Genomic DNA, 57,671 nt, shown 5'->3' with positions numbered 1-57,671 from the left:
GATCCTCGTCACCACACTTACGAAAAAAATGGCAGAGGACTTAACGGATTATTTAAAGGAGATAGGTATTAAGGTTGCGTATTTGCACTCTGAAATTAAGACACTTGAGCGAATCGAAATTATTCGAGATCTTCGTGTTGGCAAGTATGATGTGCTTGTCGGGATTAACCTTCTCCGTGAGGGGCTAGATATACCTGAAGTATCTCTCGTTGCGATACTCGATGCCGATAAGGAAGGGTTCTTGCGTTCAGAGCGGTCGCTCATCCAGACAATGGGCCGGGCTGCACGTAATGAGAACGGTCAGGTGGTAATGTATGCTGACCGGATTACCGGATCCATGGAAGTGGCAATTGATGAAACAAACCGCCGTAGAGAAAAACAGATTGCATACAATGAAAAACATAATATTACGCCTAAGACAATCCGAAAAGATGTACGGGGTGTAATCAGAGCAACGGTTGCAGCAGAAACACAGGAAGACTATGATAAGAAGCCAACCAGTCTGACAAAACTCTCTAAAGCGGAAAAACAGAAAGTGATCAAACAGATGGAAAAAGAAATGAAAGAAGCAGCAAAGTCGCTTGATTTCGAGAAGGCTGCTGAACTTCGTGATATTGTATTTGAATTGAAGTCTGAAGTGTAATCTTTAAAGTGGAAGGATGACCTGTTGATGCCTAGTAAGTCTATTAATATCCAGGGTGCCAGAGCACATAATTTGAAAAATGTCGATGTAACAATTCCAAAAAATAAACTTGTCGTCTTAACAGGCCTCTCCGGGTCAGGGAAGTCCTCATTGGCCTTTGACACGATTTATGCCGAGGGGCAGCGTCGCTATGTGGAATCTCTTTCCGCATACGCACGCCAGTTTCTGGGGCAGATGGATAAACCAGATGTGGATGCTATTGAAGGTCTGTCCCCTGCCATATCGATTGACCAGAAGACGACCAGTAAGAACCCGCGCTCGACCGTCGGTACGGTAACTGAAATTTATGATTACCTGCGGCTTCTGTATGCCCGGGTTGGCCATCCAACATGTCCGAAGCATGGAATCGAAATCACTTCCCAGACTGTTGAGCAGATGGTTGACCGGATTTTAGAATACCCGGAACGTACTAAGCTGCAGATTCTAGCTCCGGTCGTCTCCGGCCGAAAAGGTGAGCACGTTAAAACCTTTGAGAAGCTGAAGCAGGAAGGTTATGTCCGGATCCGTGTCGATAAAGAGATGCGGGAAGTTACAGAAGAGATTAAGCTTGAAAAAAATAAGAAACATTCCATTGAAGTTGTGGTTGACAGAATAGTTGTCAAAGATGGTGTCGCAGGAAGGCTGAGTGATTCGATTGAAACTGCACTCGGCCTTGGCGAGGGAAAAATCATCGTAGACGTTATCGGGGAAGAAGAGCTTATGTTCAGTGAAAATCATGCATGTCCGATTTGCGGGTTTTCAATTGGTGAACTGGAGCCCCGGTTATTTTCCTTCAACAGCCCTTTTGGTGCCTGCCCGACATGTGATGGGCTGGGCACGAATCTGGAAGTGGATATGGAGCTGGTTATACCGGACTGGAACCTGACGCTCAATCAAAATGCGATTGCTGCCTGGGAGCCGATTAGCTCACAGTACTATCCGCAGCTCCTTAAAAGTGTGTGCCAGCATTATGATATCGATATGGATACCCCAGTGAAGGATATCCCAGCAAAGAAAATGGAAAAAATACTTCATGGAAGTGGAAAGGAAAAAATCCATTTTCATTATGTAAATGATTTTGGCAGGACTCATGATAATTATATCTTTTTTGAAGGGGTATTGAATAACATCGCCCGCCGTTACAGGGAAACTTCTTCTGATTTTATCCGGGAAACACTAGGGAAGTATATGGCGCAGACAAACTGTCCGACATGTAAAGGATATCGTCTCAAGGAGGGGGCGCTTGCTGTATTGGTGAATGGGATGCATATCAGCAACGTTACCGACTATTCCATAACAGAAGCAAAAGAGTTCTTCCAAAATCTTAATCTGTCAGAGAAAGAAGAACAGATTGCCCGGATGATCCTGAAGGAAATCTGTAACCGGCTTGATTTTCTTAATAATGTTGGACTCGATTATCTGACGATGTCCCGTGCAGCAGGAACACTTTCCGGCGGGGAAGCCCAGCGGATTCGGCTTGCCACGCAGATCGGATCAGCGCTTACCGGAGTATTATATGTGCTTGATGAACCATCGATTGGTTTGCATCAGCGGGATAATGACCGACTTATCGAGACGCTGAAGCACATGCGTGATTTGGATAATACATTGATTGTGGTTGAACATGATGAAGATACTATGCTTGCAGCGGACTACCTGATTGATATCGGTCCGGGAGCGGGAGAGCATGGCGGAGAGATTGTTGCCAGCGGAACCCCAAACCAGGTGAAGAAAAACAAAAATTCGCTGACAGGCAAATATCTGTCAGGTGCTGAATACGTCCCATTGCCGGGCAAACGCCGCAAACCGACCAAGAAAAAAGTCGAGGTTGTCGGTGCGGAGGAGAACAACCTGAAAAACGTCACCGCTAAAATACCTATTGGTTTAATGACTGTCGTGACCGGTGTATCCGGGTCAGGGAAAAGTACGCTTGTGAACAGCATCCTGTATAAGTCATTGGCCAAGCAGCTTAATCGGGCCAAGCTTAAACCCGGGAAACATAAGAAAATAAACGGCATTAATAATATTGAGAAGGTAATCGATATTGACCAGTCTCCAATAGGACGAACACCGCGATCAAACCCTGCGACATATACAGGGGTATTTGATAATATCCGTGATGTATTTGCACAGACGAATGAAGCAAAAGTACGAGGATACAAAAAAGGGCGTTTTAGCTTTAATGTTAAAGGTGGACGTTGTGAGGCATGCCGCGGGGATGGAATCATCAAAATAGAGATGCACTTTCTGCCAGATGTATACGTACCTTGTGAAGTGTGTCATGGTAAGCGTTACAACCGCGAGACATTGGAGGTCAAGTACAAAGGGAAAAGTATTGCCGACGTGCTGGATATGACAATTGAAGAAGCGCTTGACTTCTTTGCCAACATCCCGAAAATAAAACGGAAACTCCAGACGATTTACGATGTGGGACTTGGCTATGTTAGACTCGGTCAGCCGGCAACAACATTGTCCGGCGGAGAGGCCCAGCGTGTTAAGCTTGCCAGTGAACTACATCGACGGTCTAATGGAAAATCATTCTATATTTTGGATGAGCCGACAACCGGTTTGCATGTTGATGATATTAAACGGTTATTGAACGTCCTCCAGCGTTTGGTTGAAAATGGTGACACGGTACTTATCATCGAGCATAACCTTGATGTGATTAAAACTGCCGATCATATTATCGACCTTGGGCCGGAAGGTGGCGACCGCGGTGGCCAGATAATTGCCACTGGAACACCAGAGGATATAACCAAAGTGGAAGAATCCTACACAGGTAAGTACCTGAAGCCTGTACTTGAACGGGATCGAGAACGAATGAAGGCGGATATGGAAAAACGCGAAAAGGTAGGATCGAAATAAGCCGAAAAGCAGCGGGCACATAACGTGCCCGCTGCTTTTCGTGTGTTTTGTTGCTCTTTAATCCTTGGAGTAGATAAGGAGTGCGTCACAGGAGTCGACTGTCCTACACCCCAATCAACGCATGTTAACGAAGGAAATACACGAAGACTCCAGCGGGAAAGCGAAGACGTTGAGATCCCACAGGGAGCGTTCTTTGCGAGCGAGGAGGCTCAGCTCGAGCCCGCGGAAAGCGTAGTGTATTTCCGTAGCGGTATGTTAATTCGCAGTTTATAGTTTATGTTTCAGAATCAGCTTAGCGAGAGCACTGCCGTTCAACCGGTCAAATATTTTGACGCCTGTGGTGTGTTTCGGTAAGGTGAAATGAGAAAGGTTCCCAGGGAGGAAAAGTTTTATGAAACCAATTGAAATTGAGAAAGCACAAGCGAAACTAGAAGAGTTTGCAGATAAAGATGTTTATGTGCATCTGGAAACGACTAATGGTGCATATGCAAGCCATTTTGACGATAAAGCATATAATGTTGGAGCATATATTCGAAATGCCCAGGTCACTTATTCGCAGGCCAAAATTGTCGGAGACGGGCAGACTTATCGTGCCGGCCTAAAAATGGATTTTGGCTGGATTTACGCAGAAGGACTCACGGACTGGACAATTCATGGCGATAATCAACTATTGCTTGCCGGACATGACAGAGAAGGGCGGCTTATGGTGTCCCTTCAAATCAGTGACACACCATTTCGTTATTAGGGAGGAGTAAGGCGATGAATAAAGAAAAACATGTCGTAGTAATATACCCGCATCCTGATGATGAATCGTTTGGTGCAGCAGGGACCATTACGAAGTACCGCCAGCAGGGTGTGCCGGTTACCTATTTATGCGGAACACTTGGAGAAATGGGAAGAAACATGGGATCACCAACTTTTGCAAACAGAGAAACACTGCCGGAAATTCGGAAAGAAGAGTTAAGAAAAGCGTGTGAAAACCTGGATGTTGAGTTACGGATGCTCGGCTACCGCGATAAGACAGTTGAGTTTGAGGATCGGCAGGAGGTCGCAGCTCATTTAAGGGATATTCTGGAGGAGATAAAGCCAAGTTTGGTAATCACTCATTATCCTGATCATGCCGTGCATCCCGATCATAATGCGCTAGGAGCAGCTGCTATTGAAGCTGTCCGCTTGATGAAGCCTGAAGAGCGCCCTAAAGTTTGGGCACAGGCTATTACCAACAACTATCTCGAAGAATTGGGAACTCCAGAGGTCAGCAATGATGTCACGGATGTTTTTGATGAGAAAATGGAAGCAATCCTCGCACATAAATCTCAGGCTAGCGGTGTTATCGGTAAATTCAGGGAAAATCCTGATTTAGAGACTGACCTGAAGGAAGAAGCAAAACGCCGGCTTGGAAAAGAGCAGTTTTATATATGGAACTTCAGTGAATAGTAGTAATGAGGAGGGATAATATGACAAAACGATTATATAGGTCACAAACTGAGCGAATGATCAAGGGAGTCTGCGGTGGCATCGCAGAGTATTTTAATATTGACCCTACAATCGTCCGGATTATCTTTGTGGCGCTGGCTTTCGCAGGAGGAGCATCCATCTACGCGTATATCATCGCAATCTTCGTTATCCCTAAGGAGCAGGATGTTCGCTGAAGTAGCTTGACCCGGTATGCAGTGCTGAACATCAATGCAGCACTGTAGTCCGGTTACATATAGAGACTTTTACGCAGCATTTCCGGATGCTGCGTTTTTTTACTAACGGAATTTATAATTTCTGATAGAGGTTAGTAGATGTAGACGAATGTCGAGTTTGCAAAATATCGGTTATGAATCTGCCAGGGGAAATAGAACAACCTGATATATAATGGACTTATTTTGAGGAATGCTTATACTTACTTCTAATAAAATATGCTACAATGTTAATCAGTAATCAGGGATTCAATTGGAGGTTTCAACATATGGCGAAAGTCCGCACAAAAGATTTGCTTGATAACTTTAATCTTACGCTGGTCGCTGGGGGCGATGGATTACATAGAGAAATTATTACGAGTGATATTTCCCGCCCGGGTATTGAGATGACCGGCTACTTCAGATATTATCCGAAAGAACGGTTACAATTGATTGGGAAGACAGAAATGACCTACTTCCTGGATCTTAACGATGAAAATAAAAAAGATCGTATGGAGCGGTTGTGCACGGATGTAACCCCTGGAATTGTGGTCTCCCGAGCGATGGATATTCCCCAAGTGATGATTGATGCAGCGAACGCGGCCGGTGTTCCCATTTTGCATTCACCTAGAAAAACGACACGTGTCATCAGCCGACTGACAAACTATCTGGAAGCAAAATTCGCACCGTTTACTGCAATTCATGGGGTGCTTGTAGATATCTATGGTGTGGGTGTCCTGATCACGGGCCAGAGTGGTGTCGGAAAAAGTGAAACCGCGCTTGAACTGGTTAAACGAGGCCATCGTCTTGTCGCAGATGACAGTGTCGAAATCAGGCAGGAAGATTATGACAGTCTCATCGGTAATTCTCCTCCTTTAATAGAACATCTTCTTGAAATTCGAGGACTGGGCATTATCAATGTAATGACGCTGTTCGGAGCTGGCTCGGTCCGAAGTTACAAAAAAATCTCGCTGATTATCAGTCTGGAGCTCTGGGATCAGAACAAGCAGTACGACCGGCTGGGACTTGACGAGGAAAAGATGAAAATAATGGATGTAGAGCTTCCGAAAGCCACAATTCCGGTACGTCCTGGACGAAACCTTGCCGTCATTATTGAGGTGGCAGCGATGAACTTCCGGCTGAAGCGAATGGGCGTGAATGCTGCGGAAGAATTCTCCGACCGACTGACAACCATGATTGAGCAGGAGAACAATGAAACTGAATAGGAGTGATTGTGTTGATGTGTAGTGCACCTGTACTGGACCGGGTCTTTCTGGACATCGGTCCGCTGACAGTATATTGGTATGGTGTAATTATTGCTTTTGGAGCATTTCTTGGTCTTTACCTGGCCACAAAAGAGTCTGATCGGCTAGGCTTGAAAAAAGACCTGATGGTTGATCTGGTTGTCTTCGCTATACCAATTTCCATTATTTTTGCACGGATTTATTATGTAATACCAGAATGGGAACGCTATAACCAGGCCCCCTGGTGGGATGTTTTCGCTGTCTGGGAAGGCGGAATTGCTATACATGGCGCGTTAATCGGGGCAGTTTTAACTGCGATTGTCTACAGCCGGGTCCGGAATGTTTCGTTCTGGCAGCTTGCTGATATCGCCGCCCCAGGTCTCATCCTTGGTCAGGCAATTGGACGCTGGGGCAATTTTATGAATCAGGAAGCACACGGCGGACCAATCGCAGAATCTACATATAACAGTTTCCATCAGTACCTGCCTGATTTTATTATGAATCAAATGTGTATTGACGGAATCATGTATCATCCGACGTTTTTATATGAATCATTTTGGAACATACTTGTATTTGTTTTTCTATTAGTTCTTCGTCGCCGTAACCCGCTACGCGGGGAAGTATTCCTGAGCTATATCATGACCTATTCAGTTGGACGCTTCTTTATTGAAGGAATGCGTACGGACAGCTTGTATTACGGACCGTTCCGTGCTGCACAAGTGATCTCCGTACTTATCATCATAGCCGGGATTGCGCTGATTATTTATCGAAGAAAGTCTGGTCAGGCTAACCGCCATTATGATGGTAAAAAAGTGAAGCAGAAGAAGTAGCAGATGAAAAGAGGGTTTTACGATTGAAAGGAATTATAATGAGGGGATTGCAACAGGGGTTCAAAGTTACATGGACATTAGGAAAAGTCATTTTTCCAATCACCCTGATTGTTACAATTTTACAATATACACCAATTTTGCCGTGGATTATTGGGAAACTGAGTCCGATCATGCAACTGATCGGACTCAGTGGGGAAGCGGCAGTGCCACTTGTGCTTGGAAACTCGCTCAATCTCTATGCAGGGATTGCTGCGATTGTTTCATTCGATTTTTCGGTAAAAGAAGTTTTTATCATGGCTGTCATGCTGTCTTTTTCACATAATCTTTTTATCGAATCGGCTGTGGCTTCTAGAGTCGGTGTCAGCTGGTGGCTAATTTCGGGAATACGGATTTCACTTGCGCTATTCTCAGCTGTGCTAATCAACCTGTTATGGAACGGCGGTGTTGAACAGGCGCAATATGGACTGATTTCGTCGTCGGATGCAGTATTGAACGGGTGGAGCGAAATTTCGTTCTATGGCGTGGAAACTGCATTCATGGCTGTTGTCCAGCTTGCGTTAATTGTGATACCACTCATGGTGGTAATGCAATTTCTTCGTGAAAAAGGCTGGCTGAATATCTTATCTGATAAGCTTGCTCCGTTCACGCGGGCAATGGGCATGGAAAAGAATACATCGATGACGCTCGTTGCCGGGCTGACTATCGGGCTAGCTTATGGTGCAGGGCTGATGATTCAAGCGGTGGAAGAAGATGGGGTTTCACGCCGGGATATGTATTTGGCGCTGATTTTCCTGGTCTCATGCCACGCGGTTGTTGAAGATACACTTATTTTTATACCGCTTGGAATTCCAGTATGGCCGTTATTGCTAATCCGGCTAACTACTGCAATTGTACTGACTATGACGGTTGCCTATGTATGGCGCCGTGTTGACAAACGAAAAAAGAAGGGAATCTCCAATGAGCATTCATACACTACTCTTTGATTTGGACGGAACATTAATCGATACGAATGAGCTTATCATCACTTCATTCATGTACACATTTCAGCAATATGGACGAGAACTTTCCCGTGAGCAAGCAATCGAATTTATCGGACCACCATTAAGAGATTCGTTTGAGCAGGTTGACCCTGAAAAGGTGGAAGCAATGGTGGAGACATACCGGGAACATAATTTGTTTCATCATGATGACTTTGTCACTGCGTTTCCGAACGTTGTCGAAGTAATAGACACACTCAAAATGAATGGTTTTAAGCTTGGGATTGTGACTACAAAAATGCGCCGGACGGTTGAAATGGGGCTGAAAGTCACTGGTCTGGATTCTTACTTTGAAACAATCATTACACTGGATGACGTAACACATGCCAAGCCGCACCCGGAACCGATCCTGAAAGCGATGCGCGAGTTGGATGCCGATGCAGCGTCCATCGTGATGGTCGGGGATAATTCCCATGATATTGAGGCTGGTCATAATGCCGGTGTCCGGACCGCTGCGGTTGCTTGGTCACTGAAAGGCAAAGAAAAACTGTTGGAATATAATCCAACCTATATGCTCGATGATATGCGTGATCTACTGAAAATTGCAGGAGTGTAAACAATGCGGAAAACTGATCGGTATTATGTTGAGAATGCCAATCCACTCTGGAAGATTTATAAGACAGTATCATTCTGGAAAGTGGTTAAAAATTTTATATTCATCCAGATTGCCCGGTATACACCTTTTTTGGGTTTGAAAAACTGGCTATACCGGACATTTCTAAGAATGAAGGTTGGAAATCAGACAGCTTTTGCGCTGATGGTTATGGTCGATATTATGTTTCCCGAAAAAATAACGGTCGGCAAAAATAGCGTAATAGGTTACAACACAACGATTCTGGCACATGAATATCTGATTAAGGAATACCGCATTGGTGAGGTGCAAATCGGCGATGAAGTTCTGATTGGCGCGAATTCAACCATACTCCCAGGTGTAACAATTGGCGACGGGGCAGTAGTATCAGCTGGCACCCTTGTCCATAAGGATGTCCCGCCAGGCGCATTTGTCGGGGGCAACCCGATGCAGGTTATTTATACGAAAGAAGAAATGAAAGAACGAATGGACGAAAATTTATAAACGAATATTCACAGCGATGGAACCATGCACAAGGGTATAAAGCCTATGCATGGTTCTTTTTAAGTACTGGGAGACGTTGTGCTTGATAAAATTTACCGGAATTTGGGAAGAGAATGGTAAGAGCTTAAAGGAATGACCGTGTATTCTGGAGAATAATCTGGAAGAGATAAAGGAGGATGAGCGATGGGTAAGTATATTATGGCACTTGATCAGGGGACAACCAGTTCGCGGGCAATAATATTCAACCATGATGGTGAGGTTGTAGAAACTGGCCAACGGGAGTTTGAGCAGTTTTTCCCAAAACCGGGATGGGTGGAACATGATGCAGAAGAAATCTGGACATCGATGCTTTCATGTATATCCGATGCACTAAGAAAAGGCCGGGTAGAGCCGGAGGAGATTGCCGGAATCGGGATTACCAACCAGCGTGAGACGACAGTCGTTTGGGACCGGACTACCGGAAAGCCGATTTACAAAGCAATCGTATGGCAGTCACGGCAAACGGCGGAAATTTGTGATCAGCTAAGAGAAGACGGCTATAACGATTTATTCCGGCAAAAAACCGGGCTGCTGCTCGATCCTTACTTTGCCGGAACGAAGGTGAAATGGATACTGGACAATGTGGATGGTGCCAGAGAGAAGGCCGAAAACGGTGATCTGTTGTTCGGCACGATTGATACATGGATAGTTTATAAGCTTACAGGCGGAAAAAAACATATCACCGATTACTCTAACGCTTCCAGAACACTAATGTACAATATTTACGATTTGAAGTGGGACGAGGAACTGCTCGATATCCTTGAAGTACCTGAATCGATGCTGCCAGAGGTCAAACAGTCATCTGAAGTATATGGTGAAACCGTGAGCTACCACTTCTTTGGTCATAATGTACCCATCGCTGGGATCGCGGGTGACCAGCAGGCGGCGCTGTTTGGGCAGGCCTGCTTTGAAAAAGGAATGGCAAAAAATACGTATGGTACCGGGTGCTTCATGTTGTTGAATACCGGGGAAAAAGGCGTTAAATCGGATAATGGACTGCTGACCACCCTCGCATGGGGAGTTGACGGCAAAGTTGAATATGCGCTGGAAGGCAGCATTTTTGTCGCTGGGTCGGCAATCCAGTGGCTCCGTGATGGCCTAAGGCTGATTAAATCGTCACCGGAAAGTGAACCACTGGCGAAAGCAGTTGATTCAACGGACGGTGTCTACGTGGTACCGGCGTTTGTTGGACTGGGAACACCTTATTGGGACAGCGATGTAAGAGGCGCGGTTTTCGGTCTGACCCGAGGTACCAGCAAGGAACATTTTGTCCGTGCGACACTGGAGTCACTTGCATATCAGACCCGTGATGTGGTTGATGTAATGATGGAAGATTCAGGAATAGATCTGAAGACGCTCCGTGTAGATGGCGGCGCAGTTAAAAATAACTTCCTCATGCAGTTCCAAAGTGACATGCTTGATGTACCGGTTGAACGACCGGTTGTTAATGAGACGACTGCACTTGGTGCGGCATACTTGGCTGGACTTGCGGTCGGATTCTGGGAAAGTAAAGAAGAGATTGCCGAACAGTGGAAACAGGATCACACGTTTGAACCGGATTTTTCTGAAGAAGAACGGGAGCGCTATTTTGCCGGATGGAAAAAAGCAGTGAAAGCGGCCCAGGCGTTTAAATAAAGCAGTTATTTATTAGGATGTGACAAACTATGAATTCATTTTCAAGCTATGACCGCGAATTGGTTTTCAAAAGAATAGAGAATACTACGCTCGATTTACTTGTAATCGGCGGTGGCATCACTGGTGCGGGAATTGCGCTTGACGCAGTTACCCGGGGACTGCGGACGGCGGTTGTGGAAATGCAGGATTTCGCAGCAGGAACGTCCAGCCGTTCTACCAAGCTGGTACATGGCGGTCTGCGGTACCTCAAGAATTTTGAAGTAAATGTGGTATCTGAAGTCGGAAGGGAGCGGGCGATAGTTTATGAAAACGGCCCCCACGTAACCACGCCAGAATGGATGATGCTGCCGTTTTACAAGGACGGAAACTTTGGACCCTACATGACAAACATTGGTTTATGGATGTATGACTTTTTGGCGCGCGTTAAACGGGATGAACGCCGTAAAATGCTAAGTGCAGAAGAAGCGTTGGAAAAAGAACCGTTAGTAAACAGTGAGGGGCTGAAGGGTGCCGGTTTTTATGTGGAGTATAAGACTGACGACGCCCGGCTGACGATTGAGGTTATGAAAAAGGCAGTCCAAAAAGGAGCACATGCGATAAATTACTCGAAGGCGGTGGACTTTTTATATACGGACGGCCGGATTGCCGGGGTAGTAGTTGAAGACAAGATCAATGGCGAGCGTCGCGACATTTTCGCAAAAAAAATAATTAATGCCGGCGGGCCGTGGGTCGATGAGCTCCGCGAAATCGACGGCTCAAATCATGGCAAGTCACTTCATCTGACTAAGGGAGTACACCTGGTATTTTCACAGGAACGTTTTCCGCTTAAACAGGCGATTTATTTTGACGCACCGGATGGTCGGATGATTTTTGCTATTCCACGCAATGCAAAAACTTATGTAGGTACGACCGACACCAGTTATGAAGGCGATATCAAGCACCCTGTAATGACTGTAAGGGACAGGGATTATCTGCTTGATACAATCAATTACATGTTTCCATCGCTGGATATGAGAGCTGACGATGTGGAGTCGAGCTGGGCAGGGCTGCGACCATTGATTCAGGAAGAGGGAAAAGATCCTGGCGAGATTTCACGAAAAGATGAAATCTTCATATCCGATTCGGGGCTGATTTCCATGGCTGGCGGGAAATTGACTGGCTACCGTAAAATGGCCCAGGAAGCGGTTGATACAGTGACCGATCAGCTGAAGAAGAAAGAAGGCATCCTGTATTCTGATTCAGATACCGAGCATCTGCCAATCTCCGGCGGTGAGGTCGGCGGTTCGGACGGATTCCAGCGATTCAAAGAGCGCAAAATCGCTGAGGCCGTTGTGCTCGGTATCGAAGAAAGACATGCCGAGTATCTCATCCAGAGATACGGCGCCAATATTGATAAGATATTTGAAATTCATCAGGGTGATATTCCGCTTGCGAATGAGGCAGGGATTGATCCGGTCGTGTTCGCCGAACTGGTATATGCCATCGAACACGAGATGGCATACACACCAGCTGACTTTTTCGTGCGGCGGACGGGTGCACTGTTCTTTGATATTGATTACGTCCGGCAACATAAGGATAAAGTCATTGTGTATATGGCAAAGGAACTCGGATGGGAAGCCACCCAGAAAGATCGCTATGTTGAGGAACTTGACCAATTATTATACGAGGCAGTAAATCCGGCTGAATAAGCCGGATTTTTTTATGGTACGAAAATAAATATTAATTGGGAGTTTTGGGTGCGGATATCAAAAAGAAATCATCCGTTCAAGTTTACTTTGAAGATCCTTCTTGCCTATAAAGAGGATTTTGTAACACCGAGACGGCTGAGGGATGCGCAAGTGCTAACGGTATGGGAAGAGACTGCCAATATCCTTGGCTTGGAAGTGCTTTGATAATCATATATAATTCTCCCAATAATTGTGGTATACTTTATTCGGTAAGTTTCGACAAATAGGGGGATATACATGCAGCATTTGGAGAAAAAAGATAGTGGAAAACATAATAATGTTATCCCTTTTATCCCGGATGGCGAGTTTTATTTTACAAAAGGCGTAGAAGCCTTTCAAAAGCACAAATTTGATATTTCAATAAAGTGGTTGCGTAAAGCAATCGAAATGGCACCACAGGAACCACTGTACCAGTGTCAGTTATCTATCATATATACCGAGGTTGGCGCCTATCATGCGGCAAACCAGCTTCTGACCAAGGTAATGCAGGCGTCCGGTGACAAGTATACTGACTGCTATTATCTGCTGGCAAACAATTATGCCCACTTAGGGCTTCTTAACGATGCAAAGAAATTCGCGGAGTCCTATCTTGAAAAAGAACCCGAGGGAGAGTTCCGGGAAGAGGCCGAGCAACTTCTTGAAGTGATTGATTTTGATGATGATGAAGAGGAAGACTGGGATATTGAGATTGAAGATGAATTGCTCATTTACCAAGAAACGGTTTTTCATTACATGGAGAACTGTCAGTGGGATAAGGCTCTTCCGTTGCTGGAAGAGATGATCACCCTCTTCCCCGAGCATAAACTGACTAAGCATGACTATACGCATGCATTATTCTATTCGGGCTATGAAGATGATGCGATTGAGATGGAACAGGATATTTTAAAAGAAGAACCAGAAAACCTGCACAGTCATATTAACTTGGCAATATTTTATTATGAGTTGGGGCAGAAGCAGGAATATGAATCCCATATTCAGGCATTACTAAATGTATATCCGATGCATGAACAGCAGAAATTGCGTGTCGCCGTGACACTTGCTCGTACTGGTGTATATCATGAAGCATATGCACGTTTTCGCAGGCTGAATAATGGACTGGTAAAACACCATATTTCCTACTTTAAATGGTACAGTACTGCAGCATACAAACTTGGTGACGAATCCAAGGCGATTTCGCTGTGGGAAGAAGGCTGCAGAAAACATAAAACACTGTCTAGACAAGAAAGACCGTGGAGTAGCTGATGATCTCTGTATGAGCAGAAAATTAGACTAATCTGCGGACTTTCTATACGATGAATGTGGCTTGAACAAATTGTAAGGAAAGGGCTGATTTTCATGTCCGAGGATCGTATGTATGATGTAATTATTGCAGGTGCGGGCCCTGCAGGAATGACTGCTGCAGTTTATGCGTCCCGTGCCAACCTTGACACACTAATGATTGAACGGGGAATTCCGGGTGGCCAGATGGCCAACACAGAAGACGTCGAGAACTATCCTGGTTACGACCATATTCTGGGACCTGATTTATCTAATAAAATGTTTGAACACGCTAAAAAATTCGGTGCTGAATACGCTTATGGCGATATCAAAAATGTTGTTGACCATGGTGATTATAAAACTGTTACAGCAGGAACCAAGGAATATAATACACGTGTACTGATTATTACGACTGGTGCACAGTATAAAAAGCTTGGCATTCCGGGCGAAGAAGAACTTGGCGGCCGTGGTGTTTCATACTGTGCAGTATGTGATGGCGCATTCTTTAAACAGAAGAACCTTGTCGTTGTTGGTGGGGGAGACTCTGCCGTTGAGGAAGGAATCTACCTGACGCGGTTTGCTGAGAAAGTAACCATCGTTCACCGTCGTGACAAGTTGCGCGCACAGAAGATTCTCCAGCAACGTGCATTTGATAACGATAAAATTGATTTCATTTGGAACACCGAAGCAAAAGAAATCAATGGACCAGAAGGAAAAGTCAGCAGTGTCACGCTGGTAAACAATGAAACCGGTGAAGAATATGAACATCCGATTGACGGTGTATTTATCTATATTGGAATGGTACCATTGAGTGAGCCATTTAAATCCCTTGGAATCACCAATGAAGAAGGCTATATTCCTACCAACGAACACATGGAAACATCCATTCCAGGAGTGTTTGCTGCAGGGGATATCCGTGAAAAAACTCTTCGACAAATTGTGACAGCAACAGGTGATGGAAGTATTGCAGCTGAATCCGCACAAAAGTATATTGAAGAGCTTCAGGATGAGCTAAAAGCCGCTAAATCAGAAGCCTGATTTATGTTAACGAATTCTTTATATAAAGTAATTACTTCTTAACGCGGCTGTAACACGTTCGAAATAATTTTGGGGTACAATATAGTTAACTAATTGACCCCCTTTTAATAGATAAATTAGTTGTTGCACAGGTGAACCTCACCTGTGCTTTTTTTGTTAAAAAACTTGTCCATCCATGTCGAATAAAAATCATATCCTTTTTGTTTGGGTGCATTCGTTGTATAATAAGAATGATGCACAAGAATTCCTCTTAAAGAATGAGGTGCGACAGGAATGCAACGTGTAACAAACTGCATATTATTAAATGACGATAAAGTTTTACTATTAAAGAAACCACGCCGGGGCTGGTACGCAATTCCAGGTGGAAAGATGGAGCAGGGTGAGACGGTGAAGGAATCCGTCGTACGGGAATACCGGGAAGAGACCGAGTTAAACCTGAAGAATCCGTCACTTGCAGGAGCCTTCACTTTTTCCATATACCAGGATGATGTGTTGGTCCACGAGTGGATGATGTTTACCTTTTTTTGTACCGATTTTGCCGGAGAACTGACCGAAGAATGCAATGAAGGTGAATTGGAGTGGGTTCCCACTGCTGATATAAAGAATTTACCGATGGCGGAAGGGGACAGGAAAATTTTCGAGCATGTCCTGTCATCGGAGGAAGTACTGTACGGATCGTTTTTTTACACCGACGATTATCAACTAATCAGGTCACGTCTCGATCCATCCAGATCTTAAAGGGGAGAAACACAGAATGTCTAAAAAAGAACAGGAAACAAAATTAGTTGTCATTACAGGGATGTCCGGTGCAGGGAAGACTGTTGCCGTTCAGAGTTTCGAGGATTTGGGATATTACTGCGTGGATAACCTGCCGCCAGCATTACTCCCTAAGTTTCTGGAACTTATGCGGGACTCCACGAATAATATTCATAAAGTGGCCCTTGTGATGGATTTGCGTGGACGTGAGTTCTTTGAGTCCTTATTTGAAGCACTTGATTTGCTCGGGACCGAGGACTGGCTTGATGAACATATCCTGTTTCTTGATGCAAAAGACGAAGCACTGGTAACACGGTACAAAGAGACTCGGCGTTCCCATCCACTTGCTGTGGGCGGACTGCCACTGAACGGGATTCAGCAGGAGCGTCGTATACTCGATGAGCTTCGCGGGAGAGCCCAGCGGATTATCGATACGACTAATTTAAAACCGAAAGAACTGCGGGAGAAGATCTTGAAGGCTTATACGGAGAAAAAACAAGAAATTTTCTCGGTTCATATGGTTTCATTCGGCTTTAAATATGGACTGCCAATTGATGCGGATTTAGTATTTGATGTGCGTTTTCTCCCAAACCCGCATTATGTATCACATATGCAGCCGTTAACCGGGCTCAATCCTGAGGTTGCTTCGTATGTATTCAAATGGAGCGACACGCAGAAGTTTAACGAAAAGGTCCTTGACCTGCTGCAGTTCATGCTTCCGCAATATAAAAAAGAAGGCAAGTCGCAGCTCGTCGTGGCGATTGGCTGTACCGGCGGGCAACACCGTTCGGTTGCATTGGCTGAGTATTTTGCTAAACAGCTTTCATCGAATTATATAACCCATGTCAGTCATCGCGATATTGACAAGAGAAAGGGACATTAATATGCGTAACAAAATACGTCCGCGGGTTGTGGTGGTTGGCGGAGGTACCGGCATGCCGGTGCTTCTGCGCGGCCTTAAAGATCTGCCCATCCATCTGACTGCACTTGTAACAGTAGCGGATGACGGCGGAAGTACTGGACGACTCAGAAATGAATTGGAGATACCAGCACCAGGGGATATCCGCAATGTGATCGCAGCGCTTTCGGACGCAGAACCAATGCTGCTGGAACTGTTTCAGCATCGTTTTACTATCGGAAATGGTCTATCAGGACACTCCATGGGTAATCTGCTGCTCGCGGCGATGACCTCGATCACCGGCAATTTTTATACGGGAATCAAGGAAATCTCCAGGGTACTGAATGTAAAAGGGAATATTTATCCGATTTCCAATCAGAGTATGTCTTTGCATGCAAGAATGACGGATGGAACGGTTGTTTCAGGTGAATCAAACATCCCACTTGCTAACAAAAAAATTGAACGTGTATTTTTGAGTCCGCAACCGGTTCTCCCCCTTCCGAATGCGGTACAAGCTCTTAAAAACGCTGATTTGGTGGTGATTGCACCGGGGAGCTTGTATACGAGCATCTTGCCGAATCTGATTATTCCTCAAATTGATACAGCACTTCAGGAAACACAAGGGAAAGTTGTATATGTTTGCAACGTCATGACACAGGCCGGCGAGACAACCGGTTATACGGCTGCCGATCATATTCAGGCAATTCGTGATCATATCGGTGATAACTGCGTTGACTCCATTGTGGTGCATAATGAACCGATTAACCGGAATGTGCGTGACGTATATGCCGAGGAAAACGCGGAACCGGTAATATACGATACCGATCGTTTGCTTGAAATGGGATTACAGATAATCGAAAGTGATATTATCAATCATTCACATACAACACTACGGCATGACACACGTAAAATTGCCAAATTGCTTTATTCACTGATTGACCAATCGTAAGAAAGTGGAACAGGGGGTGTGAGAATGTCGTTTGCTTCAGAGATAAAAAAAGAATTGACGGGCGTTGAACTGGATACTTGCTGTAAATATGCCGAACTTGCGGCACTTGTACGGATGAACGGAGCGGTTTCCATGTCAAGACAAGGATATACCCTTGATGTGCAAACTGAAAATGCTGCGATCGCCCGTCGTATTTATACGTTGATAAAATCGCTGTATTCATTTCCGGTGGAATTACTGGTTCGAAAAAAAATGAAACTGAAAAAGAATAACGTCTATATTGTCCGGATGAAAGAAGATGTTCAAAAAATGTTATCCGACTTGGGGATTCTCGAGGGTGAGTATAAATTGTCTCAAACAATCCCCGATAAGTATATGAAGAAAGAGTGCTGCAGAAGATCATATCTTCGTGGGGCATTTCTGGCTGGCGGATCAATTAATAACCCAGAAACATCTTCATACCATCTGGAAATCTCCAATTTTTATCAGGAACATAATGACGCGTTATGTGAACTGCTCAACAGTTTCAATTTACGTGCACGGAAGTTGGAGCGGAAGAAAGGGTACATTACCTATTTAAAAGAAGCAGAAAAAATAACCGAATTTCTTAGCATAATTGGCGCACATAATGCATTATTTAAATTTGAGGATGTACGTATTGTCCGTGATATGCGTAACTCGGTCAACAGATTGGTTAACTGTGAAACAGCTAATCTTAATAAGACGATAGGCGCAGCATTCAGGCAGATTGAAAACATCAAACTGATTGAGCAGACTGTCGGGCTGGAAGCATTACCTGAAAAATTGCGGGAGATAGCAGTACTCAGGGTGCAGCATCAGGACGTTTCCCTGAAGGAACTCGGTGAGCTGGTTTCAAGCGGGAAGATTTCGAAGTCCGGTGTAAATCACCGCCTGAAAAAGATTGATGAGTTTGCAGAAAAAGTTCAACAGGACCAGGCGATTAAAAAGTAATTTTTCACCCTCTCATCCTGCTGATATGATATAATTACGTTACATTAAATAAAAATTCTAAAAAGTAAATGCTTTTTTAGCAATTTGCTATAAGGCTTGGTAATAGCCAGGTTTGCTAAATAATGTCGGCGCGATTCAGCGCTGCCCTTTTTTCATAAGGTTGAAAACGATTACAAACAGGGAGATGAGGAAATTTGGTTGAGAGATCAGTAAAAGTTGAGCTTGATTCAGGACTGCAGGCAAGGCCTGCCGCGCAATTTGTCCAGGAGGCAAACCGTTATACGGCACACCTGTTTCTTGAAAAGGATGGTAAGCGGGTTAATGCGAAAAGCATCATGGGTCTGATGAGCTTGGCTATTACTACGGGGGAAACAATCACGCTGATTGGGGATGGCAATGATGCCGAGGTGGCACTGAATCATCTTTCGGCATTCGTGACAAAAGAATAAGATAAATGGCCGCCGCTCTATTTTTATGAAGCTCAGTTTGGTGGAAAAATAATTGAATTGGCATATGAATTACCAGACTAAATCGCTTAGCGGTTTGGTCTTTGTTTTTTATACCAAGGAATTGCCCCGCAGAATAGGAATTCAAGTTGAAAAATAAAAAAATCCTACAGATCAGCTAAGCGGCTCCTCATTCCGCTAAAAGCGAAAAATGAGGTTGTAAAGGGCCTGAGGAGGATCCTGTGGTTCCGCTAAATGACCAATAGGAACACAATCTTGACTAAAAATAGTCAATTAGCGGAACCAGAATCCGAAATCATGCTTTAAGAAGGAATTTAGAGGAAATAACGGAAGAGGTTCCGATAAACAGTGACTGATGAACGCCTAATGAAATAGGGCACATCCTGATGGTACAAGCGACTCAACTGCTATTTAGAAAAACAGCAAACTAAAAAAGCTGCCCGCGAATGGACAGCTTTTAGCATCTTTATTTCCTATCTGAATTGCGTTCTAAAATCTTGTCGATCAAGCCGTATTCAACTGACTTTTCAGCAGTCATAAAGTTATCACGGTCGGTATCGCGCTCAATAACTTCTAGCGGCTGGCCAGTGCGTTCAGCAAGAATCTCATTTAGTTTTTCACGCATTTGGATAATACGGCGTGCATGGATTTCGATATCCGCAGCCTGACCCTGTGTTCCACCGAGTGGCTGGTGAATCATAACTTCACTGTTAGGCAGAGCATAACGCTTACCTTTTTCACCAGCTGCCAGCAGGAATGCACCCATGGATGCTGCCATACCTGTACAGATGGTTGATACGTTTGGTTTGATGAACTGCATGGTATCGTAAATTGCCATACCGGCTGTAATGGATCCGCCTGGTGAGTTGATGTACAGAGAAATATCTTTATCCGGATCTTCTGCTTCAAGGAAGAGAAGCTGTGCTACAATTGAGTTGGAAACATTATCATCAATTGCACTTCCTAGCATAATAATGCGGTCTTTTAATAAACGGGAGTAGATATCATAGGCGCGTTCTCCACGGTTTGTCTGTTCAATGACTGTGGGAATTAAATTCATTTAAAGTTCCTCCTTAAACATCGATTCATCCATTATTCTTGGATATCTTTATCTTAACTATTAGGTCAAAAAAGGTCAAACAAAACGTTCAACTATTTTGGCAAAAAATCTCTTTCCCCATCATTCCCTTATCAACGGAATATAAACGTATGAATCAGACAAGTTTGTACTTATTTTTTGGTCGTCCGGGCCTCCCATACTCTGAAATTATCTCAACTTCGCCTTTATTTTCCATGTAGTTTAAATAGCGGTGAACGGTCTGGTAGGCAATCGGCAAAGATTGTTGAATTTCATTAATTGTTGAAGGGTTATCCTGGTTGATTAAATATTCCTTAATTGATTGTAAGGTAGTTTGGCTTATTCCTTTTTCTACAAAAGCACTGCTATTATTCCCGGATAATTTTACTATCTTCAGATTTATTTTAATCCGAGAAATAAGATCAGGTGCTTTAATAGGCTTTAAAGCAAAGTCAGTTGCACCGGCATTTAAAAAAGTGTCTGCCACGTCCTGTCGCTCGTCAACTGTCAGAATAATAATGGGAACCCTTTTGTCTATTTTGCGCAGTTCTCTGGTCGCTCTAATACCATCCCAATCAGGCATGTGATAATCAAGAAGTACAAGGTCTGGTCTTATGTAACTGAATCGCTCAACTCCCTGTTTACCTGTATGTGCTTCAACCACCTGCCAGCCTACATAATCGCAGATTTCCCTGAGAGTAAAGCGAATATCTTCATTATCATCAACTATTAGTATAGTGGTACTCATTTACTTCATCACCTGCTTCTAATATTGGTAGGGAAATAACCATTTGGGTATAGCTTCCAGGAATGCTGTGAACATTAACTTTTCCCCCGTGGTTTTGAATAACTCTCCTTACAAATGACAATCCAATCCCTGAGGAATTTTTTGTACTGAAACCATCCTGCCAAATACTTTCTATGTGTTCAGATTTAATACCAGGCCCATCGTCCTTGATTTTAAAAATAACTTCCCTATTAATACTTTTGACATCCACGTGTATATTTCCTTTTTTTCCAGCAAATGAACTGATTGCATTTTCAATTATATTAGATATCGCCCGCGAAAACCGTATCTTGTTGACTTGGATACAGGGAAGGTTGTCGTCCAATTCAATTTCCATATTTACTTGCTGCTCATCTAGGCTGAGATGGCTAGTTACATATTCCAAGAGTTCTTTTACTGTTAATTCCTGTTTAATATTTTCGGATAATATTTCTGAAATCATATCTTTCATTTTTTCTACAGAATGCTCCATGCGAGTAAAATAATTCTTGAAAGGGGTACTGGAAGCGCCCTGCAATTTCATCTCAATTAGGGAAATTAAACCTTGCACTGTAACAAGGGGAGTTTTCAGGTCATGAACCAGCATATTTATTTCTTTATATACCTTGGATTCCACAAGAGCAGTTTTAGTTTCTTTTAACTCTTCCTCCTGGACCTGATACTTTTTTAGCGTATCAATCTGTTTATTCGATAGATGAAGGAGAAGGGTAAATATGAAAGCAATCGTCAGAAAAACAATAAAAAACACGGATGCAATGGTGTTGAGCAGGCTATTTCCGGTCAGGAAACTATCAGCTGTCTTAATGCTGGTTGCAAGATCATTTGTACCGAATCCAAATACTGTTAAAGCAGGGATTAGTTGCAACCAATGGGCTGCCAATAATGCAAAAAGCAAATTAACCCCGTAAGTAAAATAAAAATATTTATATCTCTGATTATACATCTGAAGCAGCAAAATAAGTCCTATGAAAAACAGCTGGCCAGAATAGGAAAAATTAGTATTATATAAATAGTTTAATAAAGTCAAATTGAACAAGCATATCCCTGCAAAGAAATAAGGGTATGTTACTGGATCCTGACTTTTTGCAAGTGAAGATGTTAACAGCATGGAGCCATAGTATATAGGGAAGAAAATTAGCAAACATCTTGCCATATATACAAATGAGGCAATAATTACTAATCCACTATCTGAATGTGTAATACTGTGCATCACACTGTCGACCACAAACCGTGACCAGTTACTGAAGAACTGGGGCATTGTTCCGCCTGCTAATATTAAGAATAAACCTGTTAATCCACCAATAAGATTGTTTTGCTTCTTTCTCATATTCATCGCCTTTCAGCCTAGATGTTATCTATAAACCGAATTAAAAGGAATTTTAATATCTTCTAAATCACTTACCAGAGTAACAGGAACAGAGTGTTTATTTAGCAACTGTATAGCTTTTTCAGTATCATTCATGTTTTTCAACCCAATAAAATAATCCGCAAATGGTGCAATATTCTCAAACAGTCTCCATGACTGCTTGTCATTCCTGTGTATTCCAGTAGGATCGACCACAACAATTGGCAGTTTAGTTTTACCTGCTTCTTTTAATAATGACGTTATTCGATCCCTTTCTTCCTGAAAAGATCGGATTGTATTAGACTGCCCATTGGCACTGTAACCAAGCATAATGACGACACTTTTGTAATCGTACAAGTCGGTAGCTAAAGCTATTGGCCTGTAGTCAGCCTCTAGATTGAGATTTTCCGCTATCGATGACAGAATAGTAGCTTCAGCCGCCTGGCCTGCTGAGGTGATTAATATTTTCTCTTCTGCAATTGGGGCAGGGAGATTGGGATAGGTGTTAATGTGTTTTGGCTCGGTGTTAACAAAGAACCATATAGATAAAGCTGTCCCAATTAAAATACAGAAGAAAACAGGGATATATTGTTTCACTTAATAATAACCCTCCCAGGATGGAATTTGTTTTAGTAATTGAAAAAAGGTAAAGCACGCAGCTTTACCTAATCTTACTATAAATTTTAAAAATTGTAATTACTTTATTGCTTTAACCTTGGATCCAGGGCATCACGAAGGCCATCGCCAAATAGATTGAACCCGAGAACGACAAGAAAGATAGCAATGCCTGGGAATGTAACTACCCAAGGAGCAGTCTGTAAAGCATCACGACCTGCATCGAGCATAGCTCCCCATTCAGGCTTAGGAGGCTGAGCGCCAAGACCGAGGAAACTTAAACCGGCCGCATCCAGAATTGCGGTACCTACACTCAATGTTGCCTGAACTATAATTGGGGCTGTACAATTTGGAAGCACATGTTGGAATAGCGTCCTACCGTGCTTGGCCCCTATTGCCCGAGCAGCTTCAATATACTCTGTTTCTTTAACTGAAAGAACGGCTGAACGGACTATTCTTGCAAACTGGGGAATGCCCACAATTCCAATTGCAATCATGGCATTTCTTAAGCTAGGTCCTAGTACTGCTACTAGTGCGATAGCAAGCAATATACTAGGAAAAGCTAGCAGAATGTCAATAAATCGCATAATAATATGATCTACCCATTTTCCAAAATAACCGGCAATCCCTCCTAAAAGAACCCCGATAACCATTGAGATTCCTACAGCAATGACACCGATTTGAATAGAGATTCTCGATCCGTAAATTATTCTGCTGTAAATATCACGACCCAAGGCATCTGTTCCAAGGATGTGCTCGCCAGAAGGTGCCTGGTATCTGTCCACAATGGATTGTTCAGTAGGGTTGTGTGTCGCAATTGCTGGTGCGAAAAGAGCTGTCAAAATTAAAATAAGTATAATTATAAACCCGATAAGTGATGTCTTACTTTTAAAAATACGAAGAAGGGAATCCACCCATAAACTTCTTTGTTTATTTTTCTTAGGTTTCGTTGTTTCTAGTACACTCGGTTCTGGAGTTGGGCTAGGTTGAAGTGACAATTGGTGCACATCCTTTCTTTACATATTAACCATTCGGGTTTATTCATACCGGATTCTCGGATCAAAGTATTTGTACAGTAAATCAGTTATCAAGTTAACCAGAACAAAAATAACGGCTATTACTAGAATAGTACTCTGAACTACCGGAAAATCCCGTCCGAGCACTGCTAAGTATACGTATCTACCAACTCCAGGCCATGAAAATATGGATTCAGTAAGAACAGCTCCACCTAGGAGGAATCCAAACTGCATACCAATGATAGTAAGAACTGGTAAAAAGGCATTTTTTAATGCGTGTTGAAATATTATAAGGTGTTTTTTTAAGCCTTTCGCGTCAGCGGTCCGGATATAATCCTGGTTCATGACTTCGAGCATGCTAGACCTTGTCATTCGAGCGATAATTGCCATTGGTATAGTTCCAAGCGCTATACCTGGCATAAGTAAATGGAAAAAGGCGTCCTTAAAAGCTACCCAATTCCAGGTTAAAATACTATCAAGCAAATAAAAGTTTGTAATTGTCTCCAGTTCCACGCTTGTGGAAAGTCTTCCCGATGGAGGGAGAAGTTGAAGTTGGACAGAAAACAGTAGAATCATCATTAATCCCAACCAGAAGATAGGCATTGATACTCCAAATAGGGCACCTGTCATACTGATGTTATCAAACCATGAATATTGTTTCACTGCCGCTATAACTCCTGCAACGACTCCTACTATCACCGCAAGTATCATAGCAAAGATAGTAAGTTCTATAGTGGCAGGCAACTTTTGCATTAGTTCATGGGTGATGGCTTCATTGGATTGTATCGATTTTCCTAAATCGCCTTGTAAAATATCGCCCATAAATTTGCCGTATTGAACAATAAACGGATCATTCAAACCTAATTCCTCACGTAAGAGTTCTAGTTGTGTTTCCGTTGCCTTGATTCCGAGCATGCTTTTAGCAGGGTCCCCTGGGATAAGATGAAGCAGAGAGAAAGTTAAAATGGAGACACCAATTAGCACGGGGACAATCATAAGGACGCGTTGTGTAATATATTTAAGCATTTGGCATTCCTCCGTATTTCTGGAACAGAACCCGAAAGAGGTAAACACTTTATACTTCCGGGTTCTTTTTCCAGTTCAACATATTCTTTCAATTTAAGACTTATTTAACGTCTAGCAGGTTAAAAGGCTCACTTCCAGTCGGATGTGGAATATACCCTTCAACATCTTTACTGGCCGCTACCGGTGGGGTGGTATGAGCAATAGGGAACCATGGCGCATCTTCATGAATGATTTCCTGTGCTTCTAAGTAATATTTTGTACGAGTTTCTTGATCCATTTCTGTTTGGGCGGCTTTCAGGAGGTCATGTACTTCATCACTCTTATAGAGAGCTATATTACCACCTGATGGATTAGCATTATCTTTATCCAAAAGAACGTATAGGAAGTTATCCGGATCTCCATTGTCTCCTGTCCATCCTAGAAACTTCATATCATAGCTAACATCTTCTCCGGAAGTATGGGTGTCCCAGTCGTTTACAATTACCTCCAGGTTAATATTTACTTCTTTTAACATTTCTTGAATGGCCTGAGCTGTAATCTTCGGTTGCGGCATATATGGTCTTGGATTGGCAAATGTGTGTAATGTTGCGTCAAATCCATCAGCATATCCAGCCTCTGCAAGCAACGCTTTTGCTTTTTCTACATCGTAACCATAGTCCTGAACCTCATCATTATACCCCCATATTGAAGGTGGGAGCGGGTTCTTGGCGGGCTTTCCAATTCCTTCATATAACTTAATCAGTTCATCTTTATCGATTGCTAGATTAATAGCCTGACGAACCATTTTTTCAGACATAGGACCTTCTTTACTGGTGTTAAAGGCCATATAACCGACGTTCATTGAAGGACGGCGAATGATTTGTAGACTTTCATCGCCTTCTACAGTCTGGATATCCTGTGGATTTAATCCTGTCATCATATCAATGGAACCAGCTTGCAGTTCTAGAAATCTTGCTCCGTTGTCCGGGATAGTCCGGAAAATAACTTCATCTATCTTAGCAGTTTCACCAAAGTAATCTTCGTTTTTAGAGAGTGTTATGCGATCATCAGGAATCCACTCTTCAAATACAAATGGACCTGTACCGACTGGGTTTTTAAAGAAATTCTCTCCATATTTCTCAATAGCTTCGGGGCTTGCAATTCCGAATGGTGGCATCGCAAGAGTCTGTAGAAAAGGGGCATTAGGTTCTGATAAAGTGAACTTTACTTCATAGTCACCTGTTGCTTCCACTTTTTCGATAATTCCTCCCATATCCTCTTCAGAAGCACCAAACATATAACCGTAGTAAGAGAAGTCACCTGAAGTAGTCCAGCGTTCAAAATTGTATACCACGTCTTCCGCGGTAAAATCAGTTCCATCATGGAATTTAACATCGTCTCTCAATTGAAATGTCCATACTAGCCCATCGTCACTGACATTCCACTCAGTTGCTAGAGATGGCCTGACCTCGGTGCTATCCTTTTTGTAACGTACTAACGGATCATAAACCTGATTCGTAACATAAATGGATTCACCATCAGTAACTTTAGATGGGTCCAGCTGCAGGGAATCATTCCCACGGCCAAATACTAATGTTTTCTTACCATCTGCATCTTTTGTGTCATCTGAGGATTTATTACCGGTGCCTGCGTCCTCCGTGCAAGCAGCTAATACAAAAATAACTGCCAGAAATAAAGTGAACAGAAAAGCTAAGTTACGTTTTTTCAACATAGTTCCCCCTCGTTTTATAAAAAGTATAAAAAATGTCTTGGATTTTCACGACCTGCATAGTCTGAAAGTTAGATAAGAGTACCAGTTTTTTCTTCAATCACCTCCTTAGCAAAATGGCAGGCTGCCATTTGGCCATGTTCAGAAACTTGCTTCAGCTTTGGCTCAGTGGTACGGCAGATAGCTTCTGCATAAGGGCACCGGGTGTGGAATTTGCATCCTTGTGGCGGATTGGCGGGTGATGGTAGGTCCCCTTTCAGTACAATGCGCTGCTTTTCACGGTGTGGATTTGCTTCAGGTACAGCCGAAAGTAACGCTTGAGTGTATGGATGCTTAGGGTTCTGGTATACATCACTAACTTTACCTATTTCTACCAGCTCTCCCAAATACATAACTGCTACCCTGTCACTGATGTGGTGAACAACACTTAAATCATGTGCGATGAATATATAAGTAAGGTTAAATTCCTCCTGTAAATCTTCCATCAGATTAATGACCTGAGCTTGAATTGAAACATCAAGCGCTGAAACGGGCTCATCACAAATAACGAGTTCCGGCTCGAGTGCAAGAGACCTAGCTATCCCTATTCGTTGGCGCTGCCCACCGCTGAATTCATGAGGATAACGGTTTTTATGATAGTTACTTAGCCCAACAACATCCAGCAGCCGGTCCAATTTCTTGGCTCTAAGTTCCTTAGGTATATTAAATATCTTCATCGGTTCCGTTATAGTCTGGGCAATGGTTTTCCTAGGGTTTAACGAGGCATATGGGTCTTGGAAAATAATCTGCATATCTTTACGCAATTTCCTCAGTTTTTCGCCTTGATAATTTGTTATATTTTCACCTTTAAAGAATACTTCACCTTCCGTGGGCTCAAGAAGCTTAAGGATAACTCGGCCAGCGGTTGACTTGCCACATCCGCTTTCACCGACAAGGCCGAGTGTTTCACCAGCCTCTAATGAAAAAGAAATTCCGTCCACAGCCTTAAGAAGAGGTTTTTCCTTGGAAAACAAGTTTGGATTTTTTAAGGGAAAGTGTTTTTTTATGTTCTTTACTTCTAATAATGTACTCATGTGTTTACCGCCTTTTCAGTTTCTTCATATAGTAAGCACCGTACATGATGACCCTCGGCAACTTCAGTAAGTTTTGGGTCGGTTGTAAGACAGCTTTCCATAACATGCTTGCAGCGAGGTGCAAAACTGCAACCCTTAGGGAGATCACGCAAATCAGGCGGGAGACCTTCAATTGCTTCAAGTTTTTGTTTATCTGGCGTGATTTTTGGTATCGAATTCATTAGTCCAAGTGAATAGGGATGTTTCCCGTAATCGAATAGATTTTTTGTCTCTGAAAATTCAACAGGCTTCCCTGCATACATGACCATTACGCGGTCACATACTTCGGAAACTACACCCAGATCATGTGTAATCATGATTATTGCCATGTTGAGTTCTTCCTGCATTTTCTTGAATAACTCCAGTATCTGTGCTTGAATTGTCACATCCAAGGCAGTAGTGGGTTCATCAGCAATCAGCAGAGAAGGATTGCATGCTAGTGCAATCGCAATCATAACCCGTTGCCGCATTCCACCACTGAATTCATGTGGGTAGTTCTTTAACCGTTTTTGAGGATCTGGTATCCCGACAAGGTTAAGAAGTTCCAAAGCCCGTTCTCTTGCTTGTTTTTTTGAAACATTTTCGTGTGCACGGATCGTTTCAATAATTTGCTTTTCTACTGTGAATACGGGGTTAAGTGATGTCATTGGATCCTGAAAGACCATCCCGATTTCCTTGCCGCGGATTTTACGCATTTGGCCAGTAGATTTCTTAATTAGGTTCTCACCCCTAAAATTAATCTCGCCATCAACTATTTTTCCTGGCGGGGAAGGTATAAGACCAAGTATTGACATTGCTGTAATACTTTTTCCAGAGCCTGATTCCCCCACGATACCAAGTGTTTCACCCGGGCTGATATCAAAGTCCACCCCGTCGACCGCTTTAACAACTCCAGATTTGGTTAGAAAATGTGTATGTAAGTTTTTTACCGCTAGGAGAGGTGAGTCATTATTCATGAGAAGCCTCCTTCATAAGATGGTATTTTAAATTGTATGATTGTTTAGAATTAACATACAGTATACAATACTTTTTTAATATTTTAGGTTTTTCTCTTTTTTCTCATAAATAGTAATAATTAAATATGCATATTTTGATTGGTGATTTAATAAAAAGACTTGTATATCTATCGATGAGGCGTTATAATATCCTATGTGCCAAATTTGATGGTTGCAAAATGCGCCCATAGCTCAGCTGGATAGAGCACTGGTTTCCGGTACCAGGTTTGTCGGGGGTTCGAATCCCTCTGGGCGCGCTTATGTTATGCAGGAAGGCAAGGGTAATTGGTATTTTACAATCCCTTGTCTTTTTTTATTCCACAAAATGATTTTATTACCTGAAGTCATAAGGTAATAATACTAATCTTTATTAATGGGGGAAGAGATTATGTCTAAAAAACATAAAGCATTATTGAAAAAAGAACATCCAGTTTCCTGTTATATTTTGGATGCTGAAGCAAAAGGAAAACGCTGTCTGTATGCTATGCAGTTTTAACCTCAGCTGGCTTTATCGTCTACAAACATAAAAAGGAAAAAGAGTTGGTGGTTGTGTCCAGGCTGAATTGGGATTCCATCGAGTAGGCGATACGGGATAAGTTCTTTATGAAGACTGAATACACGTTTACTACATCCGAGGGGAAGACTTCCCATCTGATTCTTTCCGATTCAAATTTGAACGATGAAGCGGATCATTTTATTCAAAAATGCATCAGTCCGGAACTCCAAGCTGCGAAGCGAAAGTTGTATAGAAAAGTTGTTGGGTTAATCACGGATGTCATTATCAGGAAAAAGAACCGCATCCCGAAGCGGAATCTGCGCCTAAGCCTTAACCCGAGGTAAAGGAAGGGTCTGACCCACAGCCGGATAACAGTCTGGCGTATGACCCATTCGACTTGGACAGGGACTGTGGGCGATTTCAGTACACACGAACAGGCGCAAGCTTTCTTTATAGCAGCTGGTGGACCAGGGGATGACCCGCACCGCCTCGATGGCCTCGCATGTGAAAGTCTGCCATAGGATTAATGGAAAAAGACAAGGAACAGCATTTCGCTGCCTTGTCTTTTTTTTATATTAATAAGTTTATCCAAACCCCGATGGCCAAAAGGAATCCGAAGGCCCAATGATGCAATGCAGCCCATTTCATAACTTTCCTGCTCTCGGTGTCAGCAGCGTTGGACTGAAAAGCAAGCCGCAGCCGGATTGCAAGGGGAAAAGCAAACACAACTGCGATAGCCAGCGGCTGAAGAACACCGAACCCAATAAGCAAAAAGACTGTTAAATAAATAGAAGAAAGAAGAGTCGTCAGTAATTGAACTGCACGTTTTTTTCCTAGTATGGCAGGGACAGTTCGTCTGAAGTTGCGGTCTTTTTTTATATCACGAATATTATTCGTTAAAATCATTGAAGCAATCAGCAGGGCAAAGGGAATCGAGACGAGAATAATGCGGAGGTTCAATGGATTTCCCTGTACCACATACGCGAGAATGGTTACGACTATACCAAGAAAAATAAATGCGACCGTTTCCCCAAGTCCAATTGAGCATAACGGGCGCGGACCTGCTGAATACAGAAAGCCGAATAGGATGCTTAAAATACCTACGAATAAAACCCAATAACTGCTGTGATATGCGAGCCATCCACCGAGAAGGAGTGAAAGGAAAAGCAAAGAGCCGGCTGCATAAGGGATAATTGCATGGGAGGGACCATGTTCCTGTGAGGCATCTGCTGTCCATTTTTCCTGATCCTGCCCATTACGAAAATCGTAGTAATCATTAAACATGTTTGTCGCTGACTGGATAAGTAGCGATGCCACCAGCATGGTTAGAAATATATCAAAACGGATCGCCCCCTGCATTGCTGCAATCCCTGTACCAACGAGGATTGGTGTTATAGTCCCGGTCAATGTCATCGGACGAATAAGCTGCAGCCAGGAAGCACGGTAATAGAATTTTTCACCGTTAGCAAAAACTGCTGAATGTGCCATTTTGCCCTCTCCTTATTAAATGATTAGAATATATTTCGACCGCTCATCTCGTCGATGAGAGGCGTTCTGGAGGAATTCCCGCCTCGTTCGACCTCTCACCGCCTTGATGAGAGGTGTTTTTTGACGGTGATAAGAAGCGGTATACTTGCGTTTTGTTCATAATAAAATCATCACAACTAGTAAGGCGATAAAACCACCGACTTCGACTGACTCGATTGCTATGGTGGTTCCCAGTGCTTTTGACAATGGTTTTGTTTCACCTGAATCAGCGAGTTCCCAAATTGAAATATTGGAGAAAACTTTAACCGATTGCCTGTAACCGATAAAAACACCCCATCCCAGGGTGAGCAACGCTATAACTAATGCGGCCAGCCAAAGATTTCCGTATCGTGTGGTCCAAAGGTCAGCCCACTGATTAATCGGTCCTGCGAGGGTTCCAAGTACGATTCCGGTGGCTATAACACCAGTTCCGGCTGCTGTCAGGAAGTTGTGTGACCACTGGATCAACGCGAGAAAAAATTCACGCTGTTTTGCATAGGCCATTTTTCTTAGTGCCGGATAAACACCCCAGCCGATGAAAAGAACACCGCCAACCCAGATAATAGCAAGAAAAATGTGTATTCCAAGGATAATTTGCCGCATTTCCCAAGGCATAACAAATCACCAACTTTGCGTTATTTGCCTTCATTATATACCTGTGATTTTCAGTATGATGTGACATATATCACGAAATTAGGAGGCTGAAAAATAAGTTATAATAAAAATAAAACTTTTTGCTGACACGGTGGTCTAATACATAGATAGAGACAGAGGGGGGCACTAGCTTGGATGAGGGAGGGAAATTGGTTCGAAAGGCGATCAAAGGAAATGATGACGCCTTTCTTGAACTGATGCAGCTATATAAAATTGATTTGTACAAAACAGCGATTGCTTATCTAAAAAATGAGCATGAAGCTGTTGAAGCAATACAGGAGGTAACCGTTCGGGCATACAGGAAAATAAATACGATCAGGGAGCCATCCTATTTCAAATCATGGCTAATCCGAATCATGATTAATTATTGTAATGACCAGCTTCGGAGGCGGAGACGAGTCATTCATGATGAAGGGGCACTTCAAGAACAGGGAGTGAACGATAATCACACAGGGATTGACCTTGAGGATGCAATGCAGCGGTTGGATAAACGGTCTCGCGACTTGCTCACAATGAAATATTTTAACGATTTAAAAATAAAAGAGATTGCAGCGGCGATTGAATGCCCGGAAGGTACGGTTAAGACATGGCTAAACAAGGCGCTGAAACTGTTACGGGCAGAACTTGAGGAAAAGGAGGGGAATGGAAATGTACGAAAAGGAAGAAGAAAAACTGAAGGAATATAAAAACATACATGATGACGTCCCACTCCCTCTCGAAGCAATTGATGAAGCGATTATGACCGGCTTTCAGAAAGCTAAGTTTACACATAAACGAAAAAAACGACAGAAGAAATGGATGCTTAGTGCAGTACTAGCAGCAATTATTGTTCTTTCCTTTGTGACTGGCATCAGGGTATCACCGGTATTTGCCCAGTACGTAACTGGTATTCCGGGAATGGAAAAAATCGTTGAATTGATCAGAGACGATAAAGGAATGATGGCCGCGGTAAAGAATGATTACTACCAGGAAATTCGTGCATCAGCCGAGAAAGATGGTTTGAAGGTAACGATTGATGGTGCAATTGCGGATACAAATGGTATTGTGCTTTTTTATACACTTGAAACAGATGAAAAGCAGAAAGATATAATGATTAATGATCTCGAGTTAACGAGTGCAGTTGACGAAAAGTTGGATTTTGCGCATATATCTTTCGGCGCTCCACACGAGTCAGAGGAAGGGAAGAAATCATATTCCGGCACAGTGGAATTCTTTTTTGATAAGCCCTATGAATCAAGAGAATTTGTAATTGACTTAAAGGTTCAGGGCGAATCAGTCGGCGGGGAGTTCAGTATTGATTTTAAGCTTAAAAAGGAACTTCGCCACAAAGTCACGTATGAACTCAATCAAACTGTGTCCATGGAAGGGCAGAAAATTACTTTCAAAAAAGCAACTGTTTATCCTACAAGGGTAGCGGTTCACCTTGAAATGCATCCTTCCAACACGAAAGAGATATTGGCCTTTGAAAACTTACGACTGGTAGATGGAAGTGGGGAAGCCTGGAGTAAAATTAATAACGGAGTCGTTGGGTCATCAATCTCAGATGATGAGAAAATAATCTATTTACAAAGCAATTATTTTCGAAATGCTGAAGAACTATCATTGGTTGTAAGTCGGGCCCAGGCAGTGGACCGGGATAAAAGCAAGCTATTGCTGGACCTGAAAAATGAAAAGATTCTGATGCAACCGGCAGGAAACAAACTTAGGAACCTTGAAGTTAATGGAAACAAAGTAAGTGTGGAATTGCATACGAAGGAAAGGTTTAATTATGGTATTTTTGGGCCGATCCTTGATGCAAACGGGGAGAGAGTTAAGTCCAGAACTGAATTTTCGTATATGGCCAGCCCCGGTAAGAGCTTTGAGGAGATAGGATTTAATATGGAAGGAACCAACATTGCTTCACCTATTACGGTTGAGCTTACATGGTATCCTCAATGGATTAAGGAAGAAGTGCGAGTAAAAATTAAATAAAGATAATGAGCGAGGCGTCCCAACGGCGCCTTATTTTTTTATGCAAATGAAGAGCGGGAAATCACCTGGGTGAGAAAGGACCTTACTCGGGAGGGAGTGCCATTAACATAGGAGAGAAAGCGTTCAACTCGGGAGAGAACACCCGGAACTCAGGAGAAATAGCTTTCCACTCGGGAGAGAAAACCATAAACTTAGGAGAGAATTGCTTACAATCGGGAGACAACTACCCTAAGCTGGGATAACCGCCCCCTGTCCTTCCTCATGATTTTATGGCAAAATAGAACTAGAACTATTTGCGGGGGAGAGTTCATCATGCGACAGAAATTAATTCAGGAACAGACATTACAGTTGAAGATGAACCAGTCCCTTGTTCAGGCGATCAATCTGCTCCAGCTTACCGGGGTGGAGGTCGTCGAATATATTAAAGAGATTGCGAAGGAGAACCCTCTGATTGAGGAAGTTAATTATGATTATGAGATTGCGGATTTTAAAAATAGTAATGCCAACCTGCCGGCAATCGGTGAAATAAACGAAGCGAAACTGTCCATGTATGACCAGTTGAAGAGCCAACTGTATACGCTTAATGTACCCGATGATTTGGAACCGGTTGTTCTGTTTGGGATTGATTCGCTTAACGAAGACGGTTATCTCGACATCGACCTCAATTTATGGGCTGAGAAATGCGGTACGACCATAGAAAAGGCTGAACATGCACTGACATTTATCCAGTCGCTCGAGCCAGCAGGGATTGGAGCGCGGTCACTGAAAGAGTGCATTCGGCTGCAGATGGCAGACAAATATGACTTTATTGATTCACTGCTTGATGACCATCTTGACTGGGTTGCGGAGGAAAATATCGAACAGATTAGTGAGCAATTTCTGATATCCCCTGATAACGCACATCAAATTATTAAAGAAATTCAAGCATGCCATCCCAAACCTGGGCAGCTACTGGCGGGAAATGTTTCTGAATATATAATACCAGAAGCGAACATATACGAAGATGATGGACACCTGAAGATTCATTTTTACAAATGGCACACACCGGATATAGAAATTGATAATTCGTACGCTGATCTTTTGAATGGAGACTCCGAAGCGGCTGAATTCCTGCACGATAAATACAAGCAGGTGGAATGGCTGAAGCAGGCAGTTGCGTTCAGAGGGAGTACAATTGAGCGGGTCATCCGGCAGATCGCTGAAAAACAGCAGCTTTATTTTCAGCATGGTACGTTTATGCTGCAGCCGCTCACATTAAGAGAAATCGCAAAGGAGCTCGGGATGCACGTATCGACTGTCAGCCGTGCCATTTCCAATAAGTACGTCCAGACTAGACACGGAGTCATACCATTACGATTCTTTTTGCAGACAGGTGTTGGACAAGAGGACGGAAAGCAAACATCTTCCTTCGTCATCAAACAGTTGATCACGGAACTTGTAAACCATGAAGATAAACAGAAGCCGTTATCTGACGAAAAGATCAAAGACCGCCTGCACGGTGAATTTGGCATAACGATTGCACGGCGGACGGTAATGAAGTATCGTGAACAATTAGGAATACTAGCTTCGTCAAAACGAAAATTGGGACGCGGGGTCTGACCCCCTGTCCCATAATGGAGGGTAAGCGATGCGTGATGTTATTTTTTATACAAAAGAAAATTGTTCATTATGCGATGATGCCGAATCATTGCTAGATATACTAAAAAGTGATTATCCTATGGAAATTGAAGAGCGGGATATTTATACAAATGACGAGTGGCTTGAGGAGTATCAGCTGCTTATTCCTGTTGTCCAGATTGGCGATGTTACCATAGATTGTGAGGAAATGAGCTATGAGGCACTGGAAGAGGCTCTTCGAAATGCAAAAAGCTAAAATGTTTGTATAAATCTTCGTATATGATAAAATAATAGTAACTGCTTAGGTCAGTAGATATTTTTTTGGCCCAAGCGGGACGTAAAATAACCATGCGGGACATAATTCACCCGGTAAAGGAGTATTCTGATGCGCGCGTTGCTGGATCTGCAGAAAAAATTATTCCCTGATCTGCTCGATATTATGCAGCAGCGGTATGTCATTCTGCAAAGTATTGATCTTTTGCAGCCGATCGGCCGGCGTGGCTTGGCCGATAATACTGGAATAACTGAGCGCATTGTTCGGGGTGAAGTAGATTTCTTGCATGACCAAGGCCTGATTGACGTGACATCCAAGGGAATGCAAATCACAAAAGAGGGAAAGTTAGTAATAGAACAATTGGCGGATTTCATGCACGAAGCTATGGGGCTCAGTGTTTTGGAACGACAGTTAAAGGAAAAATTACAACTGAATGCCATTATGGTTGTCCCAGGGAACAGTGATTCGCATGATTGGGTCAAACAGGAAATGGGAAAAGCTTGTGTAACGTACTTAAAGAAGAGAATAAAATCGGCACAAACAGTTGCGGTGACAGGCGGGACTACTATGGCCGCTGTTGCTGAGATGATGGTGCCGCTTGATGATGGTGCTGATTGTCTGTTTATTCCGGCGCGTGGAGGTATTGGTGAAAAAGAAGAAAACCAGGCCAACACGATTGTCGCGAAAATGGCGCGGAAAGCCCGTGGGGACTACCGACTTCTGTATGTGCCTGATCCGTTGAGTGAAACAGCATACCAGACAATCATCAAAGAGCCCGCTGTCAATGAGACTTTGCAGCGTGTCAAAAGTGCTAGTGTCGTGCTTCACGGAATAGGTGATGCGATGACAATGGCCAGACGAAGAAAGACGCCGGAAGATGTGACCGCACAATTGAAGGAAAACCATGCTGTCAGTGAGGCGTTCGGCTATTATTTTGACGGGAACGGAAATGTTGTTCATAAGGTCAGAACGATAGGCATTCAACTTGATGACCTGGATAGTGTTGACCAGGTGATTACTGTTGCGGGCGGGCATTCAAAGGCAAACGCGATTGCTTCATATTTTAATAAGGGTAAACGAGATATGCTGATTACCGATGAGGCAGCTGCTGAAGAGATTCTAAAAATGTAGCGAGTAGGCTGCATTCGCATTGTTTTCCTAAAGGGATCATTCTCTTTAAATATATAAATCATAGGAAATATAGGAGGAATTATACATGGCAGTTAAAATAGGTATTAATGGTTTTGGACGTATCGGACGTAACGTATTCCGTCAGGCACAGAACAATAATGAAGTAGAAGTGGTGGCAGTTAACGACCTGACCGACGCCAATATGCTTGCACACCTACTGAAATATGACTCTGTTCATGGAAGACTTGAAGAAGAAGTCAGCGTTGAAGGAAACAATCTTGTTGTTGGCGGAAAAGAAATTAAAGTACTTTCCGAGCGCGATCCTGCTGAACTTGGCTGGGGAGACCTTGGTGTTGATATTGTAATTGAATCAACTGGTCGCTTCACACAGCGTGACGATGCGAAGAAACACCTTGATGCAGGTGCTAAAAAAGTAATCATTTCTGCACCAGCTAAAGAAGAAGACCTGACAATGGTTATGGGCGTAAATGAAAAAGACTACGATCCAAGCAAACATCACATCGTGTCCAATGCATCTTGCACAACTAACTGTATTGCACCGCTTGCTAAAGTATTGCATGAAAACTTTGGTCTGAAACGTGGTCTGATGACTACTGTTCACTCGTATACAAATGATCAGCAGATTCTTGACCTGCCGCACAAAGACTATCGTCGTGCACGTGCAGCAGCACAGAACATCATTCCAACATCAACAGGGGCTGCAAAAGTTGTTGGAAAAGTACTTCCTGAACTAAACGGCAAACTGAATGGTATGGCAGTACGCGTGCCAACTCCAGATGGTTCACTGGTAGACCTTGTTGCTGAACTTGATAAAAATGTAACGGAAGAAGAAGTAAACAATGCATTTAAAGAAGCTGCGGCTAGCGGCGACCTTGAAGCTGTGCTTGAGTACAGTGAGGACCCACTTGTATCAACTGATATCGTTGGAAACACTCACTCTTCAATCTTTGACAGTCTTTCAACAATGACACTAGAAGATAACATGGTTAAAGTTATCTCCTGGTATGACAACGAAATGGGCTACTCTGCACGTTGTGTGGACCTTGCCGTTTACATGCAAAAACAAGGCTTGTAAGTTATATTACAGGGGGAGGGGAATCCTCCTCCTTTTTCACTTTATAAAAGCATTTCCATTGTTTCTCCGTTATAATGATTAACGGATGATACTTCGGGGAAAATTTTAATGGATACATAGTTTTCATGTAGGAGGTTCACAGATGAATAAAAAAACACTTCATGATCTTGACGTGAAAGGAAAGAAAGTCTTTTGTCGTGTTGATTTCAATGTGCCGATGAAAGACGGCGAAGTTACTGACGATACCCGCATTAAAGCTGCACTTCCAACAATCAGCCAGCTGACTGAAAGCGGAGCGATCGTAATTCTGGCAAGCCACCTCGGCCGGCCGAAAGGGGAAGTAGTCGAGGAGCTTCGGCTCGACCCGGTGGCAAAGCGTCTGAGTAATCTCACCGGTAAAAATGTAACCAAAACAGACGCAGTTCATGGTGGTGAGGTGGATGAAGCAATTTCCGGTTTAAAAGAAGGTGAAATTCTTTTAATCGAAAATGTTCGCTTTGAGCCTGGTGAAGAAAAGAATGATCCTGAACTTGCGCAGGCATTCGCCGACATGGCTGACTTTTATGTGAATGATGCGTTTGGCGCGGCTCACCGTGCACATGCTTCGACAACTGGTGTGGCTGAAAAACTTCCCGCTGCAGCAGGATTCCTGATGGAAAAAGAAATCGAAGTACTTGGCAAAGCAATCAAAAATCCGGAACGACCGTTTACCGCTATCATCGGTGGTGCAAAAGTGAAGGATAAGATCAACGTGATTGATAATCTACTTGATAAAGTAGACAACCTGATTGTCGGTGGTGGACTTGCCTACACGTTTATCAAAGCACAGGGACATGAAATCGGGAAGTCACTGCTTGAGGAAGATAAGATAGATATGGCAAAAGAATTTATGCAGAAAGCACGCGACAAAGGTGTCGACTTTATTTTACCGGAAGATGCTGTGGTAGCGGATGACTTTTCCGAAGATGCCAACACCAAAATCGTGGATATCGATTCTATCCCGGCTGACTGGGAAGCTCTTGATATTGGACCGAAAACTCGTGAAGCGTACGACCGGATTATTGCCGGGTCCAAACTGGTCATCTGGAACGGGCCAATGGGCGTATTCGAAATGAACACATTTGCTGGTGGGACAAGAGCCGTGGCACAAAGCCTTGCAAACACAGAAGGCTATACGGTCATCGGTGGTGGCGATTCGGCTGCAGCAGTTGAGAAGTTCGGATATGCAGCAGAGATGGATCACGTTTCGACCGGTGGCGGTGCGTCACTTGAATTTATGGAAGGTAAAGAACTACCTGGTGTGAAAGCACTTGACGATAAATAAACTGAAGAGGTGAGACGATGCGCAAAAAAGTAATTGCAGGAAACTGGAAAATGAACAAAGTGTCAAACGAAGCAGATCAGTTTATCGACGACATAGCGGGGAAGGTTCCAAACGATGACAATGTAGAAGCAATTGTCTGTGCACCATTTCCCTTTTTAAAATCGCTCGTGGAAAAAACGAATGGTACCTCTGTTAAAATTGGTGCGCAAAATATGCACTTTGAAGAGAGTGGTGCATTCACTGGTGAAGTAAGCCCGGTAATGCTGAATGATCTCGGCGTAACACATGTTGTCCTCGGACACTCCGAGCGCCGCGAACATTTTGCTGAAACAAACGAAACAGTAAATAAAAAAGCGCATGCTGCATTCAAGCATCAGCTGACACCAATTGTCTGTGTTGGCGAAACACTTGACCAGCGTGAGGCGAACGAGACAATGGATCATATTGAGCAGCAGGTCCGGGAAGGTCTTGCTGGTCTGCCTGACGAACAAATTGCACAAACAATTGTCGCATATGAACCTATCTGGGCAATTGGTACAGGAAAAACCGCATCCAGCGAAGATGCCAACGAAGTCTGCACACATATCCGGAATGTCCTGAAGGATGCCACATCAGAAGAAGTTGCTGAAAAAGTAGTAATTCAATACGGTGGAAGTGTAAAGCCTGCTAATGTTGATGAGCTGCTTGCACAATCTGATATTGACGGAGCTCTTGTTGGCGGCGCGAGTCTTGAAGCTGATTCATTCCTCAAATTAGTGGAGGCAGGTACCAAATGAGTCAGGATAAACTAGCAGCACTTATCATCCTCGATGGATTCGGTATTCGCGACGAGGAGATGGGAAATGCAGTCAGACAGGCTAACACTCCAAACTTTGACCGTTTTTGGACGAAGTATCCACATAGTCAACTGGAGGCAAGTGGCCAGGCGGTTGGACTGCCAGATGGACAGATGGGTAATTCTGAAGTTGGGCACCTTAACATTGGTACAGGTCGGATTGTATATCAAAGCCTTACCCGGGTTAACCTTTCGATTGAAGAAGGCGATTTTTTTGAAAAGGGAGCTTTTGTAAAATCGATTGAGCACGCCAAGAAAAAAGGGAAGGCACTGCATATATTCGGACTTCTTTCCGACGGCGGCGTACACAGTCATATCAACCATTTGTTTGCACTACTTAAACTTGCTTCGGATAATAATCTGAAAGAAGTATATGTACATGCATTTTTGGATGGCCGTGACGTGGGGCCGAAAACAGCCAAAACATACATTGAACAAACAGAAGAGAAAATGAAGGAATACGGCGTTGGGAAGTTTGCTACAATTTCCGGCCGTTATTATTCAATGGACCGCGACAAACGTTGGGATCGTGTGAAGAAAGCGTATGACGCGATGGTACATGGCGAAGGTCCAAAATATCAGAACCCATGCGAGGTCGTGAATGACTCTTATGAGAATGGGATTCATGATGAGTTTGTCATCCCTTCTGTAATAACGGACGTGGCTGGCGAGCCGCTCGGAAAAGTAGAGGACGAGGATTCTATCATTTTCTACAATTTCCGTCCAGACCGTGCAATCCAAATTTCCCGTACGTTTGCCAACGACGATTTCCGCGATTTTGACCGGGGCGAAAATGTACCGAAGAATCTGGACTTTGTCATGCTGACGAATTTCAGTGAATCTGTCAACGGTTATGTTGCGTATAAACCAGTAAACCTAGATAATACAGTTGGGGAGGTTCTCGCGCAGAATAATCTAAACCAGCTGCGAATTGCCGAAACGGAAAAATATCCGCACGTCACCTTCTTTATGAGCGGTGGCCGTGAACAGGAATTTCCAGGTGAAAAACGGGTACTGATTGATTCGCCAAAGGTTGCAACGTATGACCTTCAGCCGGAAATGAGTGCATACGAAGTGACGGATAAACTGCTTGAGGAATTGGACTCCAAACAGCATAATGCCATTATCCTTAACTTTGCGAATCCCGATATGGTAGGTCATTCAGGGATGCTCGAACCGACAATAAAGGCAATCGAAGCAGTTGATGAGTGTCTTGGGAAAGTAGTGGATAAAATCCATGAGCTTGGTGGTAAAGCGATTATCACCGCCGATCATGGAAACTCCGACGAGGTAACAACAATCGAAGGAAATCCAATGACTGCGCATACTACCAATCCTGTACCGGTGATTGTAACGGAAGAAGGCGCCGAACTCAGAGATGGTGGTATATTAGCTGATTTATCACCAACACTATTGGATATACTGGGTGTGGACCAGCCAAGCGAAATGACAGGGCAATCATTAATTAAAAAATAATCAAAAACAGAGGAGCGATTTTCATGCCATACATTACAGACGTTTATGCACGTGAAGTACTTGATTCCCGTGGAAACCCGACAGTTGAAGTAGAAGTATTTACCGAATCAGGTGCCTTTGGTGTCGCATTAGTTCCAAGTGGTGCTTCAACAGGAGAATACGAAGCAGTTGAGCTTCGTGACGGTGACAAGGACCGTTATCTAGGTAAAGGGGTTCAAAAAGCAGTACAGAACGTGAACGATGTGATCGGACCTGAACTGCTTGGTGTTGATGTAACACGCCAGAATATCATCGACCAGATCATGCTTGAGATTGATGGTACTGAAAACAAAGGTAACCTTGGAGCAAACGCTATTCTAGGTGTCTCTATGGCAGTTGCCCATGCAGCAGCAAGCTACCTGGAAGTTCCACTTTACAATTATCTTGGCGGATTTAATGCCAAAACACTTCCAACACCAATGATGAACATTTTGAACGGTGGGGAGCACGCTGATAACAACGTGGATATCCAAGAATTCATGGTAATGCCTGTTGCAGCACTAACATTCCAGGAAGCACTGCGGACTGGCGCTGAAATTTTCCATTCACTTAAAAAAGTACTGAAAAACAAAGGCTATAACACTGGTGTAGGTGATGAAGGTGGTTTCGCTCCTAACCTCGGTTCCAATGAAGAAGCACTGCAGACAATTGTTGAAGCAATTGAAGCTGCTGGCTACAAGCCTGGTGAAGAAATCAAGCTTGCAATGGACGTTGCTGCTTCTGAAATCTACGAAGACGGCAAGTATAATCTAAAAGGTGAAGGCGTTGTTCGTACTTCTGAAGAGATGGTTTCCTGGTATGAGGATATGGTAAACAAATACCCAATCATCTCTATTGAAGATGGCCTGGATGAAAATGACTGGGACGGACATAAGTTGCTTACCGACCGTATTGGCGATCGCGTACAGCTTGTTGGGGATGACCTCTTTGTTACCAACACAAGCAAGCTATCTCAAGGTATCGAGCAAGGTGTCGGCAACTCCATCCTTGTAAAAGTAAACCAAATTGGTACGCTTACTGAAACGTTTGAAGCAATCGAAATGGCGAAGCGTGCAGGATACACTGCGGTTATTTCCCACCGCTCTGGTGAAACCGAAGACGCAACGATTGCGGATATCGCAGTTGCAACAAACGCTGGCCAAATTAAGACCGGTGCACCGTCCCGTACAGACCGTGTAGCGAAATACAACCAACTGCTTCGTATTGAAGACGAGTTGGCAGGCATGGGTGAATACGCTGGACTGAATGCATTCTACAACTTGAAAAAATAAATAAGTTGAAACCGAAAGAGACGGCTGCGGCCGTCTCTTTACTTTTATCTTTTTCAGTAAAATTGATTAATTTTAATGTCGAGTAATCTCTAACCGAACATATAAGACCTTATTTTTCAGAAATACCTGTTTAGGAAAGTTGAGCGGACACCAGGTACGCTATTTGAGGAAATCTGGTTAATATCCGGGCTAAATTCTACAAATAAGGGCTCTGGTGGCCGTTCACACCCTGAATTCTGCCGTATAGTCTTAAATAGAGGCCCTGGTGTCCACCAAACATCAAATATTGCTCATGCCCACTCAGGGGTATTTTCGACATATCAGCTTAACTTGTCCTATAATAAGTTTAGGCTCTTTTCGTAAATTTTGTTGCTCCTAAATAATTCGCAGTTGATAGAAACTGCGACGTAACAGCTGTACCTACCGCTACGTCAGAATACTTCGCTTTCACCACTCCGGGTGCAAGGTCAACATCTGTTCAAGCAAGGATTTCACAATGTTTCCTTTGCCGGAGGCACGGCCTCAGCCTCCTTGCTCCGGCAAGGGGTATGCCCGACGTTGTCCGCAAAGGACGGTTTTAGTCGGCCTTCCCTTGTTTGCGCTGCGGGATCCTCGGACTCGTGCTGTTCCCCCAGGAGTCTACGCATTCTGCCTGCGCTAATAGGCGTTAGGCGCTGATATAAGTATAAATCAACTTCAATCCAGCGACGGAAATACATGGAGACTCCAGCGGGAAAAGCAACAGCTGAAAATCCCGCAGGAAGTGGTCTTCTTCCGAGGAAGTTGAAGCGTTGCCCGCGGAAAGCGTAATGTATTTCCGGAGCGAAGCTACGAGTTACTTCGGAGTTTATACTTATTGTGTCGAAAACAACAATCTTTTAGATTACTAGATTCGAGGTGATACCAATCGATATTTTGCAGGCAATAAAAGCGCGTCGATCCATCCATACATTTAAGGATGAGGAAGTTGACGAAGCTGTGCTTAAAAAGATTTTTACATATGGCTCCTATGCGCCGACCCATTACATGAACGAACCGTGGAATATCAAACTCTACCAGAGAGAAGGGAAACGTCAGCTGGTCGACGCCATCATTACAAGCTATCAGCGGATCGGCATGTTGAAGACCGATGATCATCCAAAGACTGTTAAGATGACCGAATCGATGCGCGAGTTTCTACTTCAGATTCCACATCATGCTCTGATTTTTTTTGAAATAGAAGATGACCCTGTTCGGTATGAAGAGGAATACGCAGCGGTTTGTGCGTTTATCCAGAATGCACAGCTCGCGGCATGGAAATATGGTGTTGGCATGCTGTGGACGATAACACCGTATATGCATGATAAAGGGTTCGTGGACGACGTAGGACTCGACAGTTCAACGATGAAAGTTGCTGCTGTTATGCAGATCGGCTATCCGAAAAAACTCCCCCGCGATCGCGGTCGGACACCGATTGAGCAAAAAATGGAAATTATATCCGGATAAAAAGTGCCCGGGCCTGCTCACATGCAGACACCGGGCACAACTTTTTATTGGTCTGTTTTTTCCTTAACGAATTCAACTACTTCTTCCGCTGTTCCCATCGAAAGAAGTTTTTCTTTATAGGACGTCATTTTTTCTTTAGATAATCCGCTCAGCTGTGTACGAGCCGGAAGGATGGAGGTTGCGCTCATGCTGAACTCGTCCAATCCAAGTCCAAGAAGAATCGGAATGGCAATCGAGTCACCGGCCATCTCACCGCACATGCCAACCCATTTGCCTTCGCTGTGTGCTGCTTCAATTACTGTATTGATCAGGTTCAGGATTGCCGGGTTGTACGGCTGATACAAGTAAGAAACCTGTTCATTCATACGGTCAGCGGCCATTGTGTATTGAATCAGATCGTTGGTACCGATACTGAAAAAGTCTACTTCTTTTGCAAATGCCTTAGCAATAACCGCCGTCGAAGGAATTTCAACCATGATGCCGACTTCAATCTTATCGGAAACCTTGTAACCTTCCCGCTTAAGATCTTCTTTTTCATCCGTCAAAATCGCTTTTGCCTGACGGAATTCCTCAAGCGTAGCAATCATCGGGAACATGATCTTCAGATTTCCATATGCACTTGCACGAAGCAGGGCACGCAGTTGCGGACGGAAGACTTGCTCATTTTCCAAGCAGAAGCGAATTGCCCGGAATCCAAGGAACGGATTCAATTCTTTTGGCAGGTCAAGGTAGTTCAATTCTTTATCCCCGCCAATATCGAGTGTACGGACTACAACTGGTTTGTCTCCCATTTGTTCAAGAACGGACTTGTATGCATCAAACTGTTCTTCTTCGGTAGGAAGTTCGTTTTTGCCCATATACAGAAATTCGGTACGATATAGACCGATTCCTTCGCCGCCATTTTCCAGTACGCCTGTAACATCATCTGGTGTACCAATATTGGCAGCAAGTTCTACTTGTTCCCCGTCAGAAGTTCTGGTCGGCTCATCCTTGAATTTCGCCCACTCTTCTTTTTGCTTCGCGAAGTTTTCTTGCTTGGTCTTATACTCGGAAAGTTCTTCGTCAGATGGGTTAATAATAACTTTTCCTTCAATTCCATCGACAATGACCATATCGTCCTTGTTGACAATGCTGGTGATTTCTTTTGTACCGACAACAGCTGGAATTTCAAGTGATCGTGCCATAATTGCCGAGTGGGATGTACGGCCGCCTATATCAGTCGCAAACCCTTTCACAAATTGACGGTTCAGTTGGGCAGTATCAGAAGGGGTAAGGTCATTTGCTATTACGATTACCTCTTCGTCTATCAATGCCGGATCTGGAAAAGAAGCCCCTAGAAGATGCGCCATAATCCGCTTGGTAACGTCCTGAATGTCGGCGGCACGCTCGCGCATGTATTCATTGTCCATATTTTTGAACATGTCGATAAACATGTTGGCAACTTCGTCGAGTGCTGTTTCCGCAATCACGTTGTCGGAATTGATTTTATCCTTAATCGGATTAATTAGCTCTGGATCACCAAGAACCAGTAAATGTGCAGAGAAAATTTCCGCATGCTCATCACCAAGTTCTTTTTGAGTATGCGCCTTTATTTTTTGGAGTTCCTGCTTGGAGATTTCCAGTGCTTTCTCTAGGCGTTCAACTTCCTGGTTTGGATTATCTGTTTTTTTCTTTTCAAACGTTAAGTCCGGTGCAGCAAGCTGATATGCACGTGCAATCGCTATGCCGTTGGACGCTGCTATTCCCTGAATCATATACTTCGACCAACCCTTCAATTATTAAAAAACTTGGCACTCGCTAATCCTTTTAGCGAGAGTCATATTTGCTAAAAAAATACGTATTCCAGTCTACATTTTATACTGTTTATTGTTCTTAATTCAAGCAATCTTGGTTATTGTCCCAAAGAATTCATAATGAAAGCGTTAACTGGAAAAGGTTGGTCTAAATTTGTTCGGCGATCCAGCTATAGACGTCACGGTATACTTCTTTACGATTGATTTCATTCAGCATCTCATGACGGCCGCCTTCGTAGAGTAATGTCATTATGTTAGTCATTCCGGCATCTGCAAATAAGTGTGCCGTTTTCCAGATACCTTTTTCATAGTCACCAACAGGATCCTCATCCCCGCTGAAAATCAGCATTGACAGATCAGCCCTAATTGACTTGATTGATTCTTTATCATGTATTTTCAAAAGACCATCCATCAGGTCGTAGAAGAACTGGGCAGTTGGTATGAATCCGCAATATGGATCTTCAATGAAGTTCAGGACAACTGTCTCGTCACGGGATAGCCAGTCGAGATTTGTTTTCTTATTTTTCACCCGTTTATTATAGGAAAAGAACGTCACTGTGTTCATCAGGGTGGACTTTTCTTTAGGCGACAGCGTTGACGATAATTTTTTTCCAGCTCGGGTTTGTGTAACTGGATAGTAGCCGGTTCCGGAAAGAATCACGCCGTCAATGATTGAACTTTCTTGCTGGATGTAATTACGGGCAAGGAATGACCCCATACTATGTCCGAGCAGGATTAGCGGTGTATCAGGATACTCCTGCCGGATATGGTTTGTAACTTCAAGCAAATCCCCGGTTGCTTTTTCAAACCCATCCTCATCAGCAAAATAACCGAAAAGTCCCTGTTTCTCGCCCGTTTTCCCATGGCCACGATGATCGTTCCCGTAAACGAAAATATCTTTTTCAATCAGATACTTCGCAAAACCGTTATACCGTTCAATATGCTCCACCATACCATGTGCAATCTGCACGATAGCTTTCGGTTTTTTGGAAGTATTTGACCATTTTTTCAGGTAAATTTCTGTGTCATCCTGCATTTTGAGCCATTTGGTTTCTTCCATGATATCCCCTCTCATCCTAAACAATTTGTTATTCTTATGATAAAAGGAAAGCGTTGATACGTCCAAGATTACGCTAAAATAGACTTGCTAAATATATGAAAAATGTGCTAAAGTACAAATAGGTATTTGTTCGCTACAGGAGGTGCTCAATACATGGCAGGGGTAGTAAATGTATTATTGGTTATTGATGCAATTATTATGATTGTACTTATATTATTGCAGTCAGGTAAAAGTGAAGGTCTTTCCGGCGCGATTTCAGGCGGAGCGGAACAACTTTTCGGAAAACAGAAAGCACGTGGTGCTGATTTGATTCTACACCGCGGAACAGTAATCACTGGAACGCTATTCTTTATTTTGGCTTTCCTGAGTGCATACGTTTTACAATAGACAGTAAGCAACCCTTATCGCAAAATTTGTGATAAGGGTTTATTTATTTTCAAGCGGCGAATAATAGGGTATGGTAAATTAAGGATTACGGTAAAAAGAAGTTGTAAATCTGCCAATTATGTCGCTGGTAAACATAACAGCAATTCAACCACAAACACAATTTACATAACACATAAGGAGATGTCGCAATATGAAAATAAAATTACCGAAACCATTTACGTTTGAAGCAGGTCCGCGCGCGGTATTGTTATTACATGGATTTACTGGGCATTCAGCTGACGTGCGGATGCTTGGACGCTTTCTCGAAAAAAAAGGCTATACCAGTCATGCGCCAATCTACCGGGGACACGGTCAGGAGCCGGAAGCACTTGTTGAAGCGAGCGCGGATGAATGGTGGGAAGATGTGAAGAACGCATATAACCATCTGAAAGAATTAGGCTATAACGAAATCGCCGTTGCCGGTCTGTCACTTGGCGGTGTGCTCAGTCTGAAACTGGCATATTCTGAACAAGTGAAAGGCATTGTCACGATGTGTGCACCAATGTTTTTTGACAATGAGCAAGAATTGACCAAAGGATTTAAATTCAAGGCAAAAGAATTCAAACAGCTGGAAGGAAAAGATTCCGATACAATCAGTCGGGAAGTTGATGAACTCGTCGACAATTCATCTGAAATGTTTAAGGATCTAGGCAATTTCATTAATGAGGTAAAAGAAAATATTGATACCATTTATACGCCGACGTTTGTGGTGCAGGCAGAGAAAGATGAAATGATCAATACTGACAGCGCTACGTACATCTATGAAAATGTTGAAGCGGACCACAAGGATATCAAATGGTATGCGGAATCCGGACATGTCATCACCATGGATAAGGAAAAAGAACAGCTGCACGAAGATATTTATGCGTTCCTTGAATCCCTTGATTGGAAAGAATGATTATTATTCAAATAAAAAGTCAACAATACTAATGAAAGAAGGTGAGCAAATATGGAAGAAGCAATCATAGAGCGTGTACGCAATTATTTTAATGAACATAGAGAAAAGCCATTGGCAGTCGAAGAGATTGAAAGTGAATTGGAGCTCAACGGACCGGATGAATTCAAGGAGCTCGTCAAGGCATTAAATGAACTCGAGGAATCAGGTGAGCTTGTTCGGACCCGGAAGAACAGATTCGGGTTACCAGAAAAAATGAATCTGGTCCGAGGGAGAATCCAGATGCATGCGAAGGGTTTTGCTTTTCTGATTCCAGATGATGAAAATCAAACGGATGTGTATATTCATCACTCGGATCTTGCATCGGCTATGAATAATGACAAAGTTTTGGTCCGTCTGGAAAAGAAAGACGACGATGGCAATCGGCCAGAGGGTACCGTGATTCGGATTCTCGAACGAGCCACACATCAGGTTGTCGGAACATATGAAGATAATAAATCGTTTGGTTTTGTAATCGCAGACGACAAGCGGATTCCAAATGATATCTTCATCCCGAAGAATGCGGCGAATGGAGCAGTCAGCGGGCATAAAGTTATTGCGCAGATTACCAAATATCCGGAGGGACGGATGAGTGCCGAGGGTGAGGTCACTCAGATTCTCGGCCACAAAAATGATCCGGGCATCGATATTATTTCCATAATCTATAAACATGGAATTAAAGTCGACTTTCCCGAAGAGGTGCTTGAACAAGCAACAAATACACCTGATGAAATTGATGAATCAGAACTGGAAAACCGTCGTGACCTTCGCGATGAGACAATTGTAACCATTGATGGTGCGGATGCGAAGGACCTTGATGATGCGGTAACTGTCAAACGTCTTGATAATGGCAACTATAAGCTAGGCGTTTATATTGCCGATGTCAGTTATTATGTGGATCAAGGATCCCCAATCGATAAAGAAGCTTTCGAACGCGGAACGAGTGTTTATCTGGTGGACCGGGTAATTCCAATGATTCCGCACCGTTTATCAAATGGGATTTGTTCGTTGAATCCGCAGGTGGACAGGCTAACTCTTGGTTGTGAAATGGAAATCACATCAAAAGGGGAAGTCGTCAACCACGAGATTTTTCAAAGCGTTATTAAAACGAATGAGCGTATGACGTACAAAGATGTCAATAAAATTCTTGTAGACAAGGATGAAAATACCCGTGAACGGTATGACAGTTTAGTACCGATGTTTGAAGAGATGGAAAAGCTGGCAGAGATATTGCGGGGCAAGCGGATGCGCCGTGGTGCGATTGACTTCGATTTTAAAGAAGCACAGGTACTCGTCGATCCGGAAGGTAAGCCAACCGATGTTGTCTTACGTGAGCGTTCTGTTGCTGAACGATTGATTGAGGAATTCATGCTGGCAGCAAACGAGACAATCGCTGAACACTTCCATTGGATGGATGTTCCGTTTATCCACCGTGTCCACCAGGATCCAGACGAAAGCAAGCTGCAGCATTTCTTTGAGTTTATCGCAGGGCTTGGCTATACCGTTAAGGGAACGGCAAATGATATTCACCCACAGGCACTCCAAAAAGTGATTGAGGAAGTAAAAGATAAACCAGAGGAAATGATCGTTTCCAAGCTAATGTTACGTTCCATGCAACAGGCCAAATATGATCCGAACAGTATCGGACACTTTGGTTTGGCGACAGACTTTTACACTCATTTCACTTCGCCAATCCGTCGTTATCCGGACTTGATTGTTCACCGTCTGATTCGCACATATCTGGTTGAAAAGGATATGAAGGCGAAAACTATCCAGCACTGGAAGGAACGGATGCCTGAAATTGCGCGACATACTTCAGGAAAAGAACGGACTGCGGTCGATGCCGAGCGGGAAACTGATGATTTGAAAAAAGCTGAGTTTATGGAAGATAAAATTGGTGAGGAATATACCGGCGTAATTAGTTCGGTTACAAACTTCGGATTGTTTGTAGAGCTTGAGAATACCATTGAGGGTCTGGTACACGTAAGCTACCTGACCGACGACTATTACCATTATGACCAGCGCAACTACGCGATGATTGGTGAACGGACTGGTAATATTTATAAAATTGGTGAAGAAGTTGATGTGCGCGTTGTGAATGTCAACATCGATGAGCGTGTCGTTGACTTTGAACTTGTTTCCGCACCGAAAAAAAAGGAAAAGCCCGATAAACCTAAGAAACCGAAAAAACAGAAAAAGTTTAAAGGGAAGAAGAAGTAGGAAATGTAAGGTGAAGACTGGTACAGCACTAAAAAGGTGCTGTATCAGTTTTTTGATGAAGGATTCGTGTCTTTATGGCAGAATAGGGGGGTATAAGCAGAATATGAGTCGTATTGAACAGAATACGAAGCTCATAAGGCACATTAGCAACCCTATTGAACAGAATAAGAGCTGTATTAAGCACAATTCCATTCTGAATGATTAAAAATTCATTCCACCGCTTTTAACGACGTTTCACCATCGCATTTCTTCCACGCGCTATTCACAATTGGAAAAACCGCGAATGTTTGGTAGAATATATGTCACGCAAGCAGTAGGAGGAAGCACGTCATGCCAAAAGGAAATGGGAAAGTTTTAGCGCAGAATAAAAGAGCATCACATGATTATTTTATAGAAGACACGTACGAAGCGGGCATTGTTCTGCAGGGGACCGAAATAAAATCAATCCGTGCCGGCCGAATTAACCTAAAAGATGCGCACGCCAGGATAAACAAAGGTGAAGTGCAACTGATCAACATGCATATTGCAACGTATGAGCAGGGGAACCGGTTTAACCATGATCCGACCCGAACACGCAAACTGCTGTTGCATCGCAAACAAATTGATAAGCTGCTTGGGCTGACACAGCAGCAGGGCTACGCACTTGTGCCCTTAAAGGTTTATATTAAAAATGGTGTTGCCAAAGTACTGATTGGTCTGGGTAAAGGTAAAAAGAAATACGATAAGCGTGAGGATCTGAAACGAAAACAAATGAAGCGTGATATTGACCGCGCCATCAAGGATAACATGCACTAAAACCCTGACCCCCTTGATTTTATTGCGATTTATGCTATAATAAGAATTGTCGTTAAGACATATAAATGAATATTGCTCGTGCTATCCTGAGCGATTCTCCTACATGGGGACGTTACGGATTCGACAGGGATAGATTGAGCTCAGGTTGCGCGTCGAGGTTACGGCTCGTAAAACGTTACTCGCCTATAATAATTGGCAAAAATAACGAACCTGCTTTAGCAGCTGCGTAAGTAGTTCTAAAGCGATCCTTCCTGCTATCGCCCGTGTGGCAGATTGAAGGGTCTCAAATGAAGCGGGCTATACTGTCATTCGCCGTCTGAGGATGATAGTTGAAACTAATCAGACTAGCTGCTCGAAAGCCTGTTGGTAGGCTGCAGAGTCAGTGAATGATAATATACCAACTACACTCGTAGATGCCTGAGTGGCGATATCCTTGGACGTGGGTTCGATTAGTAAATAGTCGCCTTCTGTGGCAACGCAGAAGTGAAAATCCGGCTTTATCGGTGAAACCTAAGTCGCTGAGAAGTGATACGGCAATGCCGAGCGGTATGTGGAGTAATCCAACAGCCGTGTATCGACTTATAGGCTGCCATTCACGTGGTAGTACTAGGATGCAGGATCTGCCAGACGGCAAATATTTATTCTGCATAAGACGCCGGGGAACCTGAACTTATTCAGGTTCAAGATATAGTCAGTGCCATGTCGAAAGCATGGAAGAGCACGTCCCACCGTCTCCACCAATACATATGTTGGTGGTTTTTTATTTTTGATTGTAGTAAAATTTAGCTCTTATTTGCATAAACAAGTATTATCAATATATAATAAACTTAGAAGTAAATATAAAAACCGTCCCATGCTGGAACATGGAACGGTTGCAATAAACCAACCCCATAAAGAGGGGTGGCACACTTAAGAGAATGATCCCTCAAGCGGCATGGCTATTTAACCACATGAGGGGTTATTTTTTTTGCTCGGACATGATAAATGCAATTAACATGCCGAAAGAAATCATCAGCGCTAATACATTAATCATATCCATAGGCTACACCTCCCCTCTTGGGAAATATCCCATGGAAATGTGTACCCAACCCCTCATATGAAGCCAATTTATTATAATCAAAATTATACCATAGTCGAACGTTTGTTCCTATCAAAATAACTTCTTTTAAAATAAGGGGTTATTTTTTTATCGCACTGAAAAATTCCCCCATTCCCTACTATCTGCTCAGTATTTTGTACACCCATTTTGTTATAATGGTAGTAGTGTAATAAGGCTATCATGGGTGGTGGCTCACTCCCTTCAATGTCGCATCAGCGAAAGGGGGTGATGCCTTGACAGTTTTTGAGACATTGTTTCTGATGATCTCGTTTGCAACGCTGGTCGTTGCGATTCTGTCACAAAATAAAAAGTAACCACCCATTGCCTGGCAAGCATGTGAGGTGATTACTTTTCGCCGTATAATGTGAGCCGCCCCCTTGAAAGGGCTATTACACACTGGGCCGTTTGGTGTTTACCGCACCAAGCGGTCCTTATTTAATTTATTTCATCTTTATATATAGTATACCCGATTTTTGAAAAAGTTAAAGGACTAATTCCTGTTTTTAAGTTTCATTTACACTACCTAAAAAGTTTCTCATGATCAGGGAACCATTCTTATTTTTTTACGTCAAAAGGGTAGCAGGGGGAGAGATAGATATGGCCATATTTATTACCAGTCAAAGACTTGAAGCAATTCAGCAGGATACACAGCTGCGGGAAAAGTTTCTGGAAGAACTTATAGATGAATACTGTCACTCGATTCTTTGGCTTGCCTTCACTTACGTAAAAGACCAGCAACTTGCTGAAGAAGTTATGCAGGACGTATTTTTGACCTGCTATAACAGGATTGACGCTTTCCGTAACCAATCATCAATCAAGACATGGATGTACCGGATTACGGTTAACAAATGCAAGGATGAGCTGAGAAAAAAGTCGCTAAAAAACTTCCTGTTGAAGCAGGGAGAAGACCAGAACAATTTGCGGTCTGATCAGCAACATCCAGGGGACCTGCTGGTACAGGAAGTGGAAGATGAACTGCTTGCACAGCGGGTAATGTCTCTCCCTCTTAAGTTTAGAGAAGTTATCTACCTGTTTTACTTTGAAGAAATGCAGATCAAAGAAATTAGTAAAACGTTTGGGATAAAGGAGAATACCGTAAAGACCAGGCTGAACCGAGGGCGCAGGATGCTGCGGAAAATGTATGAGAAGGAGGGCGAATGATGAAGATGGACGACAAGTTAAAGTGTTTAAATAGCTCAATGAAAAAAACTGTATTGAAAGACTTGAATGTCGATAAGCGGGAATTAAAAAGGAATATCCTTCAAAGATCAAAGAACCGGGGTACCATTTTTAATTTCAACAGTATTGGCAAGTGGACACGAACAGTCACAAGTGCGGTTAGTATCGTGATACTTTGTTTCGTGATAGGTATATTGGGATTTTCCGAAGAGCTTTCTCCGGATAAGCAACAAGGCAATAACAACCAATCTGATAAAAATGAGACACCTCAGCAAGCTCCTTCGGTGACACAAGAGGAACTGTATCCTTGGGAGGATAAACTTAAGCCATCTAAAGAGTATCCTGATAAATTTCAGATTGTGAAAAAAATGCATTATTCCAATCACTATGTCCATACAGCACAGGGATCTTATGAATTTTTTCCAAGCCCGGGAGGGAAAAATAAAATAGAGTTTTATGTGAATTTTGATAAACATATGAATAGGTCAATTCATCAGGATTTTGAGAATGGCAAACTGAAAGAGACACTTCATTATTTATTCAAGGATGAAGTCATGCTCCGAAAGAAAATAGAGGAAAAAATATTTAACCACAAGACATTTGAAAAGAGCCATCATCAGGATAAGGATTATTTTATTCATTCAAGTACCGGGAAGTTTACTGGAGCAATTTTTGATAGTGAATGGGACTTTCTTATCTATAACAATTACGAGAACTGGTCTTATACCGAGGGGGAGAAGTTCGGGATGCCCGCGTATTTTATAGAAGGAGTAGTTACGGAAGATATGTCAGAAGGGCTGGCGGGGCCCTTTACAATGGTAATTGCCAAGGAAACGGGAGCACTTTTGGATTTAAAGGCATATGGACAGAGTGACGAGCCAAGACTATCGTTGACAATAATAAATATTCAAATCAACCAGGGTGTACTCGAAGAGGTCTTCAAGTTAGATGTAACAGGCTATAAGGAGATGCCAAACTTTGATTTCAATATAAGTGGCATTGAAAATTATCAGGAAAAGCCCGGTGGCGTGGATACCAGCAGTAAAATAGATTAGATGGAAGTGGGTAGCTCAGTCTATCCATTTTTCTTTTGTTTCAGCAGCTTTCACGGTAAGGTATAAGTAATGATATCCAGAGAGGAGAGTTATCATGACTACATACCCAAATGTTAACGAAACAAAGATGCTTATCAGAGAGCTGGTATCCATTCCCAGTCCGTCTGGTTATACCGGCCAGGTAATTCAATTTGTTGAGGATTATCTGAAGAATCTTCAGGTGGAGACAAAACGGAATCGTAAAGGCGGTTTGATTGCGACACTGCCTGGAAAAAATGACAAAGAACATCGGATGCTTACCGCTCACGTGGATACACTCGGTGCCATGGTAAAAGAAGTGAAAAGCAACGGCCGGCTGAGACTTGATCTGATCGGTGGTTTTCACTACAACGCGATTGAAGGGGAGTACTGTGAAATCCATACCTCTAGTGGGAAGGTTTATACTGGAACGATTCTGATGCATCAAACTTCGGTTCATGTCTATAAGGATGCAGGGAAAGCAGAGCGAAATCGGGAAAACATGGAAGTTCGAATTGATGCAAAGGTCGAGAATGCGGAAGAAATTCGTGAGCTCGGAATCGAAGTCGGCGATTTTGTATCGTTTGACCCGCGAGTTCAGGCTGCTGACAACGGCTTCCTGAAATCACGTCATCTTGACGATAAGGCGAGTGTCGGAATCCTGCTGCAGCTTATCAAGCGCCTGAAGGAAGAGAATGCTGAACTGCCATACACTACACATTTCTTGATTTCCAATAACGAGGAAATTGGCTATGGTGGTAATTCCAATATCACACCGGAGACAGTGGAGTATCTTGCGGTCGATATGGGTGCAATGGGTGACGGCCAGTCAACGGATGAATATACCGTGTCCATCTGTGTGAAGGATTCAAGCGGTCCGTATCATTTTGGATTACGAAAACATTTGGTTGAGCTTGCTGAAGCCAATAATGTGGAGTATAAACTTGATATTTATCCTTATTACGGTTCAGATGCGTCAGCGGCAATCCGCGCGGGACATGATATTATTCATGGACTGATCGGTCCTGGAATTGATTCTTCCCATGCCTACGAGAGGACCCACGAATCATCGCTCAAGCATACGGAAGAGCTTCTTTATCAATATGTGCTGTCTGAACTGGTAGCATATTAATAATTTTCGCCCGGCGATTGTCGGGTTTTCTTATGCGCAAAAATACTTTGTATACAAATTATATTTACACAAACGATAAGATGAGTTATACTAAGTAAAGATTGTTTGAAAGAGGGGACTTCCTTATGTCGATGGATAAGGCAATTGGTTCTGCATCAGTCCGTCTCAGCAAAAAACTTACACGGATAGTCAATTACTATTTAAAATCGTTTAATCTTACAACTGAGCAGTGGAGTGTGCTGCGTACATTAAATGAGACAGGTCAGGTTACGCAAAAGACACTGTCTGAGCGGGCAGATAAGGATCAAGCAACATTGACGAAAATACTTGATCTGCTTGAAAAGCACGATTATGTGGAGCGGATTCGGAATCCGGAAGACAGGCGTTCATTTCTGGTAACCAACACAGAGAAAGGAGTTAGTCTCGCAGAAGAGGTCGCGCCTTATCTGGAAGAGATTTATGAAAAAATCACCGCGCAAATCCGTGACAGTGAACTTGCTGTTTATCAAGAGGTACTCCGTTCGCTGGAAAGCAATATTGACGAATTGCTGGAGGATGCAAACAGATAGAAAGAAGGAATTATTTTTATGCAAAAAACATCTAAGTTATGGACATCCCAATTTGTAGTCATTGTCATAATGGCTTTTTTATTTTTCCTATGTTTACAAATACTGACGGCAGGATTTCCCGCCTATATTACTGAAATTAAAAACAATCCGACCCAGGCCGGCCTGATGACGACTGTGTTTATGGGAGCGGCCATTTTAACACGACCGTTTATCGGGTATCTGATTCAGAAAATCAACGTTAAGCAAATGAGCATGATTACACTTGCTGTTTTGATTTTTACGGTCGGATTGAGTTATGGACAGACATCAGTGGCACTTCTGCTGGTGTTGCGCGCGCTGCATGGTATGGCGTTCGGGATTATTACAACAATCTTATCGACGTTGGCAACGAATATCATCCCTGCAAAGCGGCTTGGGGAAGGGATTGGCTACTACGGGCTCGCAACAAGTGTGGGTACAAGTGCCGCGCCGATGTTTGCTTTGTCACTTCTGCAGTTGTATTCGTATAACTTAATGATTATTTTGTCAGTGGTTGTTACAATCACAACACTGATACTTGGTTTCTTCGTCAAAGCACCAAAAGTGGAGAAAACTGCCGATCCTGCCAGAAAAGTTACACTTAAGGAATACGCCTTTGATAAAAAAGCATTATTACCATGTATTCTGGCGTTCTTTTTCACGATAACGTTAGGTGGGGTCATAAGCTTCCTTGGCGGACTAGGCAATGAGGCAGGTCTTGGCGCGTCAATCTCATTATTTTTCCTGATGATGACAATTATGATGGTTGTTGTTCGTCCATTTTCCGGTAGGCTTTACGATAAACTTGGTCATAAGGTGATCATTTATCCAGGTGCAGTTTCCGGGATTGTCGGGCTGTTCTTGCTGTCTATCACCGAAAGTACGGCTACATTGCTGATTGCGGGTATTTTCTATGGATTCTCCTATGGTATTATGACACCGACACTTCAGGCGATAGCGGTCGGCTTTGTGGAAAAAGAAAAGCAGGGAACCGCGAACGCGATGTTCTTTTCTTCGATGGATCTAGGAATCGCGCTCGGCTCGACTGGACTTGGCATTCTCGCGGGAGCAACAAGCTACCACTTTATTTACGGATTTTCGATTGTGAGTATAGTTGTACTGCTGCTCCTGTATACCTTAGTATTTGTAAAGGGCGAAAAGGCAGTACGTATCACGGAAACTGAAACTGTATAAAACAAGGGCAGCCATCAGGCGGACTGGTGGCTTTCTTTTTAGTTGTGAGGAATCTACACAAGAAAGAGAACTATTGAATAAAAAAAGCAGCTGACGGTGGTTACCCCCAAAAGTTAGAGTTTATTATGCAGCTGATTGGCTGGATTGAGTTCGGTATTCAACT

General features: G+C 43.2%; 56 protein-coding genes, 1 tRNA gene and 1 other RNA gene (1 of these 58 running past the window's edge). 45 read left to right on the top strand and 13 right to left on the bottom strand.

The window, feature by feature from the left end; genetic code table 11:
* From uvrB to ACFO3D_RS04580, 20 genes are all read left to right on the top strand, one after another.
* On the top strand, window positions 1-643 hold the 3' end of the coding sequence (gene uvrB / locus ACFO3D_RS04675) for an excinuclease ABC subunit UvrB (RefSeq protein WP_390293473.1). It extends 1,340 nt beyond the left edge of the window; 643 of the gene's 1,983 nt are visible here — the last part of the coding sequence; its start codon lies off the left edge, out of view; it ends in the stop codon at window positions 641-643.
* A 27-nt stretch (window positions 644-670) separates the two neighbouring features.
* Window positions 671-3,547 (top strand): excinuclease ABC subunit UvrA, encoded by a 2,877-nt coding sequence (gene uvrA, locus ACFO3D_RS04670; protein ID WP_390293472.1) that lies wholly within the window; start codon window positions 671-673, stop codon window positions 3,545-3,547.
* Window positions 3,548-3,938: 391 nt separating this feature from the next.
* Window positions 3,939-4,292 (top strand): YojF family protein, encoded by a 354-nt coding sequence (locus tag ACFO3D_RS04665; protein WP_390293470.1) that lies wholly within the window; start codon window positions 3,939-3,941, stop codon window positions 4,290-4,292.
* Between the two features lie 14 nt (window positions 4,293-4,306).
* Entirely contained in the window at window positions 4,307-4,984 is a 678-nt protein-coding gene (gene bshB2 / locus ACFO3D_RS04660) for a bacillithiol biosynthesis deacetylase BshB2 (RefSeq protein ID WP_390293469.1), read from the top strand.
* A gap of 20 nt (window positions 4,985-5,004) precedes the next feature.
* Window positions 5,005-5,199: a PspC domain-containing protein gene (locus ACFO3D_RS04655; protein ID WP_390293468.1), complete on the top strand. Its 195-nt coding sequence runs from the start codon at window positions 5,005-5,007 to the stop codon at window positions 5,197-5,199.
* A 305-nt stretch (window positions 5,200-5,504) separates the two neighbouring features.
* Complete coding sequence (gene hprK / locus ACFO3D_RS04650; RefSeq protein WP_390293467.1) at window positions 5,505-6,440, top strand: HPr(Ser) kinase/phosphatase; 936 nt, start codon at window positions 5,505-5,507, stop codon at window positions 6,438-6,440.
* Between the two features lie 11 nt (window positions 6,441-6,451).
* The gene (lgt, locus tag ACFO3D_RS04645) at window positions 6,452-7,288 is read left to right on the top strand and encodes a prolipoprotein diacylglyceryl transferase (protein ID WP_390293466.1); all 837 of its coding nucleotides are present in this window, start codon (window positions 6,452-6,454) and stop codon (window positions 7,286-7,288) included.
* A 23-nt stretch (window positions 7,289-7,311) separates the two neighbouring features.
* Window positions 7,312-8,271 (top strand): nucleoside recognition domain-containing protein, encoded by a 960-nt coding sequence (locus tag ACFO3D_RS04640; RefSeq protein ID WP_390293465.1) that lies wholly within the window; start codon window positions 7,312-7,314, stop codon window positions 8,269-8,271.
* Window positions 8,246-8,881, top strand: coding sequence for a pyrophosphatase PpaX (ppaX, locus tag ACFO3D_RS04635; RefSeq protein ID WP_390293464.1), 636 nt, complete (start codon window positions 8,246-8,248; stop codon window positions 8,879-8,881). The genes ACFO3D_RS04640 and ppaX overlap by 26 nt, the downstream gene beginning before the upstream one ends.
* 3 nt (window positions 8,882-8,884) lie before the next feature.
* Window positions 8,885-9,400, top strand: coding sequence for an acyltransferase (locus ACFO3D_RS04630; protein ID WP_390293463.1), 516 nt, complete (start codon window positions 8,885-8,887; stop codon window positions 9,398-9,400).
* A gap of 183 nt (window positions 9,401-9,583) precedes the next feature.
* On the top strand, window positions 9,584-11,074 hold the full coding sequence (glpK, locus tag ACFO3D_RS04625; protein ID WP_390293462.1) for a glycerol kinase GlpK: 1,491 nt from the start codon (window positions 9,584-9,586) through the stop codon (window positions 11,072-11,074).
* 29 nt (window positions 11,075-11,103) lie between these two features.
* Window positions 11,104-12,762, top strand: coding sequence for a glycerol-3-phosphate dehydrogenase/oxidase (locus ACFO3D_RS04620; protein WP_390293461.1), 1,659 nt, complete (start codon window positions 11,104-11,106; stop codon window positions 12,760-12,762).
* Between the two features lie 48 nt (window positions 12,763-12,810).
* Window positions 12,811-12,966: a hypothetical protein gene (locus tag ACFO3D_RS04615; RefSeq protein ID WP_390295521.1), complete on the top strand. Its 156-nt coding sequence runs from the start codon at window positions 12,811-12,813 to the stop codon at window positions 12,964-12,966.
* A gap of 72 nt (window positions 12,967-13,038) precedes the next feature.
* Window positions 13,039-14,043 (top strand): tetratricopeptide repeat protein, encoded by a 1,005-nt coding sequence (locus ACFO3D_RS04610; protein ID WP_390293460.1) that lies wholly within the window; start codon window positions 13,039-13,041, stop codon window positions 14,041-14,043.
* A gap of 93 nt (window positions 14,044-14,136) precedes the next feature.
* Window positions 14,137-15,096 (top strand): thioredoxin-disulfide reductase, encoded by a 960-nt coding sequence (trxB, locus tag ACFO3D_RS04605; protein WP_390293459.1) that lies wholly within the window; start codon window positions 14,137-14,139, stop codon window positions 15,094-15,096.
* Between the two features lie 273 nt (window positions 15,097-15,369).
* Window positions 15,370-15,834, top strand: coding sequence for an NUDIX hydrolase (locus ACFO3D_RS04600; protein ID WP_390293458.1), 465 nt, complete (start codon window positions 15,370-15,372; stop codon window positions 15,832-15,834).
* Window positions 15,835-15,850: 16 nt separating this feature from the next.
* Complete coding sequence (gene rapZ / locus ACFO3D_RS04595) at window positions 15,851-16,735, top strand: RNase adapter RapZ (RefSeq protein WP_390293457.1); 885 nt, start codon at window positions 15,851-15,853, stop codon at window positions 16,733-16,735.
* Window position 16,736: 1 nt separating this feature from the next.
* Window positions 16,737-17,699, top strand: coding sequence for a gluconeogenesis factor YvcK family protein (locus ACFO3D_RS04590; RefSeq protein WP_390293456.1), 963 nt, complete (start codon window positions 16,737-16,739; stop codon window positions 17,697-17,699).
* A gap of 24 nt (window positions 17,700-17,723) precedes the next feature.
* Entirely contained in the window at window positions 17,724-18,671 is a 948-nt protein-coding gene (gene whiA, locus ACFO3D_RS04585; RefSeq protein WP_390293455.1) for a DNA-binding protein WhiA, read from the top strand.
* Between the two features lie 194 nt (window positions 18,672-18,865).
* Window positions 18,866-19,120 carry an HPr family phosphocarrier protein gene (locus tag ACFO3D_RS04580; protein ID WP_390293454.1) on the top strand — a complete coding sequence of 85 codons (255 nt, stop codon included), beginning with the start codon at window positions 18,866-18,868 and terminating at the stop codon, window positions 19,118-19,120.
* A gap of 484 nt (window positions 19,121-19,604) precedes the next feature.
* Here the strand turns inward: ACFO3D_RS04580 and clpP are convergent, their stop codons facing one another.
* The 9 genes from clpP to ACFO3D_RS04535 all read right to left on the bottom strand — a co-directional run bounded on the left by clpP (window position 19,605) and on the right by ACFO3D_RS04535 (window position 28,781).
* Entirely contained in the window at window positions 19,605-20,198 is a 594-nt protein-coding gene (gene clpP, locus ACFO3D_RS04575; RefSeq protein WP_390293453.1) for an ATP-dependent Clp endopeptidase proteolytic subunit ClpP, read from the bottom strand.
* A 154-nt stretch (window positions 20,199-20,352) separates the two neighbouring features.
* Window positions 20,353-20,964 carry a PleD family two-component system response regulator gene (locus ACFO3D_RS04570; protein ID WP_390293452.1) on the bottom strand — a complete coding sequence of 204 codons (612 nt, stop codon included), beginning with the start codon at window positions 20,962-20,964 and terminating at the stop codon, window positions 20,353-20,355.
* On the bottom strand, window positions 20,939-22,330 hold the full coding sequence (locus ACFO3D_RS04565; protein ID WP_390293451.1) for a sensor histidine kinase: 1,392 nt from the start codon (window positions 22,328-22,330) through the stop codon (window positions 20,939-20,941). The genes ACFO3D_RS04570 and ACFO3D_RS04565 overlap by 26 nt, the downstream gene beginning before the upstream one ends.
* Before the next feature lie 24 nt (window positions 22,331-22,354).
* Window positions 22,355-22,945 carry a DUF6305 family protein gene (locus ACFO3D_RS04560; RefSeq protein WP_390293450.1) on the bottom strand — a complete coding sequence of 197 codons (591 nt, stop codon included), beginning with the start codon at window positions 22,943-22,945 and terminating at the stop codon, window positions 22,355-22,357.
* A gap of 104 nt (window positions 22,946-23,049) precedes the next feature.
* Window positions 23,050-23,961: a nickel transporter permease gene (gene nikC, locus ACFO3D_RS04555; RefSeq protein ID WP_390293449.1), complete on the bottom strand. Its 912-nt coding sequence runs from the start codon at window positions 23,959-23,961 to the stop codon at window positions 23,050-23,052.
* A 39-nt stretch (window positions 23,962-24,000) separates the two neighbouring features.
* Window positions 24,001-25,005 carry an ABC transporter permease gene (locus ACFO3D_RS04550; protein ID WP_390293448.1) on the bottom strand — a complete coding sequence of 335 codons (1,005 nt, stop codon included), beginning with the start codon at window positions 25,003-25,005 and terminating at the stop codon, window positions 24,001-24,003.
* 100 nt (window positions 25,006-25,105) lie between these two features.
* On the bottom strand, window positions 25,106-26,716 hold the full coding sequence (locus ACFO3D_RS04545; protein ID WP_390293447.1) for an ABC transporter substrate-binding protein: 1,611 nt from the start codon (window positions 26,714-26,716) through the stop codon (window positions 25,106-25,108).
* Window positions 26,717-26,784: 68 nt separating this feature from the next.
* Window positions 26,785-27,786 carry an ABC transporter ATP-binding protein gene (locus ACFO3D_RS04540; protein WP_390293446.1) on the bottom strand — a complete coding sequence of 334 codons (1,002 nt, stop codon included), beginning with the start codon at window positions 27,784-27,786 and terminating at the stop codon, window positions 26,785-26,787.
* Window positions 27,783-28,781 carry an ABC transporter ATP-binding protein gene (locus ACFO3D_RS04535; RefSeq protein WP_390293445.1) on the bottom strand — a complete coding sequence of 333 codons (999 nt, stop codon included), beginning with the start codon at window positions 28,779-28,781 and terminating at the stop codon, window positions 27,783-27,785. Before ACFO3D_RS04535 ends, ACFO3D_RS04540 begins: the two co-directional genes overlap by 4 nt.
* A gap of 220 nt (window positions 28,782-29,001) precedes the next feature.
* Here ACFO3D_RS04535 and ACFO3D_RS04530 point away from each other — a divergent pair.
* The 3 genes from ACFO3D_RS04530 (at window position 29,002) to ACFO3D_RS04520 (ending at window position 29,837) form a co-directional block, all read left to right on the top strand.
* Window positions 29,002-29,077: transfer RNA gene (locus ACFO3D_RS04530), tRNA-Arg, on the top strand.
* 346 nt (window positions 29,078-29,423) lie between these two features.
* The gene (locus ACFO3D_RS04525) at window positions 29,424-29,660 is read left to right on the top strand and encodes a hypothetical protein (protein ID WP_390293444.1); all 237 of its coding nucleotides are present in this window, start codon (window positions 29,424-29,426) and stop codon (window positions 29,658-29,660) included.
* 39 nt (window positions 29,661-29,699) lie between these two features.
* Entirely contained in the window at window positions 29,700-29,837 is a 138-nt protein-coding gene (locus ACFO3D_RS04520; protein WP_390293443.1) for a hypothetical protein, read from the top strand.
* Window positions 29,838-29,886: 49 nt separating this feature from the next.
* Here ACFO3D_RS04520 and ACFO3D_RS04515 read toward each other — a convergent pair whose 3' ends face one another.
* Both ACFO3D_RS04515 and ACFO3D_RS04510 read right to left on the bottom strand, forming a co-directional pair.
* Entirely contained in the window at window positions 29,887-30,804 is a 918-nt protein-coding gene (locus ACFO3D_RS04515; protein ID WP_390293442.1) for a prenyltransferase, read from the bottom strand.
* Window positions 30,805-30,960: 156 nt separating this feature from the next.
* Window positions 30,961-31,458 carry a hypothetical protein gene (locus ACFO3D_RS04510; RefSeq protein ID WP_390293441.1) on the bottom strand — a complete coding sequence of 166 codons (498 nt, stop codon included), beginning with the start codon at window positions 31,456-31,458 and terminating at the stop codon, window positions 30,961-30,963.
* Between the two features lie 170 nt (window positions 31,459-31,628).
* On the opposite strand from ACFO3D_RS04510, the gene ACFO3D_RS04505 reads away from it, so the two are divergent.
* The 11 genes from ACFO3D_RS04505 (at window position 31,629) to ACFO3D_RS04455 (ending at window position 44,016) form a co-directional block, all read left to right on the top strand.
* Entirely contained in the window at window positions 31,629-32,183 is a 555-nt protein-coding gene (locus tag ACFO3D_RS04505) for a sigma-70 family RNA polymerase sigma factor (RefSeq protein WP_390293440.1), read from the top strand.
* Window positions 32,146-33,468, top strand: a complete 1,323-nt coding sequence (locus ACFO3D_RS04500) for a DUF4179 domain-containing protein (RefSeq protein WP_390293439.1) — start codon at window positions 32,146-32,148, stop codon at window positions 33,466-33,468. Before ACFO3D_RS04505 ends, ACFO3D_RS04500 begins: the two co-directional genes overlap by 38 nt.
* A 312-nt stretch (window positions 33,469-33,780) precedes the next feature.
* The gene (rpoN, locus tag ACFO3D_RS04495) at window positions 33,781-35,067 is read left to right on the top strand and encodes an RNA polymerase factor sigma-54 (protein WP_390293437.1); all 1,287 of its coding nucleotides are present in this window, start codon (window positions 33,781-33,783) and stop codon (window positions 35,065-35,067) included.
* A gap of 28 nt (window positions 35,068-35,095) precedes the next feature.
* Window positions 35,096-35,341, top strand: coding sequence for a glutaredoxin family protein (locus tag ACFO3D_RS04490; RefSeq protein ID WP_390293436.1), 246 nt, complete (start codon window positions 35,096-35,098; stop codon window positions 35,339-35,341).
* Window positions 35,342-35,470: 129 nt separating this feature from the next.
* Window positions 35,471-36,490, top strand: a complete 1,020-nt coding sequence (locus ACFO3D_RS04485) for a sugar-binding transcriptional regulator (protein ID WP_390293434.1) — start codon at window positions 35,471-35,473, stop codon at window positions 36,488-36,490.
* 85 nt (window positions 36,491-36,575) lie between these two features.
* The gene (gene gap, locus ACFO3D_RS04480; RefSeq protein WP_390293433.1) at window positions 36,576-37,586 is read left to right on the top strand and encodes a type I glyceraldehyde-3-phosphate dehydrogenase; all 1,011 of its coding nucleotides are present in this window, start codon (window positions 36,576-36,578) and stop codon (window positions 37,584-37,586) included.
* 142 nt (window positions 37,587-37,728) lie between these two features.
* Entirely contained in the window at window positions 37,729-38,910 is a 1,182-nt protein-coding gene (locus ACFO3D_RS04475; protein WP_390293432.1) for a phosphoglycerate kinase, read from the top strand.
* A gap of 17 nt (window positions 38,911-38,927) precedes the next feature.
* Window positions 38,928-39,686 carry a triose-phosphate isomerase gene (gene tpiA, locus ACFO3D_RS04470; protein WP_390293431.1) on the top strand — a complete coding sequence of 253 codons (759 nt, stop codon included), beginning with the start codon at window positions 38,928-38,930 and terminating at the stop codon, window positions 39,684-39,686.
* A complete protein-coding gene (gpmI, locus tag ACFO3D_RS04465; protein WP_390293430.1) occupies window positions 39,683-41,221 on the top strand; it encodes a 2,3-bisphosphoglycerate-independent phosphoglycerate mutase in 1,539 nt (512 codons plus the stop codon). Before tpiA ends, gpmI begins: the two co-directional genes overlap by 4 nt.
* Before the next feature lie 23 nt (window positions 41,222-41,244).
* Window positions 41,245-42,531, top strand: coding sequence for a phosphopyruvate hydratase (gene eno, locus ACFO3D_RS04460; protein WP_390293429.1), 1,287 nt, complete (start codon window positions 41,245-41,247; stop codon window positions 42,529-42,531).
* Window positions 42,532-43,446: 915 nt separating this feature from the next.
* Window positions 43,447-44,016, top strand: coding sequence for a nitroreductase family protein (locus ACFO3D_RS04455; protein WP_390293428.1), 570 nt, complete (start codon window positions 43,447-43,449; stop codon window positions 44,014-44,016).
* A 44-nt stretch (window positions 44,017-44,060) separates the two neighbouring features.
* Here ACFO3D_RS04455 and ptsP read toward each other — a convergent pair whose 3' ends face one another.
* Both ptsP and ACFO3D_RS04445 read right to left on the bottom strand, forming a co-directional pair.
* The gene (gene ptsP, locus ACFO3D_RS04450; RefSeq protein ID WP_390293427.1) at window positions 44,061-45,770 is read right to left on the bottom strand and encodes a phosphoenolpyruvate--protein phosphotransferase; all 1,710 of its coding nucleotides are present in this window, start codon (window positions 45,768-45,770) and stop codon (window positions 44,061-44,063) included.
* A gap of 187 nt (window positions 45,771-45,957) precedes the next feature.
* Window positions 45,958-46,869, bottom strand: coding sequence for an alpha/beta hydrolase (locus ACFO3D_RS04445; protein ID WP_390293426.1), 912 nt, complete (start codon window positions 46,867-46,869; stop codon window positions 45,958-45,960).
* Between the two features lie 153 nt (window positions 46,870-47,022).
* Here ACFO3D_RS04445 and secG point away from each other — a divergent pair, with 153 nt between their 5' ends.
* The 11 genes from secG to ACFO3D_RS04390 all read left to right on the top strand — a co-directional run bounded on the left by secG (window position 47,023) and on the right by ACFO3D_RS04390 (window position 57,508).
* Entirely contained in the window at window positions 47,023-47,256 is a 234-nt protein-coding gene (secG, locus tag ACFO3D_RS04440) for a preprotein translocase subunit SecG (RefSeq protein ID WP_390293425.1), read from the top strand.
* Window positions 47,257-47,446: 190 nt separating this feature from the next.
* Window positions 47,447-48,193 (top strand): alpha/beta hydrolase, encoded by a 747-nt coding sequence (locus ACFO3D_RS04435; protein WP_390293424.1) that lies wholly within the window; start codon window positions 47,447-47,449, stop codon window positions 48,191-48,193.
* Between the two features lie 51 nt (window positions 48,194-48,244).
* Complete coding sequence (rnr, locus tag ACFO3D_RS04430) at window positions 48,245-50,449, top strand: ribonuclease R (protein WP_390293423.1); 2,205 nt, start codon at window positions 48,245-48,247, stop codon at window positions 50,447-50,449.
* 330 nt (window positions 50,450-50,779) lie between these two features.
* Window positions 50,780-51,244, top strand: coding sequence for an SsrA-binding protein SmpB (smpB, locus tag ACFO3D_RS04425; RefSeq protein WP_390293422.1), 465 nt, complete (start codon window positions 50,780-50,782; stop codon window positions 51,242-51,244).
* Window positions 51,245-51,357: 113 nt separating this feature from the next.
* Window positions 51,358-51,696, top strand: a transfer-messenger RNA (tmRNA) gene (gene ssrA / locus ACFO3D_RS04420).
* 880 nt (window positions 51,697-52,576) lie between these two features.
* Window positions 52,577-52,657, top strand: a complete 81-nt coding sequence (locus ACFO3D_RS04415; RefSeq protein WP_390295451.1) for a putative holin-like toxin — start codon at window positions 52,577-52,579, stop codon at window positions 52,655-52,657.
* 283 nt (window positions 52,658-52,940) lie between these two features.
* Window positions 52,941-53,504, top strand: coding sequence for a sigma-70 family RNA polymerase sigma factor (locus tag ACFO3D_RS04410; protein WP_390293421.1), 564 nt, complete (start codon window positions 52,941-52,943; stop codon window positions 53,502-53,504).
* Window positions 53,504-54,577 carry a hypothetical protein gene (locus ACFO3D_RS04405; RefSeq protein ID WP_390293420.1) on the top strand — a complete coding sequence of 358 codons (1,074 nt, stop codon included), beginning with the start codon at window positions 53,504-53,506 and terminating at the stop codon, window positions 54,575-54,577. The genes ACFO3D_RS04410 and ACFO3D_RS04405 overlap by 1 nt, the downstream gene beginning before the upstream one ends.
* Window positions 54,578-54,671: 94 nt before the next feature.
* Entirely contained in the window at window positions 54,672-55,727 is a 1,056-nt protein-coding gene (locus tag ACFO3D_RS04400) for a M42 family metallopeptidase (protein ID WP_390293419.1), read from the top strand.
* A gap of 125 nt (window positions 55,728-55,852) precedes the next feature.
* Entirely contained in the window at window positions 55,853-56,296 is a 444-nt protein-coding gene (locus tag ACFO3D_RS04395) for a MarR family winged helix-turn-helix transcriptional regulator (protein WP_390293418.1), read from the top strand.
* 18 nt (window positions 56,297-56,314) lie between these two features.
* Complete coding sequence (locus ACFO3D_RS04390; protein ID WP_390293417.1) at window positions 56,315-57,508, top strand: MFS transporter; 1,194 nt, start codon at window positions 56,315-56,317, stop codon at window positions 57,506-57,508.
* The last annotated feature ends 163 nt before the right edge of the window (window positions 57,509-57,671 follow it).

This window comes from Virgibacillus kekensis, from assembly GCF_042654125.1.
Taxonomy (GTDB): Bacteria; Bacillota; Bacilli; order Bacillales; family Amphibacillaceae; genus Lentibacillus; species Lentibacillus kekensis.
Note: the sequence above shows the minus strand (reverse complement) of the source record. Positions and strands in the feature narration are given on the sequence as shown.

Bases quoted from the DNA above. Each gene is read 5' to 3' on its own strand.
- uvrA (WP_390293472.1), top strand. From the start codon at position 671: ATGCCTAGTAAGTCTATTAATATCCAGGGTGCCAGAGCACATAATTTG.
- ACFO3D_RS04665 (WP_390293470.1), top strand. From the start codon at position 3,939: ATGAAACCAATTGAAATTGAGAAAGCACAAGCGAAACTAGAAGAGTTT.
- bshB2 (WP_390293469.1), top strand. From the start codon at position 4,307: ATGAATAAAGAAAAACATGTCGTAGTAATATACCCGCATCCTGATGAT.
- ACFO3D_RS04655 (WP_390293468.1), top strand. From the start codon at position 5,005: ATGACAAAACGATTATATAGGTCACAAACTGAGCGAATGATCAAGGGA.
- hprK (WP_390293467.1), top strand. From the start codon at position 5,505: ATGGCGAAAGTCCGCACAAAAGATTTGCTTGATAACTTTAATCTTACG.
- ppaX (WP_390293464.1), top strand. From the start codon at position 8,246: ATGAGCATTCATACACTACTCTTTGATTTGGACGGAACATTAATCGAT.
- ACFO3D_RS04630 (WP_390293463.1), top strand. From the start codon at position 8,885: ATGCGGAAAACTGATCGGTATTATGTTGAGAATGCCAATCCACTCTGG.
- glpK (WP_390293462.1), top strand. From the start codon at position 9,584: ATGGGTAAGTATATTATGGCACTTGATCAGGGGACAACCAGTTCGCGG.
- ACFO3D_RS04620 (WP_390293461.1), top strand. From the start codon at position 11,104: ATGAATTCATTTTCAAGCTATGACCGCGAATTGGTTTTCAAAAGAATA.
- ACFO3D_RS04610 (WP_390293460.1), top strand. From the start codon at position 13,039: ATGCAGCATTTGGAGAAAAAAGATAGTGGAAAACATAATAATGTTATC.
- trxB (WP_390293459.1), top strand. From the start codon at position 14,137: ATGTCCGAGGATCGTATGTATGATGTAATTATTGCAGGTGCGGGCCCT.
- ACFO3D_RS04600 (WP_390293458.1), top strand. From the start codon at position 15,370: ATGCAACGTGTAACAAACTGCATATTATTAAATGACGATAAAGTTTTA.
- rapZ (WP_390293457.1), top strand. From the start codon at position 15,851: ATGTCTAAAAAAGAACAGGAAACAAAATTAGTTGTCATTACAGGGATG.
- ACFO3D_RS04590 (WP_390293456.1), top strand. From the start codon at position 16,737: ATGCGTAACAAAATACGTCCGCGGGTTGTGGTGGTTGGCGGAGGTACC.
- whiA (WP_390293455.1), top strand. From the start codon at position 17,724: ATGTCGTTTGCTTCAGAGATAAAAAAAGAATTGACGGGCGTTGAACTG.
- clpP (WP_390293453.1), bottom strand. From the start codon at position 20,198: ATGAATTTAATTCCCACAGTCATTGAACAGACAAACCGTGGAGAACGC.
- ACFO3D_RS04570 (WP_390293452.1), bottom strand. From the start codon at position 20,964: ATGAGTACCACTATACTAATAGTTGATGATAATGAAGATATTCGCTTT.
- ACFO3D_RS04565 (WP_390293451.1), bottom strand. From the start codon at position 22,330: ATGAGAAAGAAGCAAAACAATCTTATTGGTGGATTAACAGGTTTATTC.
- ACFO3D_RS04550 (WP_390293448.1), bottom strand. From the start codon at position 25,005: ATGCTTAAATATATTACACAACGCGTCCTTATGATTGTCCCCGTGCTA.
- ACFO3D_RS04545 (WP_390293447.1), bottom strand. From the start codon at position 26,716: ATGTTGAAAAAACGTAACTTAGCTTTTCTGTTCACTTTATTTCTGGCA.
- ACFO3D_RS04540 (WP_390293446.1), bottom strand. From the start codon at position 27,786: ATGAGTACATTATTAGAAGTAAAGAACATAAAAAAACACTTTCCCTTA.
- ACFO3D_RS04535 (WP_390293445.1), bottom strand. From the start codon at position 28,781: ATGAATAATGACTCACCTCTCCTAGCGGTAAAAAACTTACATACACAT.
- ACFO3D_RS04525 (WP_390293444.1), top strand. From the start codon at position 29,424: ATGAAGACTGAATACACGTTTACTACATCCGAGGGGAAGACTTCCCAT.
- ACFO3D_RS04520 (WP_390293443.1), top strand. From the start codon at position 29,700: ATGACCCATTCGACTTGGACAGGGACTGTGGGCGATTTCAGTACACAC.
- ACFO3D_RS04515 (WP_390293442.1), bottom strand. From the start codon at position 30,804: ATGGCACATTCAGCAGTTTTTGCTAACGGTGAAAAATTCTATTACCGT.
- ACFO3D_RS04510 (WP_390293441.1), bottom strand. From the start codon at position 31,458: ATGCCTTGGGAAATGCGGCAAATTATCCTTGGAATACACATTTTTCTT.
- ACFO3D_RS04500 (WP_390293439.1), top strand. From the start codon at position 32,146: ATGTACGAAAAGGAAGAAGAAAAACTGAAGGAATATAAAAACATACAT.
- rpoN (WP_390293437.1), top strand. From the start codon at position 33,781: ATGCGACAGAAATTAATTCAGGAACAGACATTACAGTTGAAGATGAAC.
- ACFO3D_RS04490 (WP_390293436.1), top strand. From the start codon at position 35,096: ATGCGTGATGTTATTTTTTATACAAAAGAAAATTGTTCATTATGCGAT.
- ACFO3D_RS04485 (WP_390293434.1), top strand. From the start codon at position 35,471: ATGCGCGCGTTGCTGGATCTGCAGAAAAAATTATTCCCTGATCTGCTC.
- gap (WP_390293433.1), top strand. From the start codon at position 36,576: ATGGCAGTTAAAATAGGTATTAATGGTTTTGGACGTATCGGACGTAAC.
- ACFO3D_RS04475 (WP_390293432.1), top strand. From the start codon at position 37,729: ATGAATAAAAAAACACTTCATGATCTTGACGTGAAAGGAAAGAAAGTC.
- tpiA (WP_390293431.1), top strand. From the start codon at position 38,928: ATGCGCAAAAAAGTAATTGCAGGAAACTGGAAAATGAACAAAGTGTCA.
- gpmI (WP_390293430.1), top strand. From the start codon at position 39,683: ATGAGTCAGGATAAACTAGCAGCACTTATCATCCTCGATGGATTCGGT.
- eno (WP_390293429.1), top strand. From the start codon at position 41,245: ATGCCATACATTACAGACGTTTATGCACGTGAAGTACTTGATTCCCGT.
- ptsP (WP_390293427.1), bottom strand. From the start codon at position 45,770: ATGATTCAGGGAATAGCAGCGTCCAACGGCATAGCGATTGCACGTGCA.
- ACFO3D_RS04445 (WP_390293426.1), bottom strand. From the start codon at position 46,869: ATGGAAGAAACCAAATGGCTCAAAATGCAGGATGACACAGAAATTTAC.
- secG (WP_390293425.1), top strand. From the start codon at position 47,023: ATGGCAGGGGTAGTAAATGTATTATTGGTTATTGATGCAATTATTATG.
- ACFO3D_RS04435 (WP_390293424.1), top strand. From the start codon at position 47,447: ATGAAAATAAAATTACCGAAACCATTTACGTTTGAAGCAGGTCCGCGC.
- rnr (WP_390293423.1), top strand. From the start codon at position 48,245: ATGGAAGAAGCAATCATAGAGCGTGTACGCAATTATTTTAATGAACAT.
- smpB (WP_390293422.1), top strand. From the start codon at position 50,780: ATGCCAAAAGGAAATGGGAAAGTTTTAGCGCAGAATAAAAGAGCATCA.
- ACFO3D_RS04410 (WP_390293421.1), top strand. From the start codon at position 52,941: ATGGCCATATTTATTACCAGTCAAAGACTTGAAGCAATTCAGCAGGAT.
- ACFO3D_RS04405 (WP_390293420.1), top strand. From the start codon at position 53,504: ATGAAGATGGACGACAAGTTAAAGTGTTTAAATAGCTCAATGAAAAAA.
- ACFO3D_RS04400 (WP_390293419.1), top strand. From the start codon at position 54,672: ATGACTACATACCCAAATGTTAACGAAACAAAGATGCTTATCAGAGAG.
- ACFO3D_RS04395 (WP_390293418.1), top strand. From the start codon at position 55,853: ATGTCGATGGATAAGGCAATTGGTTCTGCATCAGTCCGTCTCAGCAAA.
- ACFO3D_RS04390 (WP_390293417.1), top strand. From the start codon at position 56,315: ATGCAAAAAACATCTAAGTTATGGACATCCCAATTTGTAGTCATTGTC.